This is a genomic window from Acinetobacter haemolyticus (assembly GCF_900406815.1).
Lineage (GTDB): Bacteria > Pseudomonadota > Gammaproteobacteria > Pseudomonadales > Moraxellaceae > Acinetobacter > Acinetobacter haemolyticus_A.
This window is the reverse complement of the sequence record NZ_OVCN01000003.1, coordinates 1-55067: the sequence shown is the minus strand read 5'-3', so window position 1 is coordinate 55067 and position 55067 is coordinate 1. Positions and strand designations below refer to the sequence as shown.

Annotated in this window: 66 protein-coding genes and 1 other RNA gene (1 of these 67 running past the window's edge); 46 read left to right on the top strand and 21 right to left on the bottom strand. The window is 39.8% G+C overall.

All coding sequences use genetic code 11. From position 1 onward, the window contains the following. Positions 1-726 carry the 5' portion of a YbgF trimerization domain-containing protein gene (locus DK207_RS02795; protein WP_109439886.1) on the bottom strand. Its footprint begins 84 nt before the window's first position, so the window shows 726 of its 810 coding nt (coding positions 1-726); its start codon is at positions 724-726; its stop codon lies off the left edge, out of view. A 328-nt stretch (positions 727-1054) separates the two neighbouring features. On the opposite strand from DK207_RS02795, the gene ffs reads away from it, so the two are divergent. Beyond that, positions 1055-1151: signal recognition particle sRNA small type (gene ffs / locus DK207_RS02790), an RNA gene on the top strand. Positions 1152-1161: 10 nt separating this feature from the next. On the opposite strand, the gene DK207_RS02785 is transcribed toward ffs, so the two are convergent. From DK207_RS02785 to DK207_RS02770, 4 genes are all read right to left on the bottom strand, one after another. Continuing rightward, a complete protein-coding gene (locus tag DK207_RS02785; protein WP_109439885.1) occupies positions 1162-1644 on the bottom strand; it encodes a regulatory protein RecX in 483 nt (160 codons plus the stop codon). A gap of 115 nt (positions 1645-1759) precedes the next feature. Beyond that, complete coding sequence (recA, locus tag DK207_RS02780) at positions 1760-2803, bottom strand: recombinase RecA (protein ID WP_109439884.1); 1044 nt, start codon at positions 2801-2803, stop codon at positions 1760-1762. A 171-nt stretch (positions 2804-2974) separates the two neighbouring features. Then, positions 2975-3403, bottom strand: a complete 429-nt coding sequence (locus DK207_RS02775) for an RNA-binding S4 domain-containing protein (protein WP_109439883.1) — start codon at positions 3401-3403, stop codon at positions 2975-2977. After that, positions 3387-4088: an HAD-IA family hydrolase gene (locus DK207_RS02770; protein ID WP_109439882.1), complete on the bottom strand. Its 702-nt coding sequence runs from the start codon at positions 4086-4088 to the stop codon at positions 3387-3389. Before DK207_RS02770 ends, DK207_RS02775 begins: the two co-directional genes overlap by 17 nt. Before the next feature lie 11 nt (positions 4089-4099). Here DK207_RS02770 and DK207_RS02765 point away from each other — a divergent pair, with 11 nt between their 5' ends. The 4 genes from DK207_RS02765 (at position 4100) to DK207_RS02750 (ending at position 10043) form a co-directional block, all read left to right on the top strand. Then, complete coding sequence (locus DK207_RS02765; RefSeq protein ID WP_109439881.1) at positions 4100-4957, top strand: 3'(2'),5'-bisphosphate nucleotidase CysQ family protein; 858 nt, start codon at positions 4100-4102, stop codon at positions 4955-4957. Between the two features lie 53 nt (positions 4958-5010). After that, positions 5011-5748 carry a histidine phosphatase family protein gene (locus DK207_RS02760; protein ID WP_109439880.1) on the top strand — a complete coding sequence of 246 codons (738 nt, stop codon included), beginning with the start codon at positions 5011-5013 and terminating at the stop codon, positions 5746-5748. Between the two features lie 160 nt (positions 5749-5908). Next, entirely contained in the window at positions 5909-8602 is a 2694-nt protein-coding gene (locus tag DK207_RS02755) for a M66 family metalloprotease (protein ID WP_109439879.1), read from the top strand. Between the two features lie 169 nt (positions 8603-8771). Further along, on the top strand, positions 8772-10043 hold the full coding sequence (locus DK207_RS02750) for a hypothetical protein (RefSeq protein ID WP_109439878.1): 1272 nt from the start codon (positions 8772-8774) through the stop codon (positions 10041-10043). Between the two features lie 93 nt (positions 10044-10136). Here the strand turns inward: DK207_RS02750 and rpsT are convergent, their stop codons facing one another. Then, positions 10137-10403 (bottom strand): 30S ribosomal protein S20, encoded by a 267-nt coding sequence (gene rpsT / locus DK207_RS02745; RefSeq protein ID WP_004639414.1) that lies wholly within the window; start codon positions 10401-10403, stop codon positions 10137-10139. A 213-nt stretch (positions 10404-10616) separates the two neighbouring features. Here rpsT and DK207_RS02740 point away from each other — a divergent pair, with 213 nt between their 5' ends. The 4 genes from DK207_RS02740 (at position 10617) to DK207_RS02725 (ending at position 13073) form a co-directional block, all read left to right on the top strand. After that, on the top strand, positions 10617-11282 hold the full coding sequence (locus DK207_RS02740) for an NAD(P)H-binding protein (RefSeq protein WP_109439877.1): 666 nt from the start codon (positions 10617-10619) through the stop codon (positions 11280-11282). 12 nt (positions 11283-11294) lie between these two features. Next, on the top strand, positions 11295-11807 hold the full coding sequence (rraA, locus tag DK207_RS02735) for a ribonuclease E activity regulator RraA (protein WP_109439876.1): 513 nt from the start codon (positions 11295-11297) through the stop codon (positions 11805-11807). A gap of 12 nt (positions 11808-11819) precedes the next feature. Further along, on the top strand, positions 11820-12605 hold the full coding sequence (locus DK207_RS02730) for a glutathione S-transferase N-terminal domain-containing protein (protein WP_109439875.1): 786 nt from the start codon (positions 11820-11822) through the stop codon (positions 12603-12605). Between the two features lie 114 nt (positions 12606-12719). Next, positions 12720-13073: a hypothetical protein gene (locus DK207_RS02725; RefSeq protein ID WP_109439874.1), complete on the top strand. Its 354-nt coding sequence runs from the start codon at positions 12720-12722 to the stop codon at positions 13071-13073. Between the two features lie 71 nt (positions 13074-13144). Here the strand turns inward: DK207_RS02725 and DK207_RS02720 are convergent, their stop codons facing one another. After that, positions 13145-14671 carry an acetyl-CoA C-acetyltransferase gene (locus tag DK207_RS02720; protein WP_109439993.1) on the bottom strand — a complete coding sequence of 509 codons (1527 nt, stop codon included), beginning with the start codon at positions 14669-14671 and terminating at the stop codon, positions 13145-13147. 224 nt (positions 14672-14895) lie between these two features. Here DK207_RS02720 and DK207_RS02715 point away from each other — a divergent pair, with 224 nt between their 5' ends. The 5 genes from DK207_RS02715 to cpaB all read left to right on the top strand — a co-directional run bounded on the left by DK207_RS02715 (position 14896) and on the right by cpaB (position 21293). Next, entirely contained in the window at positions 14896-16287 is a 1392-nt protein-coding gene (locus DK207_RS02715; protein ID WP_109439873.1) for a 3-oxoacyl-ACP reductase, read from the top strand. A gap of 66 nt (positions 16288-16353) precedes the next feature. Continuing rightward, on the top strand, positions 16354-17208 hold the full coding sequence (locus tag DK207_RS02710; protein ID WP_109439872.1) for a MaoC family dehydratase: 855 nt from the start codon (positions 16354-16356) through the stop codon (positions 17206-17208). An 81-nt stretch (positions 17209-17289) separates the two neighbouring features. Continuing rightward, complete coding sequence (locus DK207_RS02705) at positions 17290-18543, top strand: serine hydrolase domain-containing protein (protein WP_109439992.1); 1254 nt, start codon at positions 17290-17292, stop codon at positions 18541-18543. Between the two features lie 336 nt (positions 18544-18879). Continuing rightward, complete coding sequence (gene cpaA, locus DK207_RS02700; RefSeq protein WP_109439991.1) at positions 18880-20658, top strand: metalloendopeptidase CpaA; 1779 nt, start codon at positions 18880-18882, stop codon at positions 20656-20658. Between the two features lie 14 nt (positions 20659-20672). Further along, the gene (gene cpaB, locus DK207_RS02695; RefSeq protein ID WP_109439871.1) at positions 20673-21293 is read left to right on the top strand and encodes a metalloprotease secretion chaperone CpaB; all 621 of its coding nucleotides are present in this window, start codon (positions 20673-20675) and stop codon (positions 21291-21293) included. Position 21294: 1 nt separating this feature from the next. Here cpaB and DK207_RS02690 read toward each other — a convergent pair whose 3' ends face one another. After that, the gene (locus DK207_RS02690) at positions 21295-21876 is read right to left on the bottom strand and encodes a TetR family transcriptional regulator (RefSeq protein ID WP_109439870.1); all 582 of its coding nucleotides are present in this window, start codon (positions 21874-21876) and stop codon (positions 21295-21297) included. A gap of 126 nt (positions 21877-22002) precedes the next feature. On the opposite strand from DK207_RS02690, the gene DK207_RS02685 reads away from it, so the two are divergent. Continuing rightward, complete coding sequence (locus DK207_RS02685) at positions 22003-23493, top strand: SmvA family efflux MFS transporter (RefSeq protein ID WP_109439869.1); 1491 nt, start codon at positions 22003-22005, stop codon at positions 23491-23493. A 117-nt stretch (positions 23494-23610) separates the two neighbouring features. Here DK207_RS02685 and DK207_RS02680 read toward each other — a convergent pair whose 3' ends face one another. Continuing rightward, on the bottom strand, positions 23611-24300 hold the full coding sequence (locus tag DK207_RS02680; protein ID WP_109439990.1) for an FMN-dependent NADH-azoreductase: 690 nt from the start codon (positions 24298-24300) through the stop codon (positions 23611-23613). 116 nt (positions 24301-24416) lie between these two features. Between DK207_RS02680 and DK207_RS02675 the strand changes: the two genes are divergently transcribed. Continuing rightward, on the top strand, positions 24417-25304 hold the full coding sequence (locus DK207_RS02675; RefSeq protein ID WP_109439868.1) for a LysR family transcriptional regulator: 888 nt from the start codon (positions 24417-24419) through the stop codon (positions 25302-25304). Here the strand turns inward: DK207_RS02675 and DK207_RS02670 are convergent. Further along, positions 25301-25894 carry a Maf family protein gene (locus DK207_RS02670; protein ID WP_109439867.1) on the bottom strand — a complete coding sequence of 198 codons (594 nt, stop codon included), beginning with the start codon at positions 25892-25894 and terminating at the stop codon, positions 25301-25303. The genes DK207_RS02675 and DK207_RS02670 overlap by 4 nt on opposite strands. Then, on the bottom strand, positions 25894-26277 hold the full coding sequence (locus tag DK207_RS02665; RefSeq protein WP_109439866.1) for a DUF2237 family protein: 384 nt from the start codon (positions 26275-26277) through the stop codon (positions 25894-25896). The genes DK207_RS02670 and DK207_RS02665 overlap by 1 nt, the downstream gene beginning before the upstream one ends. Before the next feature lie 139 nt (positions 26278-26416). On the opposite strand from DK207_RS02665, the gene DK207_RS02660 reads away from it, so the two are divergent. Together DK207_RS02660 and DK207_RS02655 are read left to right on the top strand one after the other, a co-directional pair. Further along, positions 26417-27604, top strand: a complete 1188-nt coding sequence (locus tag DK207_RS02660) for a phosphoglycerate kinase (protein ID WP_109439865.1) — start codon at positions 26417-26419, stop codon at positions 27602-27604. A gap of 165 nt (positions 27605-27769) precedes the next feature. Next, the gene (locus tag DK207_RS02655) at positions 27770-28000 is read left to right on the top strand and encodes a hypothetical protein (protein WP_109439864.1); all 231 of its coding nucleotides are present in this window, start codon (positions 27770-27772) and stop codon (positions 27998-28000) included. 52 nt (positions 28001-28052) lie between these two features. Here the strand turns inward: DK207_RS02655 and DK207_RS02650 are convergent, their stop codons facing one another. Beyond that, positions 28053-28433: a hypothetical protein gene (locus DK207_RS02650; protein WP_109439863.1), complete on the bottom strand. Its 381-nt coding sequence runs from the start codon at positions 28431-28433 to the stop codon at positions 28053-28055. 218 nt (positions 28434-28651) lie between these two features. On the opposite strand from DK207_RS02650, the gene DK207_RS02645 reads away from it, so the two are divergent. From DK207_RS02645 to DK207_RS02630, 4 genes are all read left to right on the top strand, one after another. Then, positions 28652-29230, top strand: a complete 579-nt coding sequence (locus DK207_RS02645) for a nitroreductase (protein ID WP_109439862.1) — start codon at positions 28652-28654, stop codon at positions 29228-29230. Positions 29231-29272: 42 nt separating this feature from the next. Then, entirely contained in the window at positions 29273-30346 is a 1074-nt protein-coding gene (locus DK207_RS02640) for an NAD(P)H-dependent glycerol-3-phosphate dehydrogenase (protein WP_109439861.1), read from the top strand. Between the two features lie 126 nt (positions 30347-30472). Further along, positions 30473-30928, top strand: coding sequence for a SixA phosphatase family protein (locus tag DK207_RS02635; RefSeq protein WP_109439860.1), 456 nt, complete (start codon positions 30473-30475; stop codon positions 30926-30928). Between the two features lie 255 nt (positions 30929-31183). Next, the gene (locus DK207_RS02630) at positions 31184-32203 is read left to right on the top strand and encodes a tyrosine-type recombinase/integrase (protein ID WP_109439859.1); all 1020 of its coding nucleotides are present in this window, start codon (positions 31184-31186) and stop codon (positions 32201-32203) included. On the opposite strand, the gene DK207_RS02625 is transcribed toward DK207_RS02630, so the two are convergent. The 9 genes from DK207_RS02625 to DK207_RS02585 all read right to left on the bottom strand — a co-directional run bounded on the left by DK207_RS02625 (position 32200) and on the right by DK207_RS02585 (position 37016). Next, the gene (locus DK207_RS02625; RefSeq protein WP_109439858.1) at positions 32200-32490 is read right to left on the bottom strand and encodes a DNA-binding protein; all 291 of its coding nucleotides are present in this window, start codon (positions 32488-32490) and stop codon (positions 32200-32202) included. The two genes, DK207_RS02630 and DK207_RS02625, sit on opposite strands and share 4 nt — an antisense overlap. Continuing rightward, the gene (locus tag DK207_RS02620) at positions 32491-32739 is read right to left on the bottom strand and encodes a hypothetical protein (protein WP_109439857.1); all 249 of its coding nucleotides are present in this window, start codon (positions 32737-32739) and stop codon (positions 32491-32493) included. It abuts the gene before it with no gap. Next, entirely contained in the window at positions 32732-33133 is a 402-nt protein-coding gene (locus DK207_RS02615; protein ID WP_109439856.1) for a hypothetical protein, read from the bottom strand. The genes DK207_RS02620 and DK207_RS02615 overlap by 8 nt, the downstream gene beginning before the upstream one ends. A 79-nt stretch (positions 33134-33212) precedes the next feature. Next, entirely contained in the window at positions 33213-33851 is a 639-nt protein-coding gene (locus DK207_RS02610; RefSeq protein ID WP_109439855.1) for a hypothetical protein, read from the bottom strand. Beyond that, positions 33838-34641 (bottom strand): phage recombination protein Bet, encoded by an 804-nt coding sequence (gene bet / locus DK207_RS02605; protein WP_109439854.1) that lies wholly within the window; start codon positions 34639-34641, stop codon positions 33838-33840. Before bet ends, DK207_RS02610 begins: the two co-directional genes overlap by 14 nt. A gap of 9 nt (positions 34642-34650) precedes the next feature. Further along, positions 34651-34839, bottom strand: a complete 189-nt coding sequence (locus DK207_RS02600) for a hypothetical protein (RefSeq protein WP_109439853.1) — start codon at positions 34837-34839, stop codon at positions 34651-34653. Further along, positions 34836-35585: a hypothetical protein gene (locus DK207_RS02595; protein WP_109439852.1), complete on the bottom strand. Its 750-nt coding sequence runs from the start codon at positions 35583-35585 to the stop codon at positions 34836-34838. The genes DK207_RS02600 and DK207_RS02595 overlap by 4 nt, the downstream gene beginning before the upstream one ends. A gap of 134 nt (positions 35586-35719) precedes the next feature. Further along, positions 35720-36112 (bottom strand): hypothetical protein, encoded by a 393-nt coding sequence (locus DK207_RS02590; protein ID WP_109439851.1) that lies wholly within the window; start codon positions 36110-36112, stop codon positions 35720-35722. A gap of 205 nt (positions 36113-36317) precedes the next feature. Beyond that, the gene (locus DK207_RS02585; RefSeq protein WP_109439989.1) at positions 36318-37016 is read right to left on the bottom strand and encodes a S24 family peptidase; all 699 of its coding nucleotides are present in this window, start codon (positions 37014-37016) and stop codon (positions 36318-36320) included. Between the two features lie 127 nt (positions 37017-37143). On the opposite strand from DK207_RS02585, the gene DK207_RS02580 reads away from it, so the two are divergent. The 24 genes from DK207_RS02580 to DK207_RS02450 all read left to right on the top strand — a co-directional run. Next, on the top strand, positions 37144-37338 hold the full coding sequence (locus DK207_RS02580; protein ID WP_109439850.1) for a hypothetical protein: 195 nt from the start codon (positions 37144-37146) through the stop codon (positions 37336-37338). 10 nt (positions 37339-37348) lie between these two features. Next, on the top strand, positions 37349-37624 hold the full coding sequence (locus tag DK207_RS02575) for a hypothetical protein (RefSeq protein ID WP_109439849.1): 276 nt from the start codon (positions 37349-37351) through the stop codon (positions 37622-37624). 44 nt (positions 37625-37668) lie between these two features. Beyond that, positions 37669-38448, top strand: coding sequence for an HNH endonuclease (locus DK207_RS02570; RefSeq protein ID WP_109439848.1), 780 nt, complete (start codon positions 37669-37671; stop codon positions 38446-38448). Further along, complete coding sequence (locus DK207_RS02565) at positions 38441-39307, top strand: hypothetical protein (protein WP_109439847.1); 867 nt, start codon at positions 38441-38443, stop codon at positions 39305-39307. The genes DK207_RS02570 and DK207_RS02565 overlap by 8 nt, the downstream gene beginning before the upstream one ends. Beyond that, entirely contained in the window at positions 39300-40139 is an 840-nt protein-coding gene (locus tag DK207_RS02560) for a hypothetical protein (protein ID WP_109439846.1), read from the top strand. Before DK207_RS02565 ends, DK207_RS02560 begins: the two co-directional genes overlap by 8 nt. Before the next feature lie 11 nt (positions 40140-40150). Next, positions 40151-40897, top strand: a complete 747-nt coding sequence (locus tag DK207_RS02555; protein ID WP_109439988.1) for a DNA-methyltransferase — start codon at positions 40151-40153, stop codon at positions 40895-40897. A 232-nt stretch (positions 40898-41129) separates the two neighbouring features. Beyond that, positions 41130-41531, top strand: coding sequence for a hypothetical protein (locus DK207_RS02545; RefSeq protein ID WP_109439844.1), 402 nt, complete (start codon positions 41130-41132; stop codon positions 41529-41531). Further along, a complete protein-coding gene (locus DK207_RS02540) occupies positions 41528-41818 on the top strand; it encodes a DUF6378 domain-containing protein (RefSeq protein WP_109439843.1) in 291 nt (96 codons plus the stop codon). Before DK207_RS02545 ends, DK207_RS02540 begins: the two co-directional genes overlap by 4 nt. A gap of 226 nt (positions 41819-42044) precedes the next feature. After that, positions 42045-42569, top strand: a complete 525-nt coding sequence (locus tag DK207_RS02530) for a hypothetical protein (protein WP_109439841.1) — start codon at positions 42045-42047, stop codon at positions 42567-42569. Continuing rightward, entirely contained in the window at positions 42569-42994 is a 426-nt protein-coding gene (locus tag DK207_RS02525) for a hypothetical protein (protein WP_109439840.1), read from the top strand. The genes DK207_RS02530 and DK207_RS02525 overlap by 1 nt, the downstream gene beginning before the upstream one ends. 77 nt (positions 42995-43071) lie before the next feature. Beyond that, positions 43072-43497 carry a VRR-NUC domain-containing protein gene (locus tag DK207_RS02520; protein WP_109439839.1) on the top strand — a complete coding sequence of 142 codons (426 nt, stop codon included), beginning with the start codon at positions 43072-43074 and terminating at the stop codon, positions 43495-43497. Between the two features lie 9 nt (positions 43498-43506). Then, positions 43507-43944, top strand: a complete 438-nt coding sequence (locus DK207_RS02515) for a hypothetical protein (RefSeq protein WP_109439838.1) — start codon at positions 43507-43509, stop codon at positions 43942-43944. Between the two features lie 266 nt (positions 43945-44210). After that, positions 44211-44486, top strand: coding sequence for a DUF968 domain-containing protein (locus tag DK207_RS02505; protein ID WP_109439836.1), 276 nt, complete (start codon positions 44211-44213; stop codon positions 44484-44486). 32 nt (positions 44487-44518) lie between these two features. Beyond that, positions 44519-44797 carry a hypothetical protein gene (locus tag DK207_RS02500; protein ID WP_109439835.1) on the top strand — a complete coding sequence of 93 codons (279 nt, stop codon included), beginning with the start codon at positions 44519-44521 and terminating at the stop codon, positions 44795-44797. A gap of 233 nt (positions 44798-45030) precedes the next feature. After that, positions 45031-45519 carry a recombination protein NinB gene (locus DK207_RS02495; RefSeq protein WP_109439834.1) on the top strand — a complete coding sequence of 163 codons (489 nt, stop codon included), beginning with the start codon at positions 45031-45033 and terminating at the stop codon, positions 45517-45519. A gap of 1 nt (position 45520) precedes the next feature. Next, positions 45521-45763, top strand: a complete 243-nt coding sequence (locus DK207_RS02490) for a hypothetical protein (protein WP_109439833.1) — start codon at positions 45521-45523, stop codon at positions 45761-45763. A gap of 23 nt (positions 45764-45786) precedes the next feature. Continuing rightward, complete coding sequence (locus tag DK207_RS02485) at positions 45787-46383, top strand: terminase small subunit (RefSeq protein ID WP_109439832.1); 597 nt, start codon at positions 45787-45789, stop codon at positions 46381-46383. Continuing rightward, positions 46361-47815, top strand: a complete 1455-nt coding sequence (locus DK207_RS02480) for a terminase large subunit domain-containing protein (protein WP_109439831.1) — start codon at positions 46361-46363, stop codon at positions 47813-47815. The genes DK207_RS02485 and DK207_RS02480 overlap by 23 nt, the downstream gene beginning before the upstream one ends. Beyond that, positions 47812-50061, top strand: a complete 2250-nt coding sequence (locus DK207_RS02475; protein ID WP_109439830.1) for a portal protein — start codon at positions 47812-47814, stop codon at positions 50059-50061. Before DK207_RS02480 ends, DK207_RS02475 begins: the two co-directional genes overlap by 4 nt. Next, entirely contained in the window at positions 50048-50860 is an 813-nt protein-coding gene (locus DK207_RS02470) for a hypothetical protein (protein WP_109439829.1), read from the top strand. The genes DK207_RS02475 and DK207_RS02470 overlap by 14 nt, the downstream gene beginning before the upstream one ends. Before the next feature lie 12 nt (positions 50861-50872). After that, positions 50873-52102, top strand: a complete 1230-nt coding sequence (locus DK207_RS02465; protein WP_109439828.1) for a P22 phage major capsid protein family protein — start codon at positions 50873-50875, stop codon at positions 52100-52102. 71 nt (positions 52103-52173) lie between these two features. Then, a complete protein-coding gene (locus DK207_RS02460) occupies positions 52174-52740 on the top strand; it encodes a hypothetical protein (RefSeq protein WP_109439827.1) in 567 nt (188 codons plus the stop codon). Positions 52741-52742: 2 nt separating this feature from the next. After that, a complete protein-coding gene (locus DK207_RS02455; protein ID WP_109439826.1) occupies positions 52743-53360 on the top strand; it encodes a hypothetical protein in 618 nt (205 codons plus the stop codon). Further along, on the top strand, positions 53353-55067 hold a 1715-nt coding region (locus tag DK207_RS02450; protein WP_109439825.1), incomplete at its 3' end, for a leucine-rich repeat protein. The genes DK207_RS02455 and DK207_RS02450, both read left to right, overlap by 8 nt.

Genomic DNA, 55067 nt, shown 5'->3' with positions numbered 1-55067 from the left:
ATTTTTATCAACTTCTTTTGCAATGCTATAAAGTTGATATAAAGCACGAGATGCGCGAGCTGAGTTTGGATACTGATTTACCACGGTCGTGTAATTTTGCTTAGCGGCTGTATAATTTACTGGCTCTACCGCAAGGTAAAATTCTGCAAGCCAGAAGTATGCATTACCGATGTAAATACCATTTGGGTGGCTCTTGATAAAGTTCTGCATCGGTTGGATAGCTTGTTTTGCTCCGCCTTGTTTATAAGCATCTAGCGCGACAGTATAAGCAGCCTTCTCTAACTCGATTTGATTATTTACATTCATATTTGAAGCAGCTGGGCTAGGCTGCGACTGAGAGGGCGTAGAGGCGCTTTGTGTTGCTGTGTTATTCGAAAGTGGTTGAGAAGCATCTATAGGCTCTTCAGTATTTTCTTCAGGCGGGTCAATTTTCTGAGACAATAATTCCAAGCGTTGATCTAAATCCGTATAACGGTTGGTAAGTTCTTTTTTTAATTGCTCAATCGCATTGTCATGTTCTTCAAGCTGACCCCGTAATTTACGAACCTCTTCTTCGAGGCGTTGATTTTTTTGGAGGAGTTCCCAATTTAAATTAGAGCCGACATTTGTGGTATTACTGCTACTTGCAGTCTGTTGGCTAAGTGCACGAGATTCAATTGGAATATTGGCATATACATATGCACTGCTGAGTAACGCAACAAAGAGTACAGAATGCTTTTTTAGCATGAAAATCTATCCATTAAGTTGAAAATTAAAGCTGTGAGCGAATGAGTCTCCACTTTTTACAGACTTTACGCACAGCAAATATGCATTTTGATTTAGTCATTAAAACAGCAACTCATTTAAATGCAATAAGCATTTACAATCTTCAAGCACTTTTGAGGGAAATTGCTGGGTTGTTGTTGAATCTTTGTACATTATTAAATCTTAAAGAAAGAAGACCTTAGCTTATTGCTGAGTAATTAGGCAGTTGAGCAAAAATCTCGCTGAAAAACAGCGTCAAGTCTTGCAACTCAAGCAAAAATCTCTATACTTTGTCAGGCAATGGTAGCCCTGCTGGTAGCTTCGCAATTGTACTCTATGAACCCCGCCAGGACCGGAAGGTAGCAACGGTAGTAGAACTATGATGTGCCGAAATCTTGCTGGTAGGGTTGCCACCAATCATTCTTCTTCGCTCGTTCGAGCAATCGCTTTTAAAATCACATCCATATCAAAACCACGATATTGTAAAAACCGAACTTGTTTTGCTTTGATTTTTGGATCACGAGTAACTTCTGCACCAAATCTTTTCACTTTAAGTTGATAGGCTTGATCAAGCCAGTCCACTTCTTCTAGTTCTTCTGCAATCAATTCTGCATCTAATTGTTTTGCTTTAAGCGCTTGTTTAATGCGTTGTATGCCTTTCCCTTTGCGAATTTGGCTTGAAAGGGTGAGGGCTGCGACACGTTGGTCACTCTGATAATTTTTTTCTGCTAACTCTGTTACTAAAGTTGCAACTTCATTTGGATCAATTGCATATTGATTTAGCTTTTTGATCAACTCTGCTTGAGAATAGTCCCGACGCGTCAGCAATGCGAATGCATACGATCGTAGTCTTTGTCCCGTGAGTGTTTTGGGTTTATCGCTTTTTGTGGTGCTAAACATGATATTTATTCAGTGATCGTTTATCTAAGGCTATTCGTGATTTATTGGGATGAAGATTAAACTGATACTTGTGATTCAAGTAGATAAAAAGAAAACGCCCCGAAGGGCGTCTAGTTTAGCTTTCTAGAAAGTCGAGTTCTTCTTCTTCCACAGCCGCGGTTTCATTGGTGTTCTTCGTTAGAAGTTGTTCACGAATGAGTTTTTCAATTTCTTGCGCCATTTGTGGGTTTTCTTCAAAATGACGAATAACATTGTTTTTACCTTGTCCAATTTTATTGCCTTGATAAGAGTACCAAGCACCCGCTTTTTGAACAATATCTTGTTGAACCGCGAGGTCAACCAGTTCACCTAGTTGATTTGTACCTTTACCATACATGATTTGGAACACGGCTTCCTTGAAAGGCGGCGCCATTTTATTTTTAACAACTTTAACACGCGTTTCATTACCAGTGATTTCATCACCTTCTTTCACGGCACCAATACGACGGATGTCTAAACGTACAGATGCGTAGAATTTAAGCGCATTACCACCTGTTGTCGTTTCAGGGCTACCAAACATCACGCCAATCTTCATACGGATTTGGTTGATGAAGATCACCATACAGTTCGAGCGTTTAGCATTACCTGTAATTTTACGGAGTGCCTGACTCATTAACCGCGCCTGTAGACCCATGTGTGAATCACCCATTTCACCTTCAATTTCAGCTTTAGGCGTGAGGGCTGCAACAGAGTCGACAACGATAAGGTCAATTGCACCAGAACGAACCAGCATATCTGCAATCTCTAATGCTTGTTCGCCATTATCAGGTTGTGAAACCAACAAGTTGTCAATATCTACGCCTAATTTACGTGCATATTCAGGGTCTAAGGCATGTTCTGCATCGATAAATGCACACGTACCGCCAGTTTTCTGGCATTGAGCTATGGCTTGCAAAGTCATCGTGGTTTTACCAGAAGATTCTGGTCCATAGATCTCGATGATACGTCCTTTAGGTAAACCACCAATACCAAGCGCAATATCGAGTGTTAGAGAACCTGTTGATACTGCTTCAACTGCTTGTACGGTGTTATCACCCAAGCGCATGACTGTATTTTTACCAAATTGTTTTTCAATTTGGCTTAAAGCGGCTTGTAACGCTTTACTTTTATTATCATCCATCTCAAAACCTCAAAACTTTATATTCTTAACGACTAACCCAAGTGGATGTACTGGATCTCAACTTGTTGGGACTTGGGTATAGTGGCAGATTCTCGTTATTAATTCCACATCTGATCTATGTCTGTACGACACAAAATGACGCATCCAAATTGAGAAAATATCAATCCCATCTTATTCATCATGATAAGACCATGACTGAGCATTTTCATGTTTAAAACGATTGATATCACGACGATCTTTTTTACTTGGTCGGTGATCTGGTCGCGCTAGATTATGCAACTTTCGCTGTGATGCATGCAACTCTCTGCGTTCAATACTTTCTGCTGTTTCTTCATAAAGTTGTTGTGCAATTGGCGCACCACCACGAACAGATGAGAGTGCTTTGACAATGACGGTTTTTTTCTCAAAACCCTGTTGGATAGTAAGTTGCATACCCACACGTACATCTCGGGAAACTTTTACACGTTCATTATCGTGATGGACTTTTCCACCTTCGATAGCTGCTTTGGCAATAGAGCGTGTTTTAAAAAAACGTGCTGCCCATAGCCATTTATCAATGCGCATGGCGTCCATGCTTTCTGCTTCATGCTGTTTTGGCATCTGTTACCTGTGTGTTGGGTTCAAGATAATCAAGGAGTTCTGTGAGATGATCAAGAGCAGGATAATGAAGTTCTGTTGCTAGACGAGCAGGCTTGCTACTCGAAGGTTGTAAAATGCTGTATAACTGTGTGATTCCAAATTTTTCAGCACCTTTTAATACGGCAACCGTATCATCGACAAAAATGGCATGTTCTGGATCGAATGGATGTCGCTGTTGCAATGCCTTCCAGAAATTAACATCTTCTTTTGCAAAACCCAATTCTTCACTACTGATCATAATTTCAAAATATGGGCTGAGTGCTATATTTTCAAGTTTCAGTTGTAAACCTGCACGATCCGCATTGGTCAATAACCAACAACGATATCCCAGCACATTCAATTGTTTTAACAATTCATGGCAACCAGAACGTGCTTTAATTTTTTCTTGATGTTTATATTGTAATTGCAGGGTATCAACACCAACTTTGGTCGTCCAATACGTCGAAGAATACCAAGATAGTGTATGCTTATGTTGTTGGTAAAATTGAAATAGAGTTTGTTGACTTTGTGCCAAACTGCATTGATGAACTCGCGCATGTTGTTCTGGCAGACAATCGTTCCAGATAAAATCATCAAAAGCTAAATCAAGTAATGTGCCATCCATGTCAAACATGATGATTGGCTGCTGTAAATCTGAATATGACATAAGGTTAATCTATGTTTGTTAAAACGCTTGCCCCACAAGATCACTTTATTTTGCAACTTGTTCCAGTTATGGCGCAGGCTAGTCAAATATTACTGGAAGAATATCAAAATTATTGTGCGGGCGGTGAGTTTAATATTCAGGAAAAAATTGATGATTCGCCAGTGACGCAAGCTGATTTAAAAGTAAATCGTTTTATAATCAAGCAACTCACCGAACTTACGCCTGATTTACCAGTGTTGTCTGAAGAAAGTGATTATTCAGCCCGTAAAGAATGGCAACGTTGCTGGATGCTTGATCCATTGGACGGGACAAAAGAGTTTATCCATGAGCGTGATGAGTTTACGATCAATTTAAGTTTGATTGAAAATCACGAAACCACTTTTGCTATTATTGCCGTGCCGTGTGAACAAGTGATGTATATTGGCTATCGTTCACAATTACCTTATAAATATAGTTTTAGCAGACAAGAATGGTCTCAATACCAGATTGAATTACATTCTTTGACCACACCGGTCCAGATTGGGCTAAGTCACAATAGTAAAAATCCTAAATACAAAAACTTTATCGAACCCATCTTGCAGAACCGGGAAGTAATACGACGTGAAGCTGGTAGTGCTTATAAATTTTGTATGATGCTTGAAGGGGAGATTGATATATATCCACGCTTTCACCCTACTTCGGAGTGGGACACCAGCTCAGGACAAGCATTTCTGGAAAGTATTGGTGGCGGTTTAATGACATTAGAAGGAAAACCATTTCAATACAATCAGCGGGAAACGGTATTAAACAAGGGTTTCATTGCATTTAAAGATCAAGACTATAAAACAATTGCTTATGATGCATTGCGCCTATCTGGTATTTTAGATTGAGTGTTAAGCTGCTCATGGTATAGTGAGTTAAGTTTTCATTTTAACGATTGAATATGGCCTTACATTTATTACCCAAAAGCATGTTTGAAGCAATTGATTTACTTCCTGATGCTTCGACGCCTGTAACGCTATTTACGCGTCATTCCTTGCGTGAATTGGTGAATGGGAAAGGGTTGGCAGGCTATGATTTGCAATTAACAGAACAAGGACGTGAACTGGCTTATGCTTGGGGGCAATATTTAATAAAGAATACCGATCGAGCGATTCAACATTGTATTTCGAGTCCGATTCAGCGATGTGTGGATACCGCTGCGTTGATGATAGAAGGGGCAGATGTGGTCCATAAGATGGTAAATACCCACACCATTGAGATCGTTGAACAGCGTTTATTGGTAGAGCCAGGTAGTTTCGTGCTTGATATTCAGCAAGCGGCGCCCTATTTCCGCAAACAAGGCGCATTAGGCTTTATCAATAGTTTTGTGAATAATGCCTTACCTGGAATGAAGCACCCAATTACAGGTGTTTTTGATGTATTGGAATTGTTGTATCACACTCATCCTACCCATCAGAATGGTTTAAGTTTAGCCGTCAGCCATGACACTATACTGGCTGCAATTATTGCTGTGATTTCTGGCAAGAACCAAATTGAACAAGCAGATTGGCCAGATATGATGGAAGGTTTATTTGTATGGTTTGAAGGAGAAGATTTTGCAAATAGCAAACTTAAATGGATTTGGCGCGGTCAAAGAGAAGAGTTGTTGATCAAGCATTTTCAAGATCCTTTATCTTAAATAAAGCCTTCCTTTTTAAAATTAGATTTTATCCACTTTAGCTTTCCCCAAAGATTAATATTGGTTTATATTATTATAAATATATGATTTTTATAAATTAACTAAATCACATAATTTGTTTTTAACGATAAATTATCGTGTTTATATTTGGGGAAATGTGATGCAATTACGTCTGAAGTATTTAGCAGTTTGTCTGCTGCCTGCTACTTTATTTGCCTGTGGTGGAGGTGGGGGAAGTGAAGATAGCAATAAAAAAAGTGAGAATATAACCACAACACCTCCTGTCGTAAATAAGTATCCTGAACCAACAAAAGATGTGGTCGATGATTCTATTATTGGTTTCTATGATTATGATAAATCTGAGCAGACACGTGTATTAAGAAATGATTTAAACGGAGATTTCATGGCGATGGTGCAATTCGCACAAAGTCATGTGGTGAATCCGAACAATAATGAAAAAGATTGGATGCCGAGGCTTACAGCTGAAAAAGAGGCTCTTTTGTTGGTTACACCTTTGGCAGATATGGGAGAAGTCCAAGCTTTACAAGCAGAGATCTATCAGGGTGAGAAACGTATAAGAACAATAGATTTAGTTGAACCGACACAAATGCCTGCATCAGATCAATCTAACGCCGATGCTCGCCCAAGCGTGAGTTATTCTAAACGAGCATGGAGTGCCGCGTTAAAGTGGGATGAAATTCGTGCAGATTTACATATTCGAATTATAGATCCGATAAATAAGCGTACAGGGGATTTGCTAGCTGAAAAGATTGATCTGGCTGCTCCCGGTGAATTAGTGCTTCATAATATTCGACTGGGATTGCTCACTGAGCCACCTAAATCAACAGGTCACTATATGTTATTAGAACCTGAAAAAGCTGGAACTGATTATTTTCAAACGATTCCAGCTGCACGTATGGTGATCGCCAAATATGATGACTTAAAGTTGGATAAGGTGATGGTTGCAAGCGGTGTTGTTTATGACGCAGCAAGTAACACCACAGGTGATGTGTATAGTGGCGATATGCGTGAAAACACAGCTAAATCTACTTTTGGTGTCGGTATTAATCTCGCTAACTGGGGGATAACCAGCGCATCAATGGCAAGTCAGGAACAACCTCAGCTTACACAAAGTGTAATTGCCCATCATGCCCGTGGTAAATATAGCAATGGTGAGGTCACGCATGGTTTGAGTGGTGGAAATGGCATGCTGACCTTGATTGATTCGATTGGTAACGAATTCAGTCATGAGATCGGGCATCATTATGGCTTGGGGCATTATCCAGGTTCAGTGGATGACAATATGTTTTGGGCAGCGCATCATGCAGATAGTGGGTGGGGTTATATCGCTTTTAGAAATAAGATGCGTGGCAATTTAAATTGGACGTCCACAAAATTATCTGATGGGAAAAATGGTGTTCCAAACTTTTTAAATCAATATGCTTATGGTTGGGATGCAATGTCAGGCGGAGCCAGTGCAAGTAGTATCTCAAAATATACGCATTATACTGGCTATAGTACCTATTCAAAGATTCAACCTGCCTTTGATCGTCATGTTTGGGATGAGTCTTCTTTAACAGGTTATAAAAAATGGAATGCGACAACACGACAAATGGAGGTATCACAGCCCAAGATTCCTTCCTCTAAAAATGTTTGGTACAACAGTTCGGATGGAAATTATTTGAAACCAAGGTTGTTTGGTGTTCCTGTTTATACGATTTTGGGTGGTTATGATCCAGTTAACCAAGTTGGATTAATTTATCCGGCAGCTAGAGGTAATTGGGGAAATGTATTTAATTTACCTCAAGTTGATACTTCTGCTAAATCGGCAAATTGTTGGTTAAATGTTCAGTTTTCTAAAAGTGTTCAAAATATAGCTTTAGCGCCCCAGCGCGTGAATGCAGGAAGTAATGCAAATAAATTTCACATTAATCTTGCACAAGCTGATTCACCACAACATGTGAAATTGTTCTGTAGAAAAGCAGATGAAGACGCGGTACTACTCTCGAGTATGACTATACCAGCGTATGGGGCTCCATCAACATCCCATGTGGAAATTGGTAAACAGGCAGGCTATTCGGCGCTTAGAGCAATCGAGCTACCTCAGCTTGAACAGGCTTTACTTGCCAATAAAGGTCGAGTGGTGATGACGCTTTCGGCTGAGTCAAAGTTATTGCTTGAAACCTATCAACCATTTATCGGTCAATTATCTGCTGATGCTCAGAAGGAAATGCTTCGTTATAATCAACAACACGCGAAAATGTATCGCTTGAATCGTTGGATGAATGTTTATTCTTCAGACTTGCATAAGGGTGAGCCAGAGGCTGTACAGGCCTTCAATGGATTCGTTGAGAAACTTGGCTTAACCCATGATTTCGAACTCGGTTCAGCAGCTTCATTGATGAATAGAACCCACTGCCTCAAAGCTGAGCGATTGGAAAACGGAGCGCTAAATGCATATATTAGTGGTGCTGTAGGCTGTTTAGGAGATGATTCTGAAAAATGGATCTATGATGCAAATGGGAAAATTCATAATAAGAAATATATAGATCAATGCTTAACGACAAGTGCTGGAAATGTTATTAATTTATTGCCGTGCGGTAACTTAGCAAATCAGATTTGGACCGTCGATGTTGCTGCTCAAGCGATTAAGCAATCAAACCAATGCTTCGATTTGGAAGGTGGTTATTTAACCAATAATCGAGCACGTCTGATTCGATATGCATGTACTGGCGGCGCCAATCAAAAATGGACAACTCCATTGGTGAATAATAGCTTAATACTTGCTGAGTTATCTGCGAGGAATTTAGTACTAGCGGGGTCGCTATTGAGCAAAGATGGATTAAAAAATTAGAAATGTCTTACTTCCCCCATTTAGGTTGGGTGTAATCATCGTGCACAGGATCTATTTAGCTATAAATAGATCCTGTTTAGAAACTTAAAAAATTATTTTTAAAAAAACAAAAAATTCGTCATTATATAAACATAAAAAAGATAAATTAGACACATAACTGGATAAAAACATGTCATCAAACACGATTTATTTGTGGGAACCTGAAATATTTACAGGTAAAGTTCCTACAGAAGATGATTCCTATCAAGTGGCATTCGAATTACATCAACAGTATTGCCATACGCCGAGTCATGGCAAAACATTGCTGACATGGTTAGATTATATTGCAGATAAAATAAGTGATCCTCAATATCAATATTTCTTTCCAGTACAAATTCAACAATGGTTAGATCAAGTCAAACAGCAGTTTTCTAAAAACTTATGTGCGATTATGCAGATCGATGGATTAATGCAAGATACTCAAAAAGATGCGATATATCGTGTTTTTTATGAAGCTGTACATGAGACTGGTGTTGGGTTTTATGAACCTAATTTTAATATTTGGGCAATTGGTGAGTTGCAATCACCCGATAATGCTGTTGAGCACCTGCTACAACCTTATTTATTAGAACCATTAGATTTGCAAAGTCTAAAACTTGAACAAACACAGCCATTGGGTGCTTGGCAAACGCCTGATTTTCACATTCCACATAACATGGCAGCAGCTGAGCAATTGATGTGTCAGTGGTTTGAGCAGCAGACCTATGCTAAAGATTTAAACCTTGATGTTTTTAATATTGCGCATGATTATATTTCGAATTGGGGCAATATAGGACGACCAGAATTAGCTTTGGATACGGGTTATCGCTGTTTTCTGTTAACTCAAAAACAAGTTGGCGTTTTTTATCAGTTAAAAATGGTACTTAGAAAACTAACGGTAAGTCCGATGCTATCTTTTGCAATGGATTTTACAGATCGTTTTATTTCCCAGTATTTGCAAGAACAGTTATCTGAACGTTTAATTTTCCGTTTAAGATCTATGGACATTTATCATTATTCAGAAGATAAAGGGCGCTCAGATCTATGTTTTTCCTTGATAGGACGTTGGGATACAGTTTCGGATATTCAAGATTTTCTTAAAAACTTAGATGCCTATATTAATTTTATTTTTTTCCATTTAGGGCAAGGACGGTTAGAGGCATTACAGGCTTGGGCTTATGGGGATATGCCTACAGGTTTGATGATCGATATGGATTTTCGCTTTGAATTGATGATGTTTGCATTAAGTTTGGATGAAGAATACTTAATCGAGCGCTATCAAGAATATAAAGAAAGATTTACGCAAAGCAATGCACGTGCGCATGATTTAGGTTTGTTGGAAGAGAGTTATAATTTTTGTCAAAAGCTCATGAAAATTGTAGAAAGTGAAGGTACAGCCTTAAAACCTTATGTCAGAGGGTAATAGATATCAAATTAGGTTTCTAATCAAGCATCGTTTACTAAAATTGAAGCAATAAAAAAGTCCGATAATTCGGACCTTTTTATATGCAGCAAATTAGTTAGCTAATGCTTTAATTTGAGCATTTAAGCGGCTCTTGTGACGAGCAGCTTTGTTTTTGTGGATGATGCCTTTATCAGCCATACGGTCGATTACAGGAACAGCTGTTTTATAAGCTTCTGAAGCAACAGCATAATCACCAGCAGCGATCGCGTTTACTGTACGTTTGATGTAAGTACGAACCATAGAACGCAAGCTTGCGTTGTGTTTACGTGCTTTAACGTTTTGACGAGCACGTTTTTTAGCTTGAGCAGAGTTTGCCACTCGTGCACTCCTTGAAAATAAGTTGGTCTGGGCGGGCTGAAGTTAAAACCAATACAATATTAGCAACATTCACCAGCCCGTAAACAAGTGCCATATTTTGAGGAAACTATGCCGCGAAGTCAAGTCTTGTCATGTTTTTAAGTGCATTTAACAGGTGATAATCTTACAAGAAAACGTTACATTAATCTCAATGATCAATTGGAAGAACTATAAATGAGCAAAGCAGATAAAAAAGCAATTATTATTGGTGCAACTGGCTTAGTTGGTCAGGCATTGGTCAGCGAATTACAGCAGTCAGATAGTTTCGAAACTATAACGGTTGTTGTAAGAAAAAAATCAGATACATTAGATAGTTATAGTAAAGTTAATCAGCTGGTGGTCGATGATTTCTTATTGTTGAATGATGAGGATGTGAATGCACATACCCATGCGTTTAGTTGTCTGGGAAGTACCATAAAAAAAGCAGGATCTAAAGAAGCTTTTTATGCGATTGACTATGAGATTAATGCTCATTTTGCAGATTTAATTCAGGATAAAAATATTCACTTTTTGATTGTGAGTGCTTTAGGAGCGAATGCAAATTCACCTGTTTTTTATAATAAAGTCAAAGGTGAGTTGGAAGATTATTTAAAAAGTTTATCAATTTTTAAGCTTTCTATATTTCAACCTTCACTTTTAATCGGTAAACGCAGTGATGTGCGTTTTTTAGAAGATATGGCACAGACGGCTTTTAAACTGATCGAAAAAAAATGGACGAAGCCGTTTAAATTTAAGCCTGTCACAGCCGAACAATTGGCGCATACTATGGTGGTTGCAGCACAAACACAATCGGCTGCATTTAAACTGTACGATAATTTAGCGATACAACAAACCCAATAATGGAGAGCTTTAATGACAACTGTACCTTTTGTAACGTGCGATTTGTTAGATGATAATCCTGAAAAAGACTTACAAGTGGTTATTCCTTCTTTAGATGGTAAATTCTTTAAAAGTTATGGTGCACGTAAAAGTTTTGGTGGTGAAGTTGTCACAGTTAAATGTTTTGAAGATAACTCTCGAGTGAAAGAGCTATTGGCAACAGAGGGTACTGGCAAGGTGCTTGTGGTAGATGGTGGAGCATCTATGCGTTGCGCATTGATGGGGGACATGATTGCTGAGTCTGCTGTAAAGAATCATTGGAATGGTGTAGTGATTTATGGGTGTGTACGTGATGTAGATGCACTCGCAGAACTTGATCTAGGTGTTCATGCATTGGCAGCAATTCCTCAAAAAAGTAATCGTAAGGGCATTGGTGAGGTTGACAGTACACTGTATTTTGGTGGTGTAACAATCAATTCTGGTGATTATATCTATGCAGATAATAACGGAATTGTGATTGCCAAAGAAAAGTTAGTCGACTGCTAAAAGGACAACAGTATGCTTAAAATGGTGAGCCATCAATTTAAGGTTTTACAATCAGTAGCTGCAACACTTATAGAAGGTGGGCGGGGTGTATCAGGAACACCATTTCCTCAACAGCCAACAAAGCCTTTAAAACTTTACGAATTCGAAGGTTCACCATTTTGCAGACGTGTACGCGAAGTTCTTACACTGTTGAATTTGGATGTTGAAATTTACCCTTGTCCGAAAGGTGGTGAAAAATATCGCCAAATCGTAAAGCAGCAAGGTGGAAAAATACAGTTCCCATTTTTAATTGATGAGAATACTGGTGATCAGTTATATGAATCACAAGATATTATTCATCACTTATTTAAGCATTATGGAAAAACGGGACAAACGCCAAAAAAATATAGTCGTTATCCGAAATTGCCTTATGTTTCGACTCTAGCTACCGTTGCAAATGCAGCTCGTGGTGTTTGGATTAATAAGAAAATTATTAATCGCCCAGCGCCTACACAACTCTTAGAATTATGGAGCTTTGAAGCGAGTCCTTATACACGTTTGGTTCGTGAAGTTCTTACTGAGTTGGAGTTACCTTATATTTTACACAATGTATCAAAAGAGCGTTGGCAAGATATGGGACCAGCCATTCTACGTTTAAAACCAGGGAAATATATTCCATTACCAAATGGTAAGCGTGAGAAGATTGTAGAAATCATGGGGCGTGATATTCAGGTTCCATATTTAGTTGATCCAAATACAGGTGTGAAAATGTTTGAATCAGCTAAAATTGTTGAGTATCTAAAGAAACAGTACGGATAACAAGCTTTGAAAAAAGCACCTTTAAGAAGGTGCTTTTTTGTGTCGTTTGGTTGTTGCATTCATAATTGTTTTGTAGGTTAAATACTTTAGTAAATATTGTGATGTGATCAACTCATGTTAAGTCAATTATCTAGTTTATTCAAAAGTTCAAAAGAGACACCAGAACAATTGTTTTTGAAAGAGCATGCTTTAGTCTTTGATAAGGAGCATGGCGCTATATTGAAGGGTGTAAAACTGAATGAACTGGGTTTTCGTCTGGAGTATTTTTCAAATCGAAAATTAGATCATTTTAATGATTTGGCAAAGTTGTTTGAAATCAGTCCACAGATAAATGAAAAAATCGATTTAGAAATTCATTCGCAACGTTTCGTTGAACGCTTAGGGAACACAGAACAAAATCTCAAAGAGTTGAAACAATCGATCAAAATTCTGAATGATTATTATGTGAAGTTTAAAAGAGCAAGATAAACTGAGAAGTTGTGTTGTATAAAGAAAAAAGCTGAATCAAATGATTCAGCTTTTTTGTGCAAATCTAGCAATTATTTTTCAATAATAGCTGTTACGCCTTGTCCACCAGCAGCACAGATCGAAACGAGGATACGACCTGAACCTTTTTCATTTAAGATTTTCGCAGCAGTTGCAATGATACGACCACCAGTAGCAGCGAATGGGTGACCAGCAGCTAAAGAAGAACCTTTAACGTTTAACTTGCTACGATCAATAGAACCTAAAGGTGCATCTAAACCTAAACGCTCTTTACAGAATTTCTCATCTTCCCAAGCTTTCAAAGTAGAAAGAACTTGTGAAGCAAATGCTTCGTGGATTTCATAGTAGTCGAAATCTTGAAGTTTAAGACCAGCACGCTCAAGCATACGTGGAACTGCATAAGCAGGCGCCATCAATAAGCCTTCTTTCTTACCAACGAAATCAACTGCAGCTGTTTCAGAGAAAGTTAAGTAAGCAAGAACTTCGTGACCATTTGCTTTAGCCCATTCTTCAGAAGCTAAAAGTACGCATGAAGCACCATCAGTAAGTGGAGTAGAGTTACCCGCTGTCATTGTTGCAGCTTCGCCTTTACCAAATACGGGTTTCAATTTTGCTAATTTCTCAGCTGTAGAGTCAGCACGTAAGTTGTTATCACGGTTTAAACCTAAGAATGGTGTGATTAAGTCATCGAAGAAACCTTCTTCGTATGCTTTCGCCATTTTTTGGTGAGAAGAAGCAGCTAAAGCGTCTTGATCTTCACGTGCAATACCCCACTCAAGTGCAGTAATCGCTTGGTGATCACCCATAGATAAACCAGTACGTGGTTCACCATTTTTAGGGGCATCCATAAGATCTTTAATATTAATTTTAGATAAAGCTTTTAAACGATCTTTACCAGTTTTAGCGATGTTCAGCTCAAGTAAAGCTTTACGCAAACCATCACCAAAAGCGATCGGAGCATCAGATGTTGTATCAACACCACCAGCAACACCTACTTCGATTTGACCTAATGCAATTTTGTTAGCAACTAAAAATGCTGCTTGCAAACCAGTACCACAAGCTTGTTGAATGTCATAAGCTGGTGTTTCAGGTGAAAGTTGAGTGTTTAAAACACACTCACGAGTCATGTTAAAGTCACGGCTATGTTTTAATACCGCACCAGCAACAACTTCACCTAAGCGTTGACCTTGTAGGTTGAAACGTTCAACCAAACCGTTTAACGCAGCAGTAAACATGTCAATGTTTGAAGCTGTGAAATATGCGCCGTTAGAGCGAGCGAAAGGAATACGGTTACCGCCGATAATGGCAACACGGCGTACAGTGTTTTGGCTCATGGTTTTATCCTGTTGAACAGAAGGTTTGGTTGTTTTAGCTGTAGCTGCTTTTGTAGTGGCAGAAGAAGCAGTGCTTTTCGAACTACGGACAGTAGCGCGAGTACGAGTCGTTTTAGGTGTCGTGCTTGCTGCTTTAGAGGTCGTGCCAGCAGTTTTACGTGTAGTAGAAGCTGCTTTTGATGTATTTGACACATTTTCTTCAGCAGAATTCTCGACTGCTGGATTTTCTTGAGTTGTTTTGCTCATAAGGCTTTTCCAAGCATAATTGCGATATTCTTGTAATAACAATACCATATTTAAAATACTGCTGTATTGACTAGAATGACGCTTTAGACCACATTCAGGTCAAGACATCGGAACATGAAGTCAAGTATGATTTATGACGAGTCAATCAAACATTGTTTTCATGTAATTTGATTAGCATGATACCTATGTTTGTAAAAAATTCATTTGTATGAGAGATAATAATCATGACCGATCAATACCAAGCATTTACACAATCACCTTTGGGTAAATTTGTTGTAAAAAATTTAGGTTTACCATCGCCAGTAACGTTAGAACGTTTTGAAAATGCTCAACCTGTTGTGAATGGTGCAGTATTGCTTGGCGCAGCACCTTCAAGCACGATTTCTGCTTCTATTGCTCAAGTTCTTAGCAATATTCATGCAGATAGCTATGTTGGTAATAATGTTGAATTACAACAAACAGCGGCAAAAGTTGGTTTAAACCTTCGTCCTTTAAATGCAGATGATAAAGAGTCTAAGTTTAAAGCAGTTGTATTCGATGCTTCTGGTATCCAAGATTCAGAACAATTAAAGGAGTTGTATAACTTCTTTAACCCGATTGCGCGTCAGATTTCTAGCTCTGGTCGTGTCATTGTGATTGGTACAACACCTGAAACTGCTAAAACAGTGAAACAAGCAATTGCTCAGCGCGCGCTTGAAGGTTTCATTAAATCAGTAGGTAAAGAATTTAAGAAAGGTATTACTGCTCAAGTGGTTTATGTAGACCAAGGCGCAGAAGCAAACCTCGAATCTACTTTACGTTTCTTAATTTCTCCGCGTTCTGCTTATGTTTCAGGTCAAGTTATTCGTGTTTCTAAAGCAGACGTTGTAGATTTAGATTGGGCTAAGCCACTTGCAGGTAAGACTGCATTAGTGACTGGTGCAAGCCGTGGTATTGGTGAAGCGATTGCAAATGTATTGGCACGTGACGGCGCGCATGTAATTTGTTTAGATGTTCCACAACAACAAGCTGATTTAGAGCGTGTTGCTGGTTCAATCGGTGGTTCGGTATTGGCTATCGATATCACAGCTGCTGATGCTGGTGAGAAAATCAAAACTGCTGCTGCAAAACAAGGTGGTTTAGACGTTATTGTTCATAATGCGGGTATTACCCGTGACAAAACTTTGGCAAACATGAAGCCTGAGCTTTGGGATCTTGTTATCAACATTAACTTGTCTGCGATCGAGCGTGTTAATGATTACTTACTATCAAATGATGGTTTAAATGCAAATGGTCGTATCGTTTGTGTATCATCAATCAGTGGTATCGCTGGTAACTTGGGTCAAACAAACTATGCTGTATCTAAGGCTGGTGTAATTGGCTTAGTGAAATTTACTGCACCTACATTGAAAAATGGTATTACGATTAACGCTGTTGCACCTGGTTTCATCGAAACTCAAATGACGGCTGCGATTCCTTTTGCGATTCGTGAAGCAGGTCGTCGCATGAACTCAATGAACCAAGGTGGTCAACCTGTAGATGTTGCTGAAGCAATTGCTTGGTATGCTTCTACTGGTTCAACAGGCGTGACGGGTAACGTTGTGCGTGTATGTGGTCAAAGCTTATTAGGTGCGTAAGCATTAGGGTTTTGAAGAGGGGTGCTTGTGCATCCCTTTTTTATAAAAAATATCAAAGGGTTAATTATGAATACGCGTCATTTTAATGAATTACCAAAACCTTATTTGGCTTTTCCAAAAGTTATTCAAGGTTTAATCTTTAAAAAGCCAAAAGGTGAAAAGGTATTGCCTCAAGTTGAATATGTGGTTGATACGTTGAAAATTGATACGAAACATTTAGAAAGTTATAACGAAATTTGCGGTTTTAAAAATGATGGTTTTGTGCCAGCGATTTATTTAGCTGTGTTATCTCAAAGCTTACAAATGCATATGATGACCAGTGAAGCGTTTCCATTTGCGCTTTTAGGATTAGTGCATATTCGTAATCAAATCAAACAAACTCGCAAAATTGGTGTGAATGAGCAGATCACATTAACTTGTAAATTTGGTGAGCTTAAACCGCATGACAAAGGTTTACAATTTGACTTTATCACGACTGCAAAAGTTGGTGGTGAAGTCGTTATGGAAAGCTTAACCACTTATTTATCTCGTCAAAAAGTCGAGAAAAAAGCTGCTGAAAAAACAAAAGAAACGCATGAGCCAGCATACCAACCACAAGCAGAATGGAATATTTCTGAAAATACTGGGCGTCGTTATGCAATGATTTCTGGTGACTTCAACTTGATCCATATCCATGCTATTACAGCAAAAGCATTTGGCTTCAAACAAGCGATTGCACATGGGATGTGGAGCAAGGCGAAAGCTTTAGCAAATGTTCAACTTCCTGATGCTTATGAAGCGGATGTATGGTTCAAATTGCCAATGTTCTTGCCATCAACTGTTGAGTTCTTGACTACAGCAGATGCGAAACAAAATGATTTCTTAATTCGTAATGTGAAATCAAAAAAACCACACGTCGCTGGTACTGTTAAAGCTATTTAAAATGTAGTTTTCTTTGAGGTGCATCTCTTCTGTTCGCAGGAGAGATGATCTTAAAAAAATATTATTATAAGGATGTATACATTGATTAAAGAATTTCTCGTTGCCAATACTCAAAACTATCATGGCACGGTTGATGAACGATTCAAAGACTTAGCGACTCAATTCAGTCGATTCCAGGATGCAAGAAGTCATCAAGGCGGCGCGGCTTTAGTTGTGTATTTTCAAGGCCAAAAAGTTGTTGATATTTTTACGGGTAAGAAATCACAAGATGAAGCATGGCAGAATGATACATTGGCTATGTGTTACTCAACGGGCAAAGGAATCTTGGCAACGCTCACACATATCTTAGTGAGTGAAGGGCTGCTTGATTACGATCAGCCAATTGCAAAATATTGGCCCGAATTTGCTCAAAATGGCAAAGAAAATATTACTTTACGTCATGTATTGTCTCACCAAACTGGTTTATTCGATATTCGGAATCTCATTGAGACAGCGACAGAAATGCTGGACTGGTCATATATGTTAAACGTTGTAGCAGCGGCAACACCGCGATTTGCGGCAGGGCAGAGCTATGCTTATCAACCATTAACATATGGTTGGATCCTTGGTGGTGTGATTGAGAAAGCTACTAAACAGCCTTTAAATTGGTTGATGCAACGTTATCTGGTTCAACCGCTTGAACTGAATGGAGCATATTTCGGTGTACCCGCCTCAGAGTTGGGACGAGTAGCACGTTTATTGGAAAAGCCCAAAAATACAACTTCAGTGAAGCCGAAAACTAAGAAAGCGAATCAACCTCGTAAAGCAACAATGTCAGAGCGATTCCTAATTTGGTCCGGGCAAAATCCACAAGATTTTCAGGATGCGATGATTCCAAAAGGTATGCGGAATTTTAGTTTCTATAGTGATGCAGGTTTACAAGCCGTGATTCCAGCGGCAAATGGCGTGTTTACGGCGGATAGTTTGGCAAAAGTATACGCTATGCTTGCCAATAAAGGTCAGTGGAATGGCGAGCAGCTGATTCGTCCAGAGGTTTTCAAACAATTAAGCACCGTGCAATCGAAAGCTCGTGATCGAGTCATGCCAATTCCAATGCATTGGCGTTTGGGTTTCCACCGCGTTCTAACCATGGGAAAACGTGCGCCACACGGTTTTGGTCATGTTGGATTCAATGGTTCTGGTGCATGGTGTGACTCCGATCGAGAGCTTAGTTTTGCTTATACGCATAATTTTAATATTACCTCTGCAACGGGAGATTATCGTTTGTGGGGGCTAAGCCAAGAAGCTTTAAGATGTGCAGATCAAGTTTTAAAAGGCAGAAAAGGATGGTTCTAAACCATCTTTTTTTATGTAATATTTAAGAGCTTTCCAAGATGAGTTCGATTGGATATTAACGATATAATTAAGAATTATTAATCAATTTTAATAATCTTTGAGTTTTAGTTCTCGATCTTCCTTTAAAACCTGATGTGGTGAGTTTTATGCTTAAATTTATAAGTCCATTAGCGCTTATGCTGTAATTTTTTGATTCAATTAATGGTTTTTGAGAAAATTGTGATAAATTCAAGTTGTTGATATTTAATATTAAAAAATAAAATTTTGTTGATTGGTATGTTGGGTTTTGATAATGTTTATTATGCAAAAAATATATTTAAAAAAGGGAATAAAAAAATGAAATTTGGATTCAAAGCGATTTGTTTAGCTGGAGTGCTTGTGACAACAGCTGTATATGCGTCAACGACATTATCACCAAATCAACTTAACAATAGTGGAAGTATTCCAAGTGGTTATGCAGATTTAAAATTTGTTTTGGCTAATGGGAATTGGGTTAAAAATATTTACTTGCCCAATACTGCCAACCACCAAGATAAGATTACGATTCAATCGAGTGCAGGTTGGAAGAGTTATCTAGATACCTCAAATACAAATTTACCGATCGAAGTGCTCGAAATACAAAGTGGTGATGTGTTTCAGTTTACTTATGATGGCAATCAAAAAAAATGGGTGGCGCAATTGAGTGCTGTGAGCCCAACCAATGGTATGCCATTTGAAGAAATCACACTTACTAGTGCAAAGTTACAACATATTTTACTTGCTGATGGCAAGTGGGCCAAAACCATCGCCCTACCATCAAATGTCAATGATGGTACTTTAGTACAAATTACGTCTACTGCGGCATACCCATCACAGCTTTCAAAAGATAATTTACTGTTTCCAAGTAGTTTTAACCTTAATAAAGGCAGTGAATATTGGTTGAAATACAATGCTACATTGCAGAAATGGGTACCTGAGTTTATCAAGCCATTAAAGTTGAATGTAAAAGATGTTGGAACAAGTTTAAATACAGTGACCACCCCTTTAACGGAAGTAAATTTTGGAGATTCAAATTGGGTCGCAAACTTTAGTTTGCCCACTACAGCAAATGATCGTGATCGTATTGTGATTAAGTCATCTGCGACTTGGTCTGCAAAAATTAATAATACCAATATCAATAGTGACGCAACTTTAACGCTTAAAAGAGGTGATCAATACGAGTTCATGTTCGTGAGTGATAAAGGGCATTGGGTATTAATGTCTGCACCAAAAAAAGTGATAGAAGCAAATGACAATATTGCTTCAGTTTTACCTAATATGACTGAGCCAACATTGAAAGTCAGAATTTCCAATAATAATTGGAGACAAACGATCAATTTACCTACAAGTGCAAGGGTGGGAGATAAAGTTATTTTATCGTCAACCGCGGATACAGATAGCTTTGTTTTGGCAACGAATGGCTTATCGACTACGATTAAAAATGGCGAAAATCGTCGTTTCATTTTTACCAGTCAAGGTTGGACTATCGATAGCCATACGATCGATATGTTATTCGTTAACAGTCCTGAAGTTACAGAAATTATTGGCGAAAGTGCCGCAAAACTTCGTATGATTGAAGGATTGAATTTAACCAATATCACGGCTGAAAACTCATCTGCTAAGTTTTATTTAAGACAAACAGGATACATCACTTATAAGATGCCAGCTTCAACATTATTAGATGCAATATATGTGGGGCGTGCGGATACAACTGTGCAAAATGAACGAAAACGAGTTTTAGCAGATGGTGTGTATTATCAGGGGAATGAGCCTGGTGCAGGGGGATGTGGTTGGGCTTGGATTAATGCAAGTTACTACAATATGATTGGTGCCAATGACATTGCTGGCTGTTCGGTTGCAGCTATGCGTCACGAAGTAGGTCACAATTTGGGGTTATACCATAATGATTCTACCAATATTGGTTCTGGTTTTGCTCATCCATTAGGCAGTACTGCCATGGGGGGTAACAATCTGAATTTTTATTCTAGCCCGTATTTGTATAATCCTAAATATGGAGTACGTTTGGGTGAAGAGGGTAAAAAAGATGCGGTCAGCGTGATTAACGCTATGGCAGTTCGAATTTCACAATACCATTAAGTGATTTCTTGAGCATGAAACATTCAAAAATTATTATTCTACTTGCAGTCACGTTCGTCGTGATTGCAGGTTTGATTTTCTTTTTAAAGCCAGATCAAGTTACTGAATTTACGCAAGATGATGCCTCAATAAACTTAAAGACTTCTGTTCAAGCGCCTTCTGTTTTCCCAAGAGAAAACTTAAATCTTTCTAAAACGGAGTTGGAAACAGCTTTAAAAGAAACGGTTTTATTCCATGAAATACAGGATGAAGATTTGAAGGTGAGTAGTGCATTACCTTTGTCAAAAAGTGGCAAAGGAATGGCTGTCCGTTATAACCAGAATATTATCGAGACCAGAAAAGTCGGAGATATTGTTAAATTTCAAATGCTTGAATATGGCTTAAATCGTAATGGCGAAATAGTTGAAATTGAAAAGGTTGACGATGATATCTTGCGTTGGCATGGTCGATTTCAGCAAGGAAGTCCCGAGCGAAATTTCTTCACCATAACCCAAAGTCAAAAAGATCAATATACGATTATTCAGATTTATACAGACAAAGGAAACTATACTGCTGAAATCAAAAATGGTCAGGGGGTTGTACAAAGTATGGATGAAGGTGTTGATGACCATGAGCTGCATGCTCACGAGCATTAATTTAAGTATATAACTCTGCTTGAATAATGGCTTCCACGTGACGTTTAAAATCGGCTTCATTTAAACCATTGAGGCCGAGTTTATAAATACCTTCCAGACCACAGACAAATGCGATCAATCGCCATGCAATATCTCGACTTTCTGAATCGAATTTAAACTCACCCTGCGTTTTCCCTTCATCAATCATAGCAACTATAGAATGATGCCAATCTTGCATCGCAATATTATAAGCATTCTTAATTTCTTGGTCTTGATCAATGAGAACTTCAGCCTCATTCCATAGACGTAGATAGGGCTGAATCTGCTCAATATTTTCGCAACCTAAAAACAAAGATAAACGTTGCAAGTAGCTGCTGGTATCCACTTGATTTTCGATTTCATCTAATTGTTGCATCAGCTTAATAAATGCTTCGGCTTTTAAATGAGAACTAGAGGCAAAGTGGTGATGCACTTGTCCTGTTGAGGTTTGCGCTTCTGTTGCAATACGGCGAACAGTCATCGCAGAAAAACCTTCGTTCAAAGCAACTTGCATTGCAGCTTGAAGAATCATTTCACGACGTTGTTCTCGATTTAAATAAGCCATTTCCAAAAATCCGATGAAATTGTTGCGGAAGCTGCAACAAACTAACTTAAATTTTAAAATTGGACAAGCGTTCAATTTTGATTATAATAACCTGAGTTGAACATCTGTCCAAGTTTAGAGGCATTTATGTCACGCAAGTGGTTAATTCTTGCAATCATCGCATTGATCTATCTCCCTGTTGTTATTGATGCAACAGTCTTACATGTTGCAGCACCAACGCTTATTGATTCGTTATCACTATCAAATAATGAATTGTTATGGATTATTGATATTTATTCTCTAGTCATGGCTGGGCTCATTTTACCGATGGGTGCATTGGGAGATCGTATTGGCTTTAAACGCTTGATGATGATCGGTGCAGCACTGTTTGGCTTAGCTTCTTTAATGGCTGCATTTTCCGCTACTGCATGGATGCTGATTGTATCGAGGGCATTGTTAGCAGTGGGGGCGGCCATGATTTTACCTGCAACACTCTCCGCGGTCCGTAATACTTTCCTGGATGAAAAACAGCGCAATATTGCTTTGGGTATATGGACGACTGTCGGTGGTGGTGGAGCAGCCTTTGGACCCTTATTTGGTGGGTTCTTACTAGAGCATTTTCATTGGGGTGCAGTGTTTCTCATCAATATTCCAATCGTTGTATTGGTACTGATCATGGCTTATTGGGTGATTCCAAAGCAGGAAGGGCAACCAAAACAAAACTTAAACTTAATTCAAGCATTCGTGTTGGTAGTCGCTATTTTATGCATCATTTATGCAGTAAAAACGGCAATGCATGCTTTTACCATGAGCGTAGTCGTAATGTTTGTTGTAGGACTTGGCTTATTGGTGGGTTTTATTCGTAAACAATTAACAGCTGCATCACCAATGATTGATATGCAATTATTTAAACATCCTGTGATTGCCACGGGTATGGTGATGGCAGTTGTTTCTATGATGGCGTTGGTCGGTTTTGAATTACTCATTTCACAGGAATTACAGTTCGTTTATGAGTTATCACCGTTGGCTGCTGGGATGTTTATTTTACCCTTTATGCTGGCATTTAGTTTAGGTGGACCTATTGCCAGTATATTGGTCAATCGTTTTGGTTTACGCTCGATTGCAAGTCTCGGTATGTTGATGAGTGCCATAAGCTTGTGGGGATTGGCAAATACGAACTTTATGCAAGCAAAATTACAAGCTTGGGCATGGATGGGAACGTTGGGATTGAGTGTTGAGATTGCTTTGCTTGCGTCCACCTCTGCAATCATGTCATCAGTGCCTCAAACCAAGGCCAGTGCTGCTGGGGCGATTGAAGGAATGGCTTATGAACTTGGTGCTGGCTTCGGTATTGCCTTTTTTGGATTGTTATTGTCATGGTTCTATGCACAAGCAATCATAATACCAACGGAAGTTCCTCAATCTTTGATTGCGCAAGTCAGTGCTTCGATTGGTGAAGCAGTCCAGGCAGCTAAACAGGTATCGCCAATCGTTGCTGATCAAGTGATAACTGCAGCTCAACAAGCTTTTAGTCAGTCACATCGTGCCGTATTACAAGTAGCCGCTACCTTTTTTTTAGTATTGACTGTATTTATTTGGTTCGCATTGCCGAAGCGAGTGATAACTGTTGAAGAATAAGTTTATTCCCCCTCATTCAAATTGATATTTGAGTAAGGGGGAGATTGTCAGCATTTCATACCTTTTTTATTTCGTTTTAGTTGACAATGGAATGCATGGCTAAAATGACAACAGGTCTTAGGCGGTTAGCATTGTTTCGGATTGATTTTGAGATAACTCTAAAACGAGTTGTCCGATTTTATGCTTTGCAGCGTCAATGGAGTCATGATGTCTTTGATCACCGAACTCTTGATATTCAGATCGAATTTCAAAAAACTGATTTACGCCTAAGTAGCGACTGAGTACCTTGATGTGTGGACCAAGGTGATTCATGTGCTCCCTAATTTCACCTTCGCCAAAACCAAATTCTCCACATGAGTTGAGTAAAATTAAGGTTTTATTTGAAAATATGGGTGCCAATGGAAAATCACCTCTGGTTAAGTCGAAAGTAAAGGTTTTATTGATTCTTATAATTTGATCGAACCATGCTTTCAGGGAGGCAGGCATACCATAATTATACATCGGGGATGTGATTAGAATGATATCTGCAGTTGCGACTTCATGAATATATTGATCCGACTCAACAAGTATCATTTTATGGGCTTCAGTTCGTTTTGCTTCAGGTGTAAATACTGCTTCAAGCCATTTTTGGGAAACAAAGTTTGGGGTGTGCTCTCCAAGATCCCGATGCATAACTGGATCATGAGGGTGTTGTTTTTTCCAATGGGTTATAAAGTGTTGTCCTAACATTTTAGAAATTGAACTATGTTTCTCACCTTCTCCATGAAAAGAGCGGACACTGGCATCAATATGCAATAAGTTAGTCATTGTAGTTTTACTCGATTCGATTGCTGGATCTTCAAGATAGGAGATTTTGGAATCTGCTGACAAATGACATTATTTTTGTATAAGATGAGATTTTCTCATCTCTAAAGAAGTATAGGATGTTGAAGCGATTACCATCACTAAATAATATAAAAGTATTTGAGGCAACTGCACGATTGGGTAGTTTCAAGGCTGCAGCGTATGAATTAAATGTTTCACCTACCGCGATTTCACATCAGATCAGTGAGTTGGAAAAAGAGTTAGGAATCAAGCTATTTATTCGAGGATTTAGAATCGTGACCTTGACGGAGGAAGGTCAAAAACTCGCTGAAGTGAGTACCCGATTAATTTCAGAATTGAAACAAACTCTACTCGAGCTAACAACCCATTCCAACAAAATTACGATCAGCACCACGAATGCTTTTGCGGCAATGTGGTTAGTACCACAATTACATGCTTTCAAAGTAGAGTACCCTGATATAGAGATGCAGATTAAAGCAGATGATGACTTGATTGATATTGATCAAGAGCTAGGCGTTGATATGGTGATTCGATATGGTTTCGCAGATATAAATAATGCTCAGGTGAGAAAAATTACAAATGATCAATTTGGTTTGTTTGCGACACAACAATATTGGCGTGATAGAGAGGCAGCAAATTCTGATGTGAAATTGCTGGTGACTCAATGGAAAAATAAGGAATTGTTAAGATATCACCAGCCTGATTTTTTATTACAGCGATTTGATCAAGTTCATCCTACACTTGAGTATTTTGATGATGAAAACCAAGTTATTCAAGCTGCACTTGCAGGGCAAGGAGTTGCTTATGTGAGTAAGATTTTAGTCCAGCAAACTGTTACCCAAGGTTGGTTAGTAGAGAGCCCATCTTTTCAAATTGAGGGTATGGATAATCTTTGTTATTACAGTGTTATCCCCAAGCGAAATCTTAATCATCCCTGTGTGATTGCGTTTCAGAACTGGATAATGCAACGCTTGTCTGTACTTTAAGGGGCGTGTATACCGAATTGACGTAAAATTTTACATAGTTCGATCATAGGTAGACCCATTAACGTAGTTTGATCATCTCCAATCATCTGCTCAAATAAACTAATACCTAAACGTTCACATTTGAAACTACCAGCACAATGTAAGGGCTGATCAATTTCAATATAGCGTTCAATTTCACTGAGTGTTAGACGGCGAAACTTGACTTGATAATGTTTAACTAAAGTGCATTCAAAACCAGATTGGATATGTTGAACACTGAGTCCAGTGCTGAAAAAAACAGTGTTACCCGAATTGGCTTGTAACTGTTGGATCGCATTTTCGACGGTAATTGGTTTCCCAATAAAGTCATAAGGCGCATGTTCACGCCATGCGACTTGATCTGAACCGATCACAATTGCATTTGGATATTGTTCTGCGATCACACGTGCTTTTTCAAAGGCAAGCCGTTTGGCCAAATCATCTGCGTGCAACTCACCATTTTCAGATTCATCAATATCGGGAGCAATACAGCGATACGCTAAGCCTAAGCGATCCATGAGTTCTTTGCGGGTTTGGCTGCTTGATGCCAAGATGAGTTCCAAGCTACTCATTAGACAGCATATTCCGCAAGCACATTGAGAGAAACATAGTGCAAAACAGCATTGTGACAAGCATTTAATTTTACAGGAGGCGCATGTCCTGCTTGATAAGCTTCAACCCAGCGTGTCACACAGATACACCAAAAGTCACCTGGTTTTAAACCTGGGAAGTCGATTTCAGGCAATGGTGTAATCAAATCATTGCCCATTTTCTGAGAAAAATTTAAGAACTCTGAGGTCATTTGCACACACATGGTGTGTTGACCTAAATCACTAGCCGCTGTATGACAAAAACCATTGCGAAAATAACCAGTAATTGGGTCAAAGCAACAACTTGCTAATGGCTCGCCGAGAACGTTTAAACGATTGATTTTTGGATCTGGATGAATAGACATAATTCTATAAAAATTCAGTGGTACTTATTATCATAATCAAAAGTGACGCTTTCGGCAGCTTTTCTGTAAAAAAACTCACCTTTATTTTTGATAATCATTTAAAATTGTGCCGTTTTTTAAATCAACTAGAGAGCCATCCATGAATTTTCAGCGCATGACTGACCTTGATTTAGCAGGTAAACGTGTTCTTATTCGTGAAGACTTAAACGTTCCTGTAAAAAATGGGGAAATTACAAGTGATGCACGTTTACGTGCTGCATTGCCTACCATCAAAGCGGCTTTAGACAAAGGCGCGGCAGTGATGGTGTTTTCTCATCTTGGTCGTCCTGTAGAGGGTGAGCCAAAACCAGAACAATCACTTGCGCCTGTAGCGGCGTATTTAACCAAAGCTTTAGGTCAAGAAGTAAAGCTATTTACAGATTACCTAGAGGGTGTTGAAGTTGAAGCGGGTCAAGTGGTTTTACTTGAAAACGTTCGTTTCAACCATGGCGAAAAGAAAAATAACGAAGAGCTTGCTAAAAAATATGCGGCACTTTGTGATGTATTCGTGATGGATGCTTTCGGTACAGCACACCGAGCAGAAGCGTCAACTGAAGGTGCAGCACGCTTTGCTCAAGTTGCAGCAGCGGGTCCATTATTGGCTGCTGAGTTAGACGCACTGGGCCGTGCAATGCAAACACCTGAAAAACCAATGGTTGCGATTGTTGCAGGTTCAAAAGTTTCCACTAAGCTAGATGTACTCAATTCACTTTCTACAATCTGTGATCAATTGATCGTGGGTGGTGGTATTGCAAATACTTTCTTGGCAGCCGCGGGTTTCAATGTCGGTAAGTCACTTTATGAAGCGGATTTGGTTGAGACTGCAAAACAGATTGCTGCCAAAGTAAGCGTACCTTTACCAACTGATGTCGTAGTGGCTGATGCAAGCCAAATCAACTTTGAAGATTTCTTAGGTTCTCTAGCAAATGCACAAGCAGTTGTGAAAAAAGTTGAAGACGTCGCAGATACCGACATGATTTTGGATGTTGGTCCAGAAACAGCAAAATCATTTGCTGAAATCTTAAAAACTTCTAAAACCATTCTTTGGAATGGTCCTGTCGGTGTATTTGAGGTAGATCAATTCGGCGAAGGCACTAAGACACTTTCATTGGCAATTGCTGAATCAGCAGGTTTTTCTATTGCAGGTGGTGGTGATACATTAGCGGCTATTGATAAATATCAAGTTGCTGATCAAATCGGTTACATCTCAACAGGTGGTGGTGCGTTCTTAGAGTTTGTAGAAGGCAAAACTCTACCAGCTGTTGCTGTTTTACTTGAGCGTGCATAAGCTAAATATGAAAATCAATATTAGTAATTGATTTAATTATATATTTATAAAATGAGCTGATGAAAATCGGCTCTTTTTTTGATTAAATTTTGTTTAAGTCATAAAAATGTCATATTGTTGCAATATGATTGTCATCAAACTAACCAGTTATAATGGGAAGCTGTAATGAATTTGAAATTAACACTGATTGCTTTAATGGTAGCGCCAATTGTTATGTTAACAGCGTGTGCAAAAAAAGAAGAAGCAAAAACTGCTGAACAAGCAGAGGTTGAGTCAGTTCAAACAACGCCAGAACAACAGGCTGCTATTGATGCAATTGACAAGCCGATTTTAGATGAAAAGAATACAGATGTTGAAGAAAGTGACGTTGAAGTAGCAGCAAGTGCAGCTCAATAAACTTTAAGTAATTAAAAAGCCGATGTCCAATACATCGGCTTTTTTGTATTTATCAATTGGCTTTGCAGTAGAAAGTAAGTGTGGTTTGATAATCATCATCTTTAGCTAAAGATGCGTTTCTCCCCGTAATTGTGCCGATCACACCAGCAGCGGCCTCAACTAACTTTCCTGTTTCTTCATCTACAACGCCTTTCAGAACACCTTGATAAGCCACTTTTTCGTCGACTATGACAGGAGAGGTATTACGGTTACATGTTTTTTGTGCCGCACTGACAGCATTATTTTTAGCAATCAGGTTCGTTTTCCCGATACCGGTCACTTCGTAATGATTGTTTTCTTTTTGAATTGCTAAGGTGTGAGTAGGGGAAGAAGCACACGCTGTAAGTCCAAGTGCAACAGTACCCAGTAAGCTAAAAATTAAAGTTTTTTTCATTGCTTTTTCTCTAGTTAAAACGCCATTTGGTTATTTGACCATACAATTTTCAATTTCTTTTACAGCTTATGTACAGTTTGTTATGAAACTTAGTAAGAAAACTGGGCCTAAAGGAAGTTGGAAACGATGAATATACATCAAGCTCCAATTACCCATAGTGAAAAAGAATCAGATTATGCTAATCTAGCGAAATCCTTGTGCTAGTTAGATTTATATTAATGGCGGACTCCAAAATAGAGACAATTCATCAAAATATTCATCAACGTCAATCTATTGGGCAGTTAATTGAACCCGCACCAGATCATCAACAAATCGAAAAAGCAATTCAGGCCGCTTTAACTGCGCCTGATCATCATCGTTTAAAACCCACACGTTTTGTGGTTATAGGTGCTGATCAACGAGCTGCTTTTGGTGAGTTTTTAGCAAATGCTTTAGCGGAGTTAGGCGAAACTGAGCCTGCACAGTTGGAGCGTGTCAAACATCATCCCTTTCGTGCACCTATGTTGGTTTTAGCACTGACAACACTGCAAGATCATCCTAAAGTTCCGCACTTTGAACAAATTTTAAGTACGGGTGCTGCGGTACAGAATTTTCTATTGTCTCTTCAAGCTCAAGGCTTTGCAACAATGTGGCGTTCTGGAGCGGTTGTAGAATCAAATTGGCTTAAACAGCAATTGGGTTTAAAAGAACAAGATCTGATCTCTGGTATTATGTATGTTGGAACAGCTGCCAAAGCCATTCCTCCTCGTGCAGAAATAGACAGTCAAGCTTTTATGACTTTATGGCAAACCCCTTAGTTATATCTTAAATGATTAAAAAAATGAGTTTCAGGATAGAAAATGGCAGAGTTAAAATTTACTGATTTGGTTGAACCTGTTGCAGTTGATCAAAAAACAGCATTGAGAGTTACAGTGCTTGGTGGTGGCAGTTTTGGTACCGCTATGGCGAACCTTGCAGCACGAAATGGCTGCGATACTATGATTTGGATTCGTGACGCTGCAGTTGCTGAAGAAATTAATCAAACCCATATTAATAAGCGTTATTTGCCAGACTATACTTTAGAGTCTGCTTTACATGCAGTTTCTGACTTAGAATTAGCTGTACGTGACCGGGATATTATTTTGGTTGCGATTCCAAGTCATTCTTACCGAGATGTACTCAAGCAAATTGCACCATTTATTAGTGCTCAAGCAGTTATTTCTTTAACCAAAGGGATTGAAGCGAAAACTTTTAGCTTTATGAGCGATATCATTCGTGAAGAGTTACCAGAAGTCCCTTATGGTGTTTTGTCAGGTCCAAACTTAGCTAAAGAAATCGTGGCAGGTATGCCATCCGGTACTGTGATTGCAAGTGAATCCGAGCTGGTGCGTTATGCGGTACAACATGCCTTGCATAGTGCATTATTCCGTGTTTTTGGCAGTGATGATGTGCATGGCGTCGAGTTGGGTGGTGCACTAAAAAATATTTATGCGGTGGCGATGGGAATGGGTGCGGCTTATAATATTGGTGAAAATACCAAGAGCATGATCTTAACACGTGCTTTGGCAGAAATGAGCCGTTTTGCAGTAAAACAAGGTGCAAATCCACTGACTTTCTTAGGACTGTCTGGCGTTGGGGATTTGTTTGCGACTTGTAATAGCCCATTGAGTCGTAATTATCAAATAGGTTATGCATTGGGATCTGGAAAAACCTTAGACCAAGCAACCAAAGAATTAGGACAGACGGCTGAAGGCATTAATACAATTGTTCAGGTGCGCACAAAAGCAGAAGAGCTAGATGTATATATGCCGATTACGAATGCACTCTATGAAGTAATTTTTGAAAATGCACCGCCAATGACAATCGCGCTTTCTTTGATGAAAAATGGTCATCGTAGTGATGTTGAGTTTGTTTTACCTCACCATGAAGTTTAAAAACTATTTGCATGGTACCGCTGAGACTTAGTCACGACAACGATTAGGATTTAATATGGTGAGATGGATTTATTAAATTGTCATCTTGCATGGTTAAAATATCAATATAAAGAATAAGGTAATTTTATGCAGTTAACTTTAGTTCGCCACGGTGAGGCGTCCCCAGCAGTGAATGGGAATGATATGCAACGCCCTTTGACACAACGCGGTCATCAGCAAGCTGAACAAACAGGGCTTTTTTTAAAAGATGTTATTCGTCCTGAAATTTTTGTAGTCAGCCCTTTATTGCGTGCTCAAGAAACTTTGGCACATATACAAACACATTTTCAGGGAATTCCTGTTTTAATGTGCGATAAAATTAAACCAGATGATGACGCCAAAGATGCAATTGAGTGGTTGTCAAAACTGCCATATGAGTCCATTGCGGTTGTGTGTCATATGAATGTTGTAGCACATATTGCTGAACAATTGACGCACGAAAATTTCCAACCATTTGCATTGGCTGAAGCTCGCATTTATGATCAAGCGGTGATTGCTAATGGTTTATCGACGCAGAAGAATCGTTTTATTCCAACGATCTAAATGTTTATGTCCGTAATAAAATAAGAGTATTAAACAACGATGTTGTACATATTGGTGTGAATACTCTTATTCTATTATTTCTAGATGCTTAAAATAACAATTATTTTCTTGTAAAACAAAAACATATAACAATTTATTGCTAAATTATTATCAATTTCAATCACCCATATTTGCACCATAAATACCTTATTTCGGGCATTTTACGCATAAAATTGCTAAAATAAAAAATAATCTACACCAAATCTGCACCAACAAATGAAACTTCCAAAACCAATTAAACGCGGCGAGACTTACCGTATAACTGTTACGTACGATAAAAAAAGATACTCATGCACCAGAGATACAGAAAAAGAATGTGAGCAATGGGCTGCGATGAAGCTCCTTGAGCTAAAAACAGGAAAAGCTCAAGAGGAAAGCGGTATTAAGCCTTATTACCCATTCTCACAACTATGTGGAAAATACTATCTTGAAAAGGGTAGCAAATTAAAATCAAAGGATGTTATTCGCAATAAATTAGATAATCTCGAAAGAATAGTTGGCGAGCTGGCTACAAAGACTATCTATGATTTCAAACCAAGTGATATTGTAGGCTGGCGCAACAAAAGGATGTCTGAAGTTAAGAGTGGTACCGTCTTGTTAGAGTTCTCAATCTTTTCATCAATATTTACTTACGCACAAAAAGAACTATTTTTGATTGAGTCTAACGTTTGGCAATCTGTAATTAAGCCTGAGAAGGGGAAAAGTAGAAGTCAAAGAATCTATGAAGATGATCAAGAAAAAATCTTGAAGCAAGCGAAGTGGGATAAGACAAAGCCGCCAAAATTTGTAAAGGATTATGTTTGTTGGGCAATGCTTTTTGCATTAGAGACAGCAATGAGGCAGGGTGAAATACTTTCTATGAATAGATGTGATATTAAAGAGGGGTATGTTCATCTACCAATGACAAAAAATGGCGATTCTAGAAATGTGCCTTTATCTGCTGAAGCAAAACGATTATTAAGCTTACTTAGTGCTGAAGATGGGCCTTTACTCCCAGTTAATGTGAAAACATTTAAAAGGACTTGGATAAAAATTCGAGATGAAGCTGGATTGAGTCATATCAACTTCCACGACACTCGACATGAGGCAATCACAAGAATGGTAAGAGTTAGAAAGCTACCAGTCGAGGTTTTAGCAAAAATAACAGGGCATAAGACAATCGGGATTTTGATCAACACTTACTACAACCCAAATGCCCAGGATCTTGTTGAAATGTTTAATAGTAGTGAGAGCTAATTAGCTCTCTTTCTGCCACGTTTATTGCTTTCATTTCGAGTTAGTATTTGTCGTGCTAATTCAGGATTGTACATGTGCTTACCACCAGTGCCTTGATTAATCGCAATCAACTTATCTCTGATAGTAGATACGCTCAGATTATAGATTTTAGCCAACTCTGAAGCACTGACTAACTCTTGTTTTTCCTGCTCAAGCTTGGTGACGATAGCGCCACCAAGGTTTTGACCTAATAGAATCTGAGGGGGAATGTCAGATTCTACAGTAATAATATATTTATGTGCTCCCATTCACCCCTCCGCATCCGCTTTTGCTTCTTCACCCAAAAGGTCATTCAGCGTGACTTCACACATATTTGGAATATTATGATCTTGAAAACTACCAATCATTTCTCCATCATCAAAAGCAAAAATATGTGTAATAGTTCCAGATCCAAAGCTTTTACATTTTACATATCCAATTCTTTCAAGCGCCTCACAAACAGCTAAGATCGGAGCTTGATCAGATATTTCTATTTTTAAGTTTTTAAAATTACTCATTTCCGCCCCTTGCTGCTTCTTCAACCATTAGTTCATAAATTGGAGTGAAGTAATCTTTCGTATGTTCTCCCCAGTGATAACTACTATTTCTAAGACGCTCTACAACATTGTTTGGGATGGTTTTGGGCACCACCACGCAGCCTTCAAGCTTTTTCTGCATGTGATTGACAGCACGCTTCCACATTGACCAACCCGTATTGACACGGTGGTAAACTTCATCAGCATCATCTTGGAAAGCTAGATCAATATCATCTCGGACAACATAATTACCTTGCTCCATGTCAAATCGTACATATTCAAAATGTGAAGTAAGCCAGTAATGTTGTTCAAATAACGGCTGTTGTTCAGTCCAGAAAGCCTGCTTTTGTTCCAATGTTAATTTTTCTTTTATCATCACCAAACTCCCAACATCAGAATTAATAAAAGCCCAACCGCCAAATCCAACAAGATTGATAAGCCTAAAGAGAGTTCTGTCATGTGGTCACCTCAAACTTATAGCCTTTCTTGTCTAAGATTTCACAAAGTAGTTCCTGGCAAATCTCAGCACGTCTAATTATTTGGTTTTCCCGAGTTGCATCACGCTCTTTATAGAACATGGTTACTCGGCGCTCTGGTTGAATATGACCCACAACATGCCAGTCAATATTCTCGTATTTCTTAATCAGGTAATCAGGTGTATCAACCAATGTGTATGCAATGGCGGATCTATTTAGATCGCGAAGCAACATGTAAGTATCTAACTGCCACTCATACAGCTTCTTATCACCAGCCTTTATCTCGATTGGGAATGTCTTTTTAGAATAGGCAGATTTGATATCAATAATGATGTCTTCATCCTGCTCATCTATATCCCATTCACCAGTAAATAAATCGGTTGTAAGGCGCGTCTTATTCTTCACATAAAAGTTGCCAGTCACTTGGTTGAGTAGAGCAATACTTTGATCTTCAACTACTTTGCCTTTTTCAATTTCAGGTGTATCTAATTCAGGTCGCCAGTCTAAAAGTATCTGGCTTGCCATCTCATAAATATGAGATAAAGCGCCTTCTGGTATGGTGTCTTTGTCAGGGTAAGCCATAAGCTTACCCACACCCGATGCTCTAAACGGGATCATGTTCTAAGACCTCCGTTTTAGCCTGAACATAATTGAGTTGTTCTTCGCTCAAGTTGTAGTGGTGCTTAAGCGCCTCAATGTCGCCTTTACCATTGCGAATCTTTTGAACTGCTTTCTCAATTTGCTCTTCTGTAAGAGTAGGGCGATTATCCGCAGTATCAGGTGTTACATCCTTAACAGGCTGACCACTTTCAGCAATTCGTTCTGCTTCGTCTTGATCGTGAATGCCGACAAAACCGAAAGCTAGACGAGCGCATTGAATTGTTGCTTTGTGACGCAAGAAGCGTGAAGGGTGACTTTGCCATGGGCCTTCTACCACATAACCTGTTTTTGATTTGAATGGCGCGCGATAACATTCTGATAGATACTCACGAACTACAGTTGGGTGAGTACGATCTTTGCGATAGATAACGCACTCAACCCATTCAGGTGCGTCAACTTTTGCACCATCCATGCGAACCATATTTTCTGAAAACTTAAACTCCATTCCATCAAAGTTGGAGTTTCCATTGATGATTCGTGACCAACCATCTACACCAACAACAGGGATAATCCCTTTATTTTTATCAGGGAAAGCATAAATTTCTTTGGTCCAAGGATTTAGCTTGTACTGACCTGCAACAATCAGTAATGAAGCCATTTGTGCATCAGTTGCAGGTGTTTCAGTACGGAAAGCTGTCTGGATCAGCGTTTCCTTCAATTCTTGTGGATTAACATTTACCAACCCAAGAGTTTCAGCAACGTTTGCAATCTGAGTTGTAATTAGTGTTCCGTTTACTGGCGCATTCATAACCTTCTCCTAAGCTGCTAAAACTTGTGCTGTTTTTTGTGCTTCAATCTTTTTGATTTCAGCCATCCAAATTTCGTAATTTTCACGATCTAAATGATCGAATTGGTAAAGTGTCTCTACTGCTTGATTAAGCTCAGAAGTTGTATAAACACGATCAAGCTTTGACTTTATGTTCGAGAGATATGATTGAGCGTTCATCCCTTAATCCCCCTCAGCGCTGCAACAACTTGCTTGATTTCTTCTTCGGTGCGCCAAAAACCAATGTCCGGATCTATAAAGTCGTCACAAATAATCTTCTTGTAGCCATTAAGCGTATTACCATCTAAACACCAAGCTTCTTCGCCCTCCCTCGGATCAAAAGGCGCAGGAATCTCTAGCTCAAGCTTTATGGTGCGGGGTTTTATTCTGTACTCATTATAGCTATCAAAAACATCAAGAGTTGTTTTGCCAATAATTGAATACCATTCGCCATTGGTGTGTTTAAACTCTACTGTCTCACCCTTAGCCCAAGCCAATTTTGCCTCAGCCCCACTAATCAAGTCTTTGTTTTGAGATCTCTCAATTGGTGTAAGGTCATTGGCTAAAAACTTTGCATAGCCATTTGACTTGTTAAAAGCTGATTCACTCCATTCGCCATCCCAGTAATAAATAATCTTTTCACTAGTCAAATAAATCAACTTTTGTTGCTTATCACGATAATTCGCATCCTTCACATCATTCCGCTTAAGCACAACAAGGTCTCGAAGCTGAGGGAGGGTGAGTTCTTGACCTGATTCATTTCCCATTTGGAATAAAACGCCAGTTGAGTACGCAAGAATTTGCCCGCTAGTAACATGGAAATATCCTTTCCCAGAACCATTCCATTTATACCCAAGCTCAAAAAACAACTCCTGCGCTTCTTTGCTTTCCGCTTCATCATTCACTTTGATTTTGTAGTTATCCATCTCACACACTCCACACAGCAGGGCAGATCACTTTGTAAAGAACCACCAGTGATGCAAAAAAGCCGATAAAAATGAAAGTCATTACAACGGCAAATTCTTTGTAGGGGTTATTCATAACCTTCTCCACGGAGCGCTTAAACGCGCTCTCTTAGTTCTTGTTCAATAATGTCTTTGATCTCTACAACATCTAGACGATCAACGTATGCTTGGATTTCGCCATCTTCTGAATAGACGCGAATGTCTTTGATTTCGCTTACTTCAACATCAGTCCAGTTGTGACCAACACCGTTGCCATCCTTGAAAACTGATGCAACGTAATCGACTTCTAAAGCGTATTCTTCGTTGATTGTTAAGAGAGTTGCTTGCTCAGCTTTGACATTGATCTCATCAAGCTTGAATGGAGCCATGATGTAAACTGGCTCTTTATGCTCAATCTTCGCAGGAACGAATGCATAAGCAGCTGTTAGCATCCCCATTACTCCAAGTGCTGTGCACATTGGTTTGACTACATTTGCTTTTATGTTCATACTTATCTCACTCTTTGAGTAAGCCCTGCATCCGCCAAGATTGTTCAGGGCTTTTGTTTATCTGATGAGTTAATAGTAAACACAGCGTTTACTGTAGTCAAGGAAAATATTAAACAAATGTTTATTTATTTTGTTTTCTTTTACTAAACATAGACATAAAAAAAGACCACAAAAGTGATCTCTTAAAACATTTTGTTTATTTTAATTATGGTAGCGAGTTCTGCACATTAAAAGCATAAGCTACAACGCAAAATTCCTGATCCATAATATCCTCTGCTGTTAATATTTCTTCAGGATATTCATCCTTATTGGCACTAACAATACGAACACCGCCTTTAGGCATTCTGTATAAATACTTAAACTTAAATAAGCCACCATGACTTATAGCGTAAATTTTCCCATCTATGATATTGGTTCTTCCAACATCAACATATACAGTTGCGCCACTGTTGATTACTGGTGACATTGAATCACCAAAGGCTGTTAAAGCGTAAGCATTTGAAACATCAACACCATATTGTCTTAACGTGGCTTTGCTTAACCTCAACTTCCTTGTTTCATTTCCTACCATTTCCGCTAAAGACCCCGAACCGCACGATACCAAAACCTCTTTATAAAAAGGTATTTCAACTTCATCATTATCAACTGGTGTATCAGAATCCCACTCTAAGACCTTAGTCGCACCAACGCCTAATTTATTAGAATCACCTTTAAGAATCCAATTTGCAGAAACACCAAACTTTGCTGCTGCTTTTAATGCACCTGCCTTAGATACACCTCTTTTTTTCCAATTCGTAATTGTTTGTGGTGACTCATCAATAGCCTTTGCTGTTTCTTCTTGAGATACACCGCTTGCTTCTAAAAGCCTTATGACAGAAGGGTGAGCAGCCTTTTCTTCTTTCATCACATTATCCAAATTCATCAATAATCACATTATCTAAAAAAGTAAACACTTTGTGTTAAACAAATGATTTGACTTTAGGAAACATCATGTTTACTATTAATTAAACAAATGTTTACTAGAGGCAACCATGTCTATCGAAGCTGATAAAGAAATTCTCTTACGGCTTGGTGGCTCTACAAAAGTGGCAGAGCTACTGGGCTTCAAAGATAAACAGCGAGTTCAAAACTGGATGACTCGAGGAATACCAGCAAAGGTAAAACTCCAATATCCACATTTATTTCTTAACCAAAATATTCAGAGCAGCAAAGCTTCTGCTGCTTAAGGACAAACCAATGAGTCTCGAAAAAAAATCTACGCATGTGCGTTTGTCTCCTGAAAACCATGAACGTGCAAAAGTTCTGGCTGAAATTAAAGGTAAAGACCTTGCTCAATACCTTGCATATTTACTTGAGAAGGAAATAGCAGGTGAGTGGCATGTACTTAATTTACAAGCAAAATCATTTGAGCGCTTGGGATTAGGCGCTTTGATGCGGGATCTATCAACAGAGGTAATTTTTGCTGAGGGATTGGATGGGAATGTAAGGGATTTAGACAAAGAAAAAGCCTGATGTACAAGATCAGGCTTCGATATTCATCAATTAGGAACCAATGAATGAAATCAAATTTAGCACAAAAAACAGAAAAACCAAAGCGCAAGACAATTGGTGACAAATTGCGTTTTGAAGTTTTTAAACGTGACCAGTTTAAGTGTCAGTACTGTGGTAAAGCAGCACCTGATGTTGTTTTGAATGTTGATCATATTAACCCAGTTAGTAAGGGTGGGGAGAATGACATTCTCAACCTTATTACATCTTGTGAAGATTGTAATTCTGGAAAAAGTGACCGCCTTCTTTCAGACAACTCGGTAATTGAAAAGCAAAGAAAGATGCTTGAAGAGTTGGACGAACGACGGAAGCAACTACAGATGCTGCTTGAATGGCGTGACGAACTCAAAGACTTTGACAATGAAGTTTCACAAAGTATTGCTGAATACTTTGAACAATCAATTGAAAACGCAGCTGAAGTAAATGAAATGGGGTTAAAGAACATTAGCAAGTGGCTGAAGAAATTTAATGTAAATGAGCTTCTTCAAGCTATTGATGACCTTAATCCAATATATACAAAAGAGAAGACTTTGGATGCTGGTTCGATGTTCGCAAACATCCCTAAGGTCGCAAATTTTAATAGAAAAGGCGAGCTCGAAAAATCCGCATGCTACATCCGAGGCATTCTTAAAAATCGTATTTCCTATGTTGACTATCAAAAAGCTTTAGCTTGGCTGGTTGATGCTCTTGAGTCTGGTGTTGATGAGGAAGAACTAAAAGACCTAGCTAAGTCGGTAAAGAACTGGACTCAATTCCGCTCAGCAATGGAGGATATTTTAAATGGCTAGAGCAAGAAACATTAAGCCTTCATTCTTCACGAATGACGATCTTAGTGAAACTAATCCATTGGCCAGATTATTGTTTATCGGAATGTGGACCATTGCAGATTTTAAAGGTTGTTTTGAATACAAGCCTAAGCGTCTAAAAGTTCAACTACTACCTTATGACGACTGTGATCTTGAACAGCTCGTGAGTGATCTAGAAAAATCGGGATTTATCGCGATTTATACGGTACAAGGACAAAAGTACATCAAAGTACTTAATTTCACTAAACACCAAAACCCACATAAGAATGAACGTGAGGGTGGAAGTGAGATTCCAGATATTGATCAACAAGATAAAGAAGATGAAGTTAAGTCTTTAAATTCTAATGACTTGCAAAATATCGAGATTAATCGCGAGCAAGACGGTACTGATCGTGCTGATTCCCTTAACCTGATTCCTGATTCCCTTAACCTGATTCCTGAAGTTATTTCCGACGTTGTCGAAAATTCGGCTTCGCCTAAACGCAAACCTAAAACCCAAAAAACTACAGTTCCTGAAAACTTTGAAATCAGTGATCAAGTTAGAGTTTGGGCAGAATCTAAAAACTTTGGTGATCTTGAGCAACACCTTGAATACTTCACAGCGAAAGCAGCAGCCAATGGTTACAAGTATGCAGATTGGGATGCAGCATTCAAAACCGCTATCCGTGATGATTGGGCAAAGTTAAGAACTCAACGTTTCCAAAACACAGGATATCAATCATCTGCTCAACAAACAGCAAATGAACAAGCCAAGTGGGATGATTTCCTAAACGGTGGGTCTCATTACGTGGATGTCACACCAAAAAAGTCAATTCTGATTGAGGGGGTGGGTCATGCGTGAGTTCACCCAAGAGGATGCTATCCGTTTGATCACCAAGATGCGCGCTTACTACGGTAAGAAATTCGCAGATCAATGGTCAGGTGTAGATCCTAAAGATATCGCCGAATCAATGGTTGAGTGCTTTCAAGGTTTAAGTGCTGATGATTTCAAGCGCGGTGTTGCCAAGATGATGAAATCAACCTTTTGTCCTTCAATACCTGAGTTTAGATCATGGTGTGAGCCTAAAGCTGATGCTTGGTTAGATGCTCATGAGGCATGGGCCATAGCGAAAGATTCAATTGAATTCGGTACTGGTCGTGAATTGACTGTGATCTGGACTGAGCAAGCAGCTAAAGCTTTTGAGAAGTGTGCTGATCTGGTTGCAACCGGTGACAAGTTCCAATTAGCCGAAGCTAAGAAAATCTTTGTTTCGATCTATGAGCGTCTGGTAACCGAAGCAAAAGATCAAGGTTTAAAACCAGTCTACAACGTGAGTTTAGGTGTTGATCCTGACCAGCGTATCTCTGCAATCAAACAAGCTGAAGTTGCAGGATTCTTAACTGGTCCAGAAACTCAATTGCAACTTGAGCACAAGCAAACCAAGGAAGAACAACAGGCAGAAGCTGAACAATATAAAACAACCGCCCAAAAGGCAATTGCAGAGTTGCGTGAAAAGCTAAAGCTCAAAGGACCAGTGAACAAAATGTCAGATGAGATCAAAGAGGTTCAACCGTGGGAACTCAAAGAAGATTCAGAGTATTGGCCTGATCCGTTCGATCAAAAAGAACAATATATCGAAAGCCTAAAAGCAGAGGGTAAAGCCTTGCCTATGGCATTGAGAGGTGCAGCGTGAAACATAATCTCATGTTAGGCGATTGCCTCGAGCGTATGAAGGAAATTGAAACGGGTACTGTTGATATGATTCTTTGTGATTTGCCATACGGTACCACTTGCTGCAGTTGGGATGCGGTTATTCCATTTGAACCGCTTTGGGAACAGTACGAGCGAGTAATTAAAGAGAATGGTGCGATTGTTTTATTTGCTGCTCAGCCCTTCACAGCAGTACTCGCAGCTTCAAATCTGGACATGTTCCGTTATGAATGGATTTATGAAAAGCCGAATGCGACTGGATTCTTTAATGCGCATTTCCAACCGCTACGTGCACATGAAAATATCCTTGTGTTTTACAAAGCGAAGCCGACATTCAATCCCATTAAAACCTTTGGGCATGAACGCAAAACAGCTAAGCGTAAAGATATTGGATCTGAACATTATGGCAAACAGGTAAACATCAAAGCATACGATTCAACAGAGCGGTACCCGCGCTCAGTGCAGCTATTCAGCAGTGATAAGCAGAAATCAAACTTCCATCCAACACAAAAGCCTGTAGCTCTTTGTGAGTACTTGATTCGTACATACACAAATGAAGGTGAAACAGTACTCGACACCACAATGGGAAGCGGTACCACTGGCGTTGCTTGTGTAAACACGGGCCGTTCATTCATTGGGATTGAGCAAGAGAAAAAGTACTTTGACATAGCGCAAGAACGTATTGCTCAAGCAGGTACCGAGAAAGACATGCAGCCTGACCTATTTGGAGAAGCAGTATGAGCAAGCATATTGAGACATTTAACAGAACGTTGCGCTTACTTGAGGCATTTCATAATTCCGAGAAAGCACTAAATACAGAAGACATTCGACGACTAACAAACCAGACGCTTAGATCAGCTCAAAGAACAGCACGCTTACTTCAAGAGAGTGGGTGGCTTGAATGCAGAATTTACAACAACTGTGCTTTGTATAAAGCAAGCCCTAAAACTAACAACTTGTTTGGAGGTGCTAAATGAGTGCATCACTTACACAAATCCGTAGTGCATTGCAGGAATTGGCAATCAAGAAGGGTCGCCCAGCATATGAGCTTTACACAGCTAAACAGGTTAAGCATGCATTGGACAATGGTTTAGAACACAACTTGCTAGCTGAACTTCCTTTCTTTGAAGTGGTGAAGGAGAAAGATGAGCCATTAAGAGATGTTGTTCAGCGTGAATATCCAACGGCCGCCCAAGCAAAAGAGATACAGGTTTGGCTCAAGAACTTCAAGGGTCGTTATATCGATTTAGCTGAAATGGTTGGCTGTAATGCAAGTAGCTTTCAGCACATCAAAGCGGGACGAGTTAATTGCACTTTGGATATGTACAAACGAATCATGAAGGCACGAAAACAATTAGAAGGAGTTGCGGCATGAATATCGAATCAACTTTAAATCAACGTGGTGAGCGTTACGGGAAGTTTAAGTGCGTTGCTGCAACTACCTATGCACTTCAAGCGGTTATTCAAGAAGCTCAAACCTATGACAAGTTAAGCGCAAGTCAAATCATTGCCTTAGACATGATCTGCAACAAGATGGCTCGTATCGTAAATGGCGATCCAAATTACATCGACAATTGGCACGACATTGCAGGCTATGCAACGTTGGTAGAGCAAGAGTTGACCATTACCAAACGTGACTCAAGTGACGGAGAAGGGCGATGAATAAAAAATGCGTAAACACAGGTAATTGGGTGGAAATGTGCGATTCATTAAACAGATGCATAAGTGATGGAATGGGTGACTTTGATACACAAATCAGGGTTAGATTTTCAGATAGCGCTGAGAGGCTAGCAATTACGGCTGGTAGATTTAAGAAAAACAAGGTTCAGATCAGTTATTGCCCCGCTTGTGGTGAAAACATTGAAACCGTGTTTAAGGAGCAAAGCCAATGAACGCGATCCAATTCATTCAGCAGCACGGTGTTGAGAAGGCGAGGGAAGTTGTTGAGGGTGTGCCTGATGGTTGCACGCACTACAGAGTATTAAGTTGCGGAACTAGATATACAAAACATATATCAATCTCAGAATGCTACATCTGGAATGGAATCATGTGGAGAGCATGTTCTACCCCAGGTCTAGTGTTTACAAGTGATGTAATTTATCCAATTTCTGAGTTAAATCGCATCTTAGAAGGCATGAATATTATTGAAGCGCTTGGAGGAATTGAACAAGCAAAACTCTATATCGGCTTAAATGACAATCAGCACTCAATAATGTTGATCTACAGAATGATCACTTCTGATGAGATTAAACAAGCCATCGCAGACTACGAGTCGATTTATTCAAATGACATCAAGATCGAGGTTAGCTTTGGCTTTACTCTTATGTCGCCTGAACGCCTTGCTTGTATTGACATGGGCGACGACTCACACATTGAGAATCATATCTCTCCAAATTGTAAGCAGGTGAAGTGATGAGTACAACTTTTATTGACACAAATGGAGAGATGAGCTTCGAAGATAACGAACGACTTAAATTCGTCATTCATTACCTAAAGCAAGGCGCATCTGAAGAATTAATAAAGACAGATAAAAATGGTCGATTCGTTAATGAAGATAGTGAAACAGCATTTACTGATATTTGGCTTGCTTCTGCACAACACCAACAATCGAAAGTGGATGAGCTGCAAAAGCAACTTATTAATCAAGGTCAACGCTTTAACGAGCAATCCCAACGCATCAAAGACTTAGAGCATAAGAGTGGGGAGCTGCAAAAGCGGGTGGAATTTCTCGAAATGAATCTTCACTTTGTTAAAGAACATTTCGAAATGAATGATCTAGATAAAGCAATGCCACGTGTCTATGAAGAGTTGGAGCAAGCGCTCAAGGGGGAAGGATGAACTCAACACTAGCTATAGCTTGCTTTTGGATTGGGTGTCTTATGGGCTACCTAATCGGGCACTTAGGAGGCTGACCAATGACCACATTCAAAGAGGCTCAAAGAAGTAGATCAAAGGCGGTGGCGCGTTCTAAACGCGTTCACAAGGTGCCCACGGAAGATCAAGAGCAAATCACTCTTATGTCATGGGCGCATCATGTGAAGTTTGGGAATGGTCGCCTTTCTGATTATTTGATTCACATCCCAAATGGTGGATCAAGAAACGTTATCGAAGCAGCTAAGTTTAAGAAGATGGGAGTGAAAGCAGGCGTTCCTGATCTTCAATTGTTAGTTCCAAATGGTTTGATTCATGGTTTATGGATTGAACTCAAATCAAAGGCTGGCAAGTTGCTGCCAAGTCAGCGCTTAATGATGCAGCGATTAGAAGAACAGGGTTACATGTGCAAAGTCTGCTTTGGGGCGGACGAAGCAATACAAGAAATTAAAAAGTATTTATGTATTTGAGGTGACGGTATGAATGCGGCAGTAAACACAAAAGTTATGGATTGGTCTAAATACACTTTGGATGAATGGCTTAGTCAGTATGGCGCGTTCATATCAATCAACCGTATGCGTGGTGGTCATGAGCCTGATGATCTTGGAATTAATCAAATCTATTGGCTTGTACAGCAGAACGCAACAAAGCCAGCACGCAACAATAAAACAATCATTCTCAAGATGACTGATTTTGAGTATGAGCGAGTACAACAACTACTACGACAAATTCGTTGTTCAATTTCTATCTGTCAGTCAGCTAAAGCTGCGGTTGAGTTGTATATTCAAAAGCAAGTGCGTGGTTTGACACTCGATCAGATGGATAACGAATTCATGCTAAGCCGTAGCTCAATTAACAATATGATTACAGCAGGACGATGGTATTTAGCAGGACATGATAAAAGACTTGTCATTTAAATGAGAAAGTAGTAAATTCTGTTATAGTGGACGAAGTTATAGTAATTCACTAAGTATTTAAAAGCTCATCGAAAGGTGGGCTTTTTTGTTGTCTATAGAAAAGTGAGAATATATGGACATAATCGAATCAAAGAAGAATCTTGAAATTTACAGAAGCAATTTAAGTAAGCTGCAAAGTTATAACCATTTGTTCAGTAGCTATTCATTTCGAGCAGACTGTGAACGTGAAGCTAGACTACTAAAAGAACGTATCGAGGTGCTAGAAAATGCGTTCGACAAAGAGGCTAAACGAAATAAGAAAGCTGCCATGCGTTAGGTGTGGTAATGGCCCAAGTCAAGCGGCTCATTCTAATAGCTCCAAGCACGGCAAAGGGCGCGGCATTAAAGCGTCAGATGAGTTTACAGTGCCGCTATGCTACCAATGCCATTCAGCATTCGATCAATTCAAACTAGGCACAAGACAAGAATCAGAAGCTTTGTTTGATCAGTGGTTGGAGAAGACTGAGCGGATGTTGAATCTTAAAGATCATGAGGTTTTTTGATATAATTACTCTAAATATCGGGAGTAATAATTATGATTGATAACAACTCAATTCCTCTAAATATGCTGGAAATGCTAGATCATTGCCGATCACCGTATTACGAGAAAGCAGAAGATATAAAAAAAATATTTCCATTCGATATGCAAGTTGAAAAGTTACAAGAACTTCATCAAATGATGATTGAAGATCCAACAATAAAAGGAATTACTGGGCTTATTGCAGATAGGGTGAGACATGAAGACACAGTTTTTATGGTTGTTGATGCTAATGGTGACTTAAATATACTCCCTAAGCCTGATGTATTTAAATAATGTAAATTACATAATTTTATGTTTGAGCCACCCTCGGGTGGTTTTTTATTGCTTGAATCTTGATCAAACCTCATGTAAATTATAGTTTCTGATGTATATTAAGTTACTTTAAGAAACTACCAATTTTGAGGATAAGATCATGAACGAAGGTTACGCCTAGGCTGATAAAACAGAATCCTAGAATAGGAATTACGAAAGGCGCTATTGAGCGTCTTTTTTATTGTGAGGTGGGTATGAATCAAGCAGTGTTCACCATCAAAGATCACTCAGACATCGGTAAAACAATCAATTATCTGCATAACAATTACACTCAAGCAAATTTTGAGGGTAAGCCGTTGGTTGTTGAGATCAAACCTGAAGCGAAAGACAGATCGAAAGCTCAAAATCGTTTGTATTGGAAATGGCTTCATGAGATTCATAGAAAGACAGGCAATGACGAAGATCAACTGCACTTTGAGTTCAAGAAGAAGTTTCTAATCGGCATATTGAAGCGTGATGACGATGAATATGCAGCAATGTGCTTAGCTATATCGGCATTAAAACAAAGCGAATCTGAGCAATACAGAGCGATTGCTGACGGTGTTATCCGGGAGACTTCAACCACTCGAATGAATACATCACAGTTCACCACTTATTTAAATCTAATTGAGGCATTTGCGGTTAAAGAGTTTGGTATAATGTTGCCAATACCAGATGATTTGAAGTTTGCTTTGGAAAAGTAGTATGAATAATAAAGAGTGGTTTAATGAAGCATGTAGAAATGGTGGTATACCATTACAGAGACAAAGAGACTTTGAGCCAGTTTCACAAGAAGCAATGAAAGAGAAAATGAAGGCTGATGCTATAACTTTACGTTTAACTTATGCAAAATGGTCTGAAGAAGAACAGAAAGCCTTAGAAGCACAACGCCAAGAGTGCTTAGATAAGTATCACAAACTCTTAAATAAACAAAAAAACCGCCCATGAGGCGGTTTTTTAATGAGGTAAATATGGAACAAATCAAAGGCGCAGAACCTTTAAAAAATCTACGTCATGAAGAGTTCTGCCATGAATATTTAAAAACACTGAGCGCTCAAGAAGCAGGCAAGGCAACTGGTTATAAGAACCGTCAAAATGCTTGGGATGTGCTGCAGCGAGATGATGTACAAGAGCGAATTGCATATCTCAACACACAAAGAATGAACCGTGTCGATGTGGATGCAGACTATGTGCTCAAGCGATTGGTTGAAATTGATCAGATGGATGTCCTAGACATCATGGATGACAACTACTGCTTCAAACCTATTGGCGAATGGCCAAAGATTTGGCGACAGTACGTGTCAAACATTGAGAATACTGAAGAATTTGAAGGTTACGGTGAAGATAGAGAGCAGAGCGGTTGGCTCAAGAAGATCAAATGGCCTGATAAAGTCAAAAACCTTGAGCTTTTAGGCAAACACATATCTGTAAGCGCTTTCAAAGAAAGTGTTGAGCACAAGCATTCTGGGAAAATAGATATTAAACAAATTGCCGATGATGACCTGGATAAGCGAATCAAAGAGCTTGAAAATAAGGTGATGCCAGATGACAAGAGAGGAGAAGCTTGAGTATTTAGCATTGCTGGAAGAAAAGGCGCGTCGATTAGAAGTCTATCGCTATAAAGACATGGGCGATATTTTATATCCATTTCAGCAGGAATTGATTAGAGCAACCAAAACACATACTCAGGTCATGTTGATGGCTGCCAACCAAATCGGGAAAACATTTTCAGGCACATATATTGATGCGATTCACGCTATGGGACAGTACCCTGATTGGTGGGATGGCCACACGTTTGATAAAGCTCCATTATTGTGGTTGCTTGGTTATTCTGGTGTTAAGTGCCGAGATTTATTACAGGCTCCAATTTTTGGCAGAAGAATAGAAAATAAATGGCAAGGTGGATTAATACCACCTGAGTACATTCTCGACCATGAATCAATGATTGGCACGCCGAATGCCATGCAATCTATTTATGTTCGTCATGGCGGTGGTGGTGATGTTCAGTACCAAACATCAAAAGTGCAGCTATGGTCATATTCTCAAGGGCAACATGCCCTAATGGGGGATAAGGTTGATTGGTTTCATATTGACGAGGAGCCAAAAGATCAGCAAATTTTTCCTCAAGTTTTGATCCGAACAACAAATGGTGATCAAGGCAATGGTGGGAGAGGAATATTAACCTTCACTCCTGAGAATGGACGAACCGATCTGGTAATTCAATTCATGGATACGCCAAGCGAGGGGCAGTACTTGATTCGGGCGGGATGGGATGATGCCCCGCATATTAGCGAAGAAGTTAAGAAAACCATGCTTGCGTCAATCCCACCACATCAAAAAGAAATGCGTACCAAAGGCATACCAATGCTCGGTCATGGTCGAATTTATGACTTGAGCGAGGAATACATCACATGCGAACCGTTCGAGATTCCTGATCATTTTATGATTATCGACGGCATGGACTTTGGTTGGGATCATCCACAAGCACAGGTTCAGTTGGCTATTGATCTGGATAATGGGATTATCTATGTGACACGTGCATGGAAACAGCGCCTAGTGTCACCTGATGAGGCTTGGGGCGCAACAAAGTTATGGGCTAAAGATGTGCCTACAGCATGGCCTTTGGATGGTCTACAAACCGAGAAAGGGTCAGGAAAGCAGCAAAAGGCTTACTACAAAGAAGCTGGCTTTAATATGCTGAATGAGCATGCCACATGGCCTGATGGATCAAACGGGGTTGAGGCTGGTCTATTTGAGATTCTTGACCTAATGCGCAAGGGTAAGTGGAAAGTATTTAGAGGCTTGAGAGCATTTTTTGATGAGTTTCTACAGTATCACCGTAATGAAAGAGGCGACATTGTGAAAACTGGTGATGATGTGCTTGATGCTGTCAGATATGCGTACATGATGCGCAGATTTGCCAAACGCAAAGGCTTTATAGGCAAAGAAAAACCAAAAGCTCCACCGCCACCGCGCACAATGAGGACAACACTGTCATGACAGATGAAATTGCAAAAGAAAATAAAACCGACGATGACATTCTTGGGCGTGTACGCAAAATGTGCGATGAGGCTGAGGACTACTGGAATCCTATTTATGAAATGGGTAAAGACGATCGTCAGTTTGTTACTGTTGATAAAGCACAGTGGAGTGAAACAGAGCGCAAAGAGCGATTGGATAAAGGTGTACCAACTTTAACGTTTAATGTTCTCAGAACATATTGTAGACAACAAATCAATAATGCACGCTTAAATCGTCAGCAAATCAAAGCTGAGCCTGTAGATGACATTGCGGATCCAACGATTGCTAAAATCTTTAATGGGCTGCTACGCGATACAGAAATCACAAGTGGCGCTGATAATGCATATGATGCGGCTGTAGAGGGCGTTGTTTATAGCGGCATGGGCTTTATTCGCATTCATGTTGATTACGTTTCACCAGATAGCTTTCAGCAAGAGCCTAAGATCCTAACGATACACAATCCTGATTCTGTCTCAATAGATCCATTAAGCAAAGAACTCGACGGCTCAGACGCTCGGTATATTGTGATTAAAACATGGTTGCCGCGTGCAGATATTATTGATCAATACGGTGAAGATGCTGCATCTGATTTTGACAGTGAAAACGAAAATAGCGATTGGATCAATCATGATGATAAAACTGTTTGTGTCGCTGAGATGTTTGAATTACAGCGCAAATCAAAACCACTTTATTTGTTGATTGATGGCACAACAACATATGACAAACCTCAAGATGAAGCGATGATTGCAAAAGAGCGTGAAAGCTACGAGGAAAAGTGCTGGTGGTACAAGCTGACAGGCTCAAAAGTTTTAGAGGATCGTGAATTTATCGTTCCAATGCTGCCGATCATTCCAGTGTATGGTGATGTTACTTGGGATGGTGAAAAACGCTATGTATATTCAATGGTTCACTTCGCTCGAGATCCGCAAAAGCTTTATAACTTTTGGAGATCCTCGGAAGCTCAACAAATCGCAGAAGGTCTTAAACAGCGTTATCTAGTGTCAATCGAGGCTACAAAGGACATCCCAGAATGGGCAGATCCAAATGCTTATCAAGTCATTCGATACAATCATGTGACTGATGATGCGGGTCAACCATTACCGCCACCGCAAGCATTGCCAACATTAAGTACGCTTAATGGCATTTTAAATGCTGCTGAAGGAGCTAAGCAGGGCATTGAGCAAATCCTCAATATGCAGCCTGCTGCAATGGGGCAAAATGTCAACAATCAGTCAGGTAAAGCAATTGGCTTGTTGCAACAGCGTGCTGATGTAAGTCACTTTCATATCACAGACAACTTGAACAAGTCACTTGCTCAAGTGGGGCGTGTTTTGATTGCAATTTATCAAAAGGCATATTCAGTGCAAATGGTTAAGCGCATTACCGGTGAAGATAACAAAACCGAGCGTGTGCAATTGAATGCGCCTGCTCCAGTGGTGCAACAAGGTGAAAAACAGATTGACGGTGTGATTGATGGCATCCTGAATAACTTAACAGTTGGTCGCTACGACATCCGCATGTCAACTGGTCCAAGCTTTATCAGTCAGCGTCAAGAGAATAAGCAAGCACTTACTCAATTACTGCAGTTCGTTCCGCAAATCGGACAAGCAGCACCAGACTTGTTACTCAAAGCGTTTGATGATGGCAACATGCTCGAAGATATTGTTGAGCGTATCAAAAAATCACTTGATCCTGCTTTAACACAAGAGGGTGATGGTGATCCGCAGATGCAGGCTGTATTGCAGCAATATCAGCAACAAATGCAGCAGCTCCAAGCGGCACTACAGGAGGCTACAGCACAAGCGGATGATAAAGAAGCAGAGCGACAAGCTAAGTTTGCAATTGAGCAGCTCAAAGCTGAAACAACGATTGCAGTCGCTCAGATCAATAATGTTGCTAAAGCTGAACTTGAGGAGCTTAAGGGCGCAATCAACATGATCCTGCAGAACATGCAGCCGCCTCAAGAGTGGCTTGATACTGATATACAGAATCAACCACCACCAGAAACACAGTTTCAAGAAGAACCGTCGCAAGGCGGTTTTTTAACGCCTGAAGAACAGCAAATGATTCAACAACAGATGCTCGAAGAACAGGCACAGCAACAAAATTACGCACCCGATGACGGTCAGATTGGGATTGATGCGCAAAACATGGCTGTAGTTGAACAAAACCCCGAACTTGACGGTTTTCAAGGCATAGGTGAGCAAAACGATGGACAATATTGAGCAAACAACAGAAACAACCGAACAAACCTCAACACCTGGCGAGGTTGAACAACAAGTTGAACAGCAGCAAGGTGAGGAAGGTAACAGTCAGGTTGAATTAACAGAAGAACAGCAAGCCGAAGCCGCTGCCCAAAAGGCAGAGGAGGAAAAGGCCGCGCATAAGCAAAGTGCGATTGATAAGCGTATTGCGAAGCTGACTTGGGAGAAAAACGAGGCACTTCGTAAAGCTCACGAATTAGAGCAAAAATATGCAAGTCAGGCTCAGTCGGTTGTTAAAGAGCCGCAGTTGCATGAGTTTGATTCTATTGATGAGTATGCGAAAGCTGTATCCAAATATCAGGAAGATAAGGTACGGCAGGATTATCAAAATCAACAAGAGCAACAACGCACTGAGCAATTGCGACACGCCCAAGCTGTGAAGCTAGAAGTCGCTGAAGCTGAATTTCAAAAAGCCCACCCTGACTACCTTCGTGTGGTTGGTTCTTTGGTTCAAATCAGTGGTGGTGAGTTACCGGAACAGTTGAGCATGGCTGTGCTTGAACTGGGTGATGCTGCACCTGCTGTGCTTTATGAAATCGGCAAAGATCCTGTTGATGTTGTTGAGTTGCTTGATATGACGCCAACGCAGCAACTAATGAAGCTTGGAGAAATCCGGGCAACCCTTAAAAACAATCCCAAAACTCCAAAAATCCCGAATGCCCCTGCGCCAGTCAATCCCGCAAAAGGCGGAACAAGCTCTAAAAAAGATCCACATAGCGGATCTGATGAGGACTTTTTGCGTAGTCGTGGCCTAAGATAAGGTAATTAAAATATGTCAAATACCGTTTTAACTCATAACGTTGTAGCAAAAGAAGCGGCAGCAATGCTGATTGAAGAATCAGTATTCATTAAGTCAATTAACCGCAGTCGTGAGCAAGAGTTCAATAAAGACAAAGCTGGCTATAAAGTTGGCTCAGAGGTACGGATCAAGATCCCACCTGTGCCGGTTGTAACAGACGGCAAAGAATATAATGGTGATGATGCTGATCTGAACGCAAAGGAATCAACACGCATTTTAAAGGTTGATACTCAAAAACACGTTTCTTTAGAGTTTGGTGCAGCAGAACAAACATTAAGCCTAACTGATTTTAAAGAGCGTTTTTTAAAGCCTGCTATTCAATCGCTTGCAACAACTGTTGATGCTGACTTGTTAAAGCGTGCGATTGTGACTGTAAACAACAGTACTTTGATTGGTGCAAATGAAACCACACCCTTGGCTCCCTTTGGTCGTGCACGTGAAATGCTGGCACGCTCGTTGACTCCATCGGCTGGTCGTATTGCACTGCTTTCATCTGAGTTCACTAACGGCATTGTTGATACGTCAGGCACCTTATTTAACCCTAATGCTGAGATTGCCAAGCAGTACAAAGAGGGTTATGTAGGTCGTGCACGTGGATTTGATTTTGTCGAGTCAGAGCACATCTACCGCCAAGAGAACGGCTTAACCACAGGTATCACTGTAAGTGGTGCAGGGCAGACAGGCGGCTTCTTGACTGTAGGCGGTTTAACCAATGGCGATGTGATCAAAGCAGGTCAGGTGTTTAGTTTACCAGGTGTTGAAATGCTTCACCCACTAACACGCTTATCGTATGGCAAGCTTATGCAGTTTGTTGTGCTTGAAGATGTGACTGCGGGTGGTGCTACAGCAACTTTGAAAATCTACCCTGAAATTACGCCTGATATGGTTGGTGCTGACAAGCAAGCAAATGCCAACGTTTCTGCATCTCCTGCGAACGCTGCTGGCTTAACGTTTATCGGTGGCGATAACGATGTGATTGATCAGGCGCTTTGTTATACCAAAGATGCATTTAGTGCTGCGTTTGCACCTTTAAAAGTGCTTGCAGGCTGTGAGGGTTATACCTTCAACACTGAAACAATGGCATTGCGTGTGCAAACAGGCGGCAACTGGGTGAGTGATTACGAGGGCACACGTATTGATGTGCTCTACGGTTTCACTATGGTTCGCGGTAATCATGCTGCGCGTGTAGGTCGAATCGACTAACCACCAAAACAACAAAACAAATGACGACAAATGCCCCTTAATTGGGGAGTCGTCATTTTTGGAGTATTGAAATGCGTGAATATCCAAAGATGCTGTATATCGGTACAGCTCAATCACATAAACACAAGACTGCACGAAATGAGCAGCATGAAGCAGAACTGCGTGAATTAGGTTTTGTTAATTTTGTCGATCTGGAAAAAGAAGAGCCAGTAAACAACGCTGTTGGCAGCGCATCAACTGAAGATTTTAAGAATGCTTTTGTTCCTGTTGAGCAGTTTGATTCTGTCTGTGAGGATTTAGTTCAAAAAGAGTTACAACTCAGTGTAGCTCAAACAGAGCGCGATCAATTCAAGGCTGAAAACGATGATCTGAAAGGTCAATTACACCAAGCGCAAGAAGCTAATAAAAAGCTTCAAGAGGCTCTTGATTCATTACAGCGCGATCCAGCACCTCAAGACACAACAGTTGAACCAGTGATGCAGAGTGCATCTACTGAATCAGTAGAACCAGACTACAGCAAAGCGACAGCAAAAGAACTGCGTGAAGCACTGGACGCAAAAGGCATTAAATACCTTCAACGCGACAATGTGGATACGTTACGCGCTTTGCTAACTCAGCCAGTTAAAACGGAAGAATAACAATGAAAGTACGTGATTTAGTCCACGCCTCAGCACGTGTTATCGGCGTCGTAGCGTCAGGCGAAAATATGACAGATGCCGAATTAAACGATGCAGTTTCAGCATTAAATTTGATGTTGGGGCAATGGTCTAGCTCACGTGACTATGTTTATTCATCTGAAGATGTAGTCGTGCAGCTCAACGGTAGTGGTCAATATGAGATTGATGCGCGATTAATTTCCGAAGATGCAAAACTTGCAGAAGAAGAAATCCGTATTTATCGAGATATTGCCCGTAATACGCCAAAAAATAGCATTACATATAGCAAACTGCCGAATGGCTATCTCCTGAATGTGCCTTCTGGTACCAGAGGATTATTGACTATTCAAAGTCTAAGTAGCCCTCAATTCCCACTGCGAGCACTCGATGAGATTGTGGTACCTGACGAGTATTACCGAGCAATCAAATACGCTTTAGCAATCGAGATTGCGCCCGAATATCAATTGCCGATTACCCCTGATGTGCAGCAACATTATCAGCAAGCAATGCGAATTATGCATCGTGCACAGTCAACACCAACACCAATTAAGCCAGATCCTGTCCTAATGGGCATAAGTCGAGGTAGCCATTACTATGATTAAACTGCCCTTAGTCGGACCAGCTTATAAGATGCAAGCTCAAAGCATCAGTTGTCAGAATTGTATTAACTGGTACCCGCAAACGATCGAATATCCCAACGGTTCCAGAGTTGCAGCGTTAATGCCCACACCTGGTTTAAAAAAGATATTTCAGGGCATTTCATCGGCTGTGCGTTGCCTGCATGTTTTGTCAAACGGAGCTTTGCTAGTAGTAATAGGCAATAAGCTGTATCACAGTAAAGCCAATAAGTTTGATCTGATTGAAGTTGGTTTAATTAGCGCATTAGGTACTGTTCGAGCTGCGGACAATGGGCGAGTTGCACTTATTGTAAATGGTACTTATACCTATTCACTTGACTTGAAAAATCTAACATTAACGCGCCTATCTGGCTCGGCAATCCCACGTTCAACTCATGTTGTTTTCTTGGATGGTCGTTTTGTTTTCAACAAAGCAAACACAGGACAGTTTCACTGGTCTGATTTGTACAGCACTAATGTGAATGCATTATCTTATGCTACCGCTGAATCAACGCCTGACAATGTGACTGCTATCATAGAGTTTAATTCATCAGAGTTGTGGTTGTTCGGCTCCCAAAGTGTAGAGCGTTACTACGGAGCTGGATCGGCAAATGCCCCATATGCTCGCTTATCAGGTGGAGCAATGTCTTTTGGTTGTCTTGCGCCTGACAGTATTGTTGCACTCGCTACGGGTGTTATATGGCTTGGTGTGAGTGAATTTGGTGGAAGCCAGATTGTGATGAGCGCTGGCGGTGTGCCAGAACGCATCTCTACGCATGCACTTGAAGAAGAAATTGCATCATTTAGCAAGACTTCGGATGCCACAGCTTATGCATATCAGATGGAAGGGCATGTTTTCTACGTGATTTCCTTCCCTTCAGCCAATGTGACTTTTTGCTACGATGCTTCAACTGGTCTTTGGCATCAGCGCTCTTTCGCAAACCCTCAAGGCTTGCATGAGCGTCATCGGTCACAGCACCACGCCTTTTACAACAATACTCACATCGTGGGTGACTATCGCAACGGCAAGCTATATCAGTTAGATAACAATATCTTCACTGATGATGGTGAGTTAATTATGCGTGAAAGAACAGCTCAAGCAGTTATTACAGATGGTAAATTAACTCGATTCAATAATCTTGAGATTGTATGTGAAGTTGGATTCGAAGACAGAAAACCTAAGCCTACGCCTCAACCGCCTGTTATTAGTTGTGTTGGTGCCCTAAATATCACTGATTGGATTGATATAGATGGTGACTGGCAACTAGAAATCGAAGGAAACCCGATAACATCGATTGATACTCCAATAGAAACAATTATTGATCTGTTGAGATCAAATAACTTTGAAGTTGATGTAGAAGTGCCTATTGAGGATTGGGATATTGAATATGTGTTAAATGGTGAAACTATTAGAGAGATAACTGGTAATCCTATTCCTGATAGTTACGCTGAAAATCAAGGAGAAGGTAGAACATCTTTAATTATAAACAATACCATTACTCATATTGGTGGTGATGCTTTTGCTGATTGGACATCATGTACTTCATTAACTATCCCGAATAGTGTTACTCATATTGGTGGTGATGCTTTTGCTGATTGGACATCATGTACTTCATTAACTATCCCGAATAGTGTTACTCATATTGGTGGTGATGCTTTTGCTGATTGGACATCATGTACTTCATTAACTAT

What these genes read in the sequence shown, in the direction of transcription:
- DK207_RS02785 (WP_109439885.1), bottom strand. Translation starts at nt 1,644, where the DNA reads ATGTTTAGCACCACAAAAAGCGATAAACCCAAAACACTCACGGGACAA.
- recA (WP_109439884.1), bottom strand. Translation starts at nt 2,803, where the DNA reads ATGGATGATAATAAAAGTAAAGCGTTACAAGCCGCTTTAAGCCAAATT.
- DK207_RS02775 (WP_109439883.1), bottom strand. Translation starts at nt 3,403, where the DNA reads ATGCCAAAACAGCATGAAGCAGAAAGCATGGACGCCATGCGCATTGAT.
- DK207_RS02770 (WP_109439882.1), bottom strand. Translation starts at nt 4,088, where the DNA reads ATGTCATATTCAGATTTACAGCAGCCAATCATCATGTTTGACATGGAT.
- DK207_RS02765 (WP_109439881.1), top strand. Translation starts at nt 4,100, where the DNA reads ATGTTTGTTAAAACGCTTGCCCCACAAGATCACTTTATTTTGCAACTT.
- DK207_RS02760 (WP_109439880.1), top strand. Translation starts at nt 5,011, where the DNA reads ATGGCCTTACATTTATTACCCAAAAGCATGTTTGAAGCAATTGATTTA.
- DK207_RS02755 (WP_109439879.1), top strand. Translation starts at nt 5,909, where the DNA reads ATGCAATTACGTCTGAAGTATTTAGCAGTTTGTCTGCTGCCTGCTACT.
- DK207_RS02750 (WP_109439878.1), top strand. Translation starts at nt 8,772, where the DNA reads ATGTCATCAAACACGATTTATTTGTGGGAACCTGAAATATTTACAGGT.
- DK207_RS02740 (WP_109439877.1), top strand. Translation starts at nt 10,617, where the DNA reads ATGAGCAAAGCAGATAAAAAAGCAATTATTATTGGTGCAACTGGCTTA.
- rraA (WP_109439876.1), top strand. Translation starts at nt 11,295, where the DNA reads ATGACAACTGTACCTTTTGTAACGTGCGATTTGTTAGATGATAATCCT.
- DK207_RS02730 (WP_109439875.1), top strand. Translation starts at nt 11,820, where the DNA reads ATGCTTAAAATGGTGAGCCATCAATTTAAGGTTTTACAATCAGTAGCT.
- DK207_RS02725 (WP_109439874.1), top strand. Translation starts at nt 12,720, where the DNA reads ATGTTAAGTCAATTATCTAGTTTATTCAAAAGTTCAAAAGAGACACCA.
- DK207_RS02720 (WP_109439993.1), bottom strand. Translation starts at nt 14,671, where the DNA reads ATGAGCAAAACAACTCAAGAAAATCCAGCAGTCGAGAATTCTGCTGAA.
- DK207_RS02715 (WP_109439873.1), top strand. Translation starts at nt 14,896, where the DNA reads ATGACCGATCAATACCAAGCATTTACACAATCACCTTTGGGTAAATTT.
- DK207_RS02710 (WP_109439872.1), top strand. Translation starts at nt 16,354, where the DNA reads ATGAATACGCGTCATTTTAATGAATTACCAAAACCTTATTTGGCTTTT.
- cpaA (WP_109439991.1), top strand. Translation starts at nt 18,880, where the DNA reads ATGAAATTTGGATTCAAAGCGATTTGTTTAGCTGGAGTGCTTGTGACA.
- cpaB (WP_109439871.1), top strand. Translation starts at nt 20,673, where the DNA reads ATGAAACATTCAAAAATTATTATTCTACTTGCAGTCACGTTCGTCGTG.
- DK207_RS02690 (WP_109439870.1), bottom strand. Translation starts at nt 21,876, where the DNA reads ATGGCTTATTTAAATCGAGAACAACGTCGTGAAATGATTCTTCAAGCT.
- DK207_RS02685 (WP_109439869.1), top strand. Translation starts at nt 22,003, where the DNA reads ATGTCACGCAAGTGGTTAATTCTTGCAATCATCGCATTGATCTATCTC.
- DK207_RS02680 (WP_109439990.1), bottom strand. Translation starts at nt 24,300, where the DNA reads ATGACTAACTTATTGCATATTGATGCCAGTGTCCGCTCTTTTCATGGA.
- DK207_RS02675 (WP_109439868.1), top strand. Translation starts at nt 24,417, where the DNA reads ATGTTGAAGCGATTACCATCACTAAATAATATAAAAGTATTTGAGGCA.
- DK207_RS02670 (WP_109439867.1), bottom strand. Translation starts at nt 25,894, where the DNA reads ATGAGTAGCTTGGAACTCATCTTGGCATCAAGCAGCCAAACCCGCAAA.
- DK207_RS02665 (WP_109439866.1), bottom strand. Translation starts at nt 26,277, where the DNA reads ATGTCTATTCATCCAGATCCAAAAATCAATCGTTTAAACGTTCTCGGC.
- DK207_RS02660 (WP_109439865.1), top strand. Translation starts at nt 26,417, where the DNA reads ATGAATTTTCAGCGCATGACTGACCTTGATTTAGCAGGTAAACGTGTT.
- DK207_RS02655 (WP_109439864.1), top strand. Translation starts at nt 27,770, where the DNA reads ATGAATTTGAAATTAACACTGATTGCTTTAATGGTAGCGCCAATTGTT.
- DK207_RS02650 (WP_109439863.1), bottom strand. Translation starts at nt 28,433, where the DNA reads ATGAAAAAAACTTTAATTTTTAGCTTACTGGGTACTGTTGCACTTGGA.
- DK207_RS02645 (WP_109439862.1), top strand. Translation starts at nt 28,652, where the DNA reads ATGGCGGACTCCAAAATAGAGACAATTCATCAAAATATTCATCAACGT.
- DK207_RS02640 (WP_109439861.1), top strand. Translation starts at nt 29,273, where the DNA reads ATGGCAGAGTTAAAATTTACTGATTTGGTTGAACCTGTTGCAGTTGAT.
- DK207_RS02635 (WP_109439860.1), top strand. Translation starts at nt 30,473, where the DNA reads ATGCAGTTAACTTTAGTTCGCCACGGTGAGGCGTCCCCAGCAGTGAAT.
- DK207_RS02630 (WP_109439859.1), top strand. Translation starts at nt 31,184, where the DNA reads ATGAAACTTCCAAAACCAATTAAACGCGGCGAGACTTACCGTATAACT.
- DK207_RS02625 (WP_109439858.1), bottom strand. Translation starts at nt 32,490, where the DNA reads ATGGGAGCACATAAATATATTATTACTGTAGAATCTGACATTCCCCCT.
- DK207_RS02620 (WP_109439857.1), bottom strand. Translation starts at nt 32,739, where the DNA reads ATGAGTAATTTTAAAAACTTAAAAATAGAAATATCTGATCAAGCTCCG.
- DK207_RS02615 (WP_109439856.1), bottom strand. Translation starts at nt 33,133, where the DNA reads ATGATAAAAGAAAAATTAACATTGGAACAAAAGCAGGCTTTCTGGACT.
- DK207_RS02610 (WP_109439855.1), bottom strand. Translation starts at nt 33,851, where the DNA reads ATGATCCCGTTTAGAGCATCGGGTGTGGGTAAGCTTATGGCTTACCCT.
- bet (WP_109439854.1), bottom strand. Translation starts at nt 34,641, where the DNA reads ATGAATGCGCCAGTAAACGGAACACTAATTACAACTCAGATTGCAAAC.
- DK207_RS02600 (WP_109439853.1), bottom strand. Translation starts at nt 34,839, where the DNA reads ATGAACGCTCAATCATATCTCTCGAACATAAAGTCAAAGCTTGATCGT.
- DK207_RS02595 (WP_109439852.1), bottom strand. Translation starts at nt 35,585, where the DNA reads ATGGATAACTACAAAATCAAAGTGAATGATGAAGCGGAAAGCAAAGAA.
- DK207_RS02590 (WP_109439851.1), bottom strand. Translation starts at nt 36,112, where the DNA reads ATGAACATAAAAGCAAATGTAGTCAAACCAATGTGCACAGCACTTGGA.
- DK207_RS02585 (WP_109439989.1), bottom strand. Translation starts at nt 37,016, where the DNA reads ATGAAAGAAGAAAAGGCTGCTCACCCTTCTGTCATAAGGCTTTTAGAA.
- DK207_RS02580 (WP_109439850.1), top strand. Translation starts at nt 37,144, where the DNA reads ATGTCTATCGAAGCTGATAAAGAAATTCTCTTACGGCTTGGTGGCTCT.
- DK207_RS02575 (WP_109439849.1), top strand. Translation starts at nt 37,349, where the DNA reads ATGAGTCTCGAAAAAAAATCTACGCATGTGCGTTTGTCTCCTGAAAAC.
- DK207_RS02570 (WP_109439848.1), top strand. Translation starts at nt 37,669, where the DNA reads ATGAAATCAAATTTAGCACAAAAAACAGAAAAACCAAAGCGCAAGACA.
- DK207_RS02565 (WP_109439847.1), top strand. Translation starts at nt 38,441, where the DNA reads ATGGCTAGAGCAAGAAACATTAAGCCTTCATTCTTCACGAATGACGAT.
- DK207_RS02560 (WP_109439846.1), top strand. Translation starts at nt 39,300, where the DNA reads ATGCGTGAGTTCACCCAAGAGGATGCTATCCGTTTGATCACCAAGATG.
- DK207_RS02555 (WP_109439988.1), top strand. Translation starts at nt 40,151, where the DNA reads ATGTTAGGCGATTGCCTCGAGCGTATGAAGGAAATTGAAACGGGTACT.
- DK207_RS02545 (WP_109439844.1), top strand. Translation starts at nt 41,130, where the DNA reads ATGAGTGCATCACTTACACAAATCCGTAGTGCATTGCAGGAATTGGCA.
- DK207_RS02540 (WP_109439843.1), top strand. Translation starts at nt 41,528, where the DNA reads ATGAATATCGAATCAACTTTAAATCAACGTGGTGAGCGTTACGGGAAG.
- DK207_RS02530 (WP_109439841.1), top strand. Translation starts at nt 42,045, where the DNA reads ATGAACGCGATCCAATTCATTCAGCAGCACGGTGTTGAGAAGGCGAGG.
- DK207_RS02525 (WP_109439840.1), top strand. Translation starts at nt 42,569, where the DNA reads ATGAGTACAACTTTTATTGACACAAATGGAGAGATGAGCTTCGAAGAT.
- DK207_RS02520 (WP_109439839.1), top strand. Translation starts at nt 43,072, where the DNA reads ATGACCACATTCAAAGAGGCTCAAAGAAGTAGATCAAAGGCGGTGGCG.
- DK207_RS02515 (WP_109439838.1), top strand. Translation starts at nt 43,507, where the DNA reads ATGAATGCGGCAGTAAACACAAAAGTTATGGATTGGTCTAAATACACT.
- DK207_RS02505 (WP_109439836.1), top strand. Translation starts at nt 44,211, where the DNA reads ATGCGTTCGACAAAGAGGCTAAACGAAATAAGAAAGCTGCCATGCGTT.
- DK207_RS02500 (WP_109439835.1), top strand. Translation starts at nt 44,519, where the DNA reads ATGATTGATAACAACTCAATTCCTCTAAATATGCTGGAAATGCTAGAT.
- DK207_RS02495 (WP_109439834.1), top strand. Translation starts at nt 45,031, where the DNA reads ATGAATCAAGCAGTGTTCACCATCAAAGATCACTCAGACATCGGTAAA.
- DK207_RS02490 (WP_109439833.1), top strand. Translation starts at nt 45,521, where the DNA reads ATGAATAATAAAGAGTGGTTTAATGAAGCATGTAGAAATGGTGGTATA.
- DK207_RS02485 (WP_109439832.1), top strand. Translation starts at nt 45,787, where the DNA reads ATGGAACAAATCAAAGGCGCAGAACCTTTAAAAAATCTACGTCATGAA.
- DK207_RS02480 (WP_109439831.1), top strand. Translation starts at nt 46,361, where the DNA reads ATGACAAGAGAGGAGAAGCTTGAGTATTTAGCATTGCTGGAAGAAAAG.
- DK207_RS02475 (WP_109439830.1), top strand. Translation starts at nt 47,812, where the DNA reads ATGACAGATGAAATTGCAAAAGAAAATAAAACCGACGATGACATTCTT.
- DK207_RS02470 (WP_109439829.1), top strand. Translation starts at nt 50,048, where the DNA reads ATGGACAATATTGAGCAAACAACAGAAACAACCGAACAAACCTCAACA.
- DK207_RS02465 (WP_109439828.1), top strand. Translation starts at nt 50,873, where the DNA reads ATGTCAAATACCGTTTTAACTCATAACGTTGTAGCAAAAGAAGCGGCA.
- DK207_RS02460 (WP_109439827.1), top strand. Translation starts at nt 52,174, where the DNA reads ATGCGTGAATATCCAAAGATGCTGTATATCGGTACAGCTCAATCACAT.
- DK207_RS02455 (WP_109439826.1), top strand. Translation starts at nt 52,743, where the DNA reads ATGAAAGTACGTGATTTAGTCCACGCCTCAGCACGTGTTATCGGCGTC.